The following is a 56417-nucleotide window of genomic DNA, read 5'->3' as shown; positions in this document are numbered from 1 at the left end:
CACTCGCCGCCAGGTTGCCCCGCGCTGCCGTTCGACTTGCATGTGTAAGGCATGCCGCCAGCGTTCAATCTGAGCCAGGATCAAACTCTTCAGTTTAATCTCTGTTTATTTGGCATTTCTGCCACCGCTATTTCTAGCGGGTCGCTCACTCAAAATACTGACAGGCCACTACTTTCGTAGCGCCTATTTCAATTACTTCTTGTGAACATTTGATATTTTAAGTATCAGCAGGACTAGCCTGCTGTGCACTTTCATCAAACGCCCACACTTATCGACTGTTAATTTTTAAAGAACTTCAATTCGGTACTGCTTGCAACCGTTGACAAAGCGTTGTGTTTGTCAGTTGCGAAGAAGGAAGATTATGAAGCGTTTCGCTGTTTTCGTCAACCCTCTTTTTTCCTGCTCTTCGCTGCATTTGCATGCTGCGTTTTGCGGGGAGGCGAACTATAGCAAAGGCCAACCACACTGGCAAGGGTAAAATAGCGGTTTCACCGAAACATAAGCACGTCATGTCTATTCTGCTCACTACTCTCAACGCCCGCTACACCCACGCCTCGCTGGGACTGCGCTATCTATTAGCGAATATGGGAGAGCTGCAGGAGCAAACGCGCTTGCAGGAATTCGTCATCGGCGCGAAGACCACCGAGATCGTCGAACGCATCCTGGCGCATGCGCCGCGCATCGTCGGTTTCGGCATCTATATATGGAACGTCGAAGAAAGCACCAAAGTCGTTGCGATGCTCAAGCGCGTGGCGCCGCATGTAGTCGTGGTACTGGGCGGGCCGGAAGTATCCTACGAATCGAACGAGCAGGAGATCGTCAAGCTGGCCGACTACCTGATCACCGGCTGGGGCGACGTCACCTTCCCCAAGCTGTGCGGCGAGATCCTCAACGGCCCCAAGCCGCTGATGAAGATCCACGCAGGCGTGCAGCCGCCGATGGCCGAGATCAAGCTGCCCTACTCGCTCTACACCGACGACGACATCAAGAACCGCACCATATATGTGGAAGCCTCACGCGGCTGCCCGTTCAAGTGCGAGTTCTGCCTGTCCGCGCTGGACAAGACGGCGTGGCCGTTCGCACTGGATAACTTCCTGGCGGAGATGGAATCGCTGCACGCGCGCGGTGCGCGGCTGTTCAAGTTCGTCGACCGCACTTTCAACCTGAATATCAAGACCAGCCTGAAGATCATGCAGTTCTTCCTCGATAAGCTGGAAGCCAACCCGGACGACCCGGTCTACGCCCACTTCGAGCTGGTGCCGGACCACCTGCCGGACGCACTGAAAGAGGGCATCAGCAAATTCCCGCACGGCGCGCTGCAGTTCGAGATCGGCATCCAGAGCTTCAATCCTGCGGTGCAGACGCTGGTCAGCCGCAAGCAGGACAACCAGAAGGCCGCCGACAACATCCGCTGGCTGACCGACCACTCCAATGCCCACATGCACGTGGACCTGATCGCCGGCCTGCCCGGCGAAACGGTGGAGAGCTTCGCCGAAGGCTTCAACAAGCTGTGGGCGCTGAATCCGCACGAGATCCAGTTCGGCATCCTCAAGCGCCTGCGCGGCACGCCCATCATCCGCCACACGCAGGAATACGGGCTGGTGTTCGAGCCCTACGCGCCCTACACCATCCTGGCCAACCGCGACATCGACTTCCCGACCATGCAGCGCCTGGTGCGTTTCGCGCGCTACTGGGACCTGGTGGCCAACTCCGGCCGCTTCGGCCACACGCTGCCGGTGCTGCTGGGCGACGACGCCTTCGGCAGCTTCATGGCCTTCTCCGACTGGCTGTACGCAAACACCGACGCCACCCACCGCATCGCACTGGAGCGGCTGGTGGCGATGGTGGCCAGGTATCTGCAAACCCGGGGCATGGCCAAGGACGCCGCCGAAGCCCTGCTGGCCAGCGATTATGCGGGCGCCAAGCCGAAACCCGTCGAGACGCCGGCGCCCAAGCGCCAGGCCCGCAGGCTGGCCGCCTGAGCCCCCACGGTACATCATAGGTAGCGGCCGGGGCAAAACTCCCTTAAACTGACGGAATGCCTATTGCCAAAGAGCCCACCCTCACTCTCAATCCCGGCGCTGCCAAGGGCCCCTCGGTCGCTGCGGGCGGTACCTGGCAAGTCCACGCTCTGGCGCAGGGCAAGACCATGGCCACCATCACGGCCCTGATCAAGACGCTCAAGGCCGACAACATCAAATGGGATTTGACGGCAATCGACAGCATGGACCACATCGGCGCCCAGCTGCTGTGGAACGCCTGGGGCAAGACCCGCCCCGCCAACCTGCAACTGGCGCCCGGCCAGGAAGAATTCTTCAACCGCCTTGAAACCACCGGCAAGCTCGAACTGCCACGCGCCCGCGCGCAGCGCCTGACGTGGGTGATGAAGCTCGGCTTCGCGATGCTGCTGTTCTTCCAGCACCTGGCCGCCTTCGTGCGCCTGATCGGCCAGGTCACGCTGGACCTCGGCCGCTTCCTGCGCGCGCCCATGCGCGGACCGTGGAAGGAAATCTCCGCGAATATTTTCCACGCCGGCTTCCAGGCGCTGGGCATCACGGCGCTGGTGGGCTTCCTGATCGGCGTGGTGTTTTCCTATTTGTCGGCCCAGCAGCTGCGCAACTTCGGCGGCGACATCTTCCTGGTCAACCTGCTCGGCATGAGCATCATCCGCGAACTGGGCCCGCTGCTGGCGGCGATCCTGGTGGCCGGCCGCTCCGGTTCGTCCATCACCGCGCAACTGGGCGTGATGCGCGTGACCGAGGAACTCGACGCCATGCTGGTGATGGGCATCTCGCACGGTTTCCGCCTGATCATGCCCAAGGTGCTGGCCCTGGCGATCGCCATGCCGCTGCTGGTGATCTGGACCGACACCATCGCGCTGTTGGGCGGCATGGTGTCGGCCAAGGTCGAACTGAATCTGTCGCCGCAATACTTCGCGCTCAAGCTGCCCGAAGCGGTGCCGCTGGCGAACTACATGATAGGCCTGGGCAAAGGCACGGTGTTCGGCATCCTGATCGCGCTGGTGTCCTGCCACTTCGGCCTGCGCATCAAGCCGAACACGGAGAGCCTGGGGCGCGGCACCACCACCTCGGTGGTCACGGCGATCACCGCGGTGATCCTGGCCGACGCCGTATTCGCCATCCTGTTCAGCGGCGTGGGGTTCTGATGGTCAGCCACGCGCTCATCCCCGAAAAAGCCTGCGGCCCCGGCAACGGCGAACTGACGCTGGACGGCAGTGTGCCCATCGTCGAGATCACCGGCCTGTGGACCAAGTACGGCCGCACCGTGGTGCACCAGGATTTGAATCTTGAAATCGAACAGGGCGAGATCCTGTCCATCGTGGGCGGCTCCGGTACCGGCAAGACCACGCTGCTGCGCCAGATGCTGGGCCTGGAGACGCCGGCGCGCGGCTGCGTGCGTGTGTTCGGCGAAGACATCAGCGAAGTCGGCTCCGACCAGCTGCAGCAACTGCGCAACCACTGGGGCATGCTGTTCCAGCAGGGCGCGCTGTATTCGGCGCTGACGGTGTTCGAGAACATCGCCCAGCCGATGCGCGAGCTGCACACGCTGCCCGAAGACCTGATACTCGACGCCGTGCTGCTGAAGATGAACATGGTCGGCCTGGGTCCGGAACACGCCAACAAGATGCCGTCCGACCTGTCGGGCGGCATGGTCAAGCGCGTGGCGCTGGCGCGCGCGTTGGCGCTGGAACCCAAGCTGCTGTTCCTCGACGAGCCAACCGCAGGCCTCGATCCCGACCTGTCCGAAGCCTTCGTCTCGCTGATCAAATCGCTGCACCGCGAACTGGGGCTGACGGTGGTGATGGTCACGCACGATCTCGACACGCTGTTCGCGCTCTCGACCCGCATCGCCGTGCTGGCCGAAAAACATGTGATCGCACTAGGCCCGCTGCGCGATCTGCTGACCATCGACCACCCGTTCATCAAGGAGTTCTTCCTCGGCGACCGCGGCCGCCGCGCGCTGGAAGCGCTGGACGAAAAAACCAACACGGAGCACCACTGATGGAAAACCGATCCCACGCACTCACCACCGGCTTCTTCACGATCACGCTGCTGATCGCGGCCATCCTGTTCGGCCTGTGGTTCAACCGCGACCGCGTCGAACGCGCGCCCTACGTTATCGCCACCGCGCAATCGGTGCCGGGCCTGAACCCGCAGGCGCCGGTGCGCTATCGCGGCCTGGAAGTGGGCCGGGTCGGCAGCATCGCCTTCGATCCCAAGGTGGCGGGCCTGATCCTCGTCACGCTCAACATCAACACCGACGCGCCGATCACCAAGACCACCTTCGCCACGCTGGGCTACCAGGGCGTGACCGGCATCGCCTTCATCCAGCTCGACGACGACAAGGTCGGCTCGCCGCTGCTGGCTACCAATAGCGACAGCCCGGCCCGCATTCCGCTGCGCGCAGGCTTCTTCGACCAGCTGGAAAAGCGCGGCAAGGAAATCCTGACGCAATCGGAAGAAGTGACGCGCAAGCTGAACACCCTGCTCAGCGCCGAGAACCAGAAGACCATCCTGGCCGCCTTCTCCGACGTCAGCGCCACCGCCAACGCCTACCGCGAACTGCCGGCCAAGCTGGAACCGACCATCGCCAAGCTGCCGGCGCTGGCCGATCAAACCCAGCACACGCTGAACTCCTTCAACGTACTCGCCACCGACGCCGACCGCCTGGTCAAGACGCTGCAAGCGCAGGACGGCCCGATCGCCCGCATCGCCACCACCGCAGAGCGCATCGGCGGCTCGGTGGAGGCAGTCGCCGGCGGCATCGAGCTCGATACGCTGCCGCAGGTGAACTCGCTGTCCGACGACACCAAGGCCTCGATGCGCGCACTGCGCAAGACCATGAACAAGATTAACGACCGTCCGCAAAGCCTGATCTTCGGTTCGCCCGGCACCCCGCCCGGCCCCGGCGAAGAAGGCTTTTCCGCCTCGTCCAAATAAGGATCACCGAGATGACTTCCGCTATCCGTAACGCCGTCGCCGTCCTTGCCGCCACCGTTGGCATGACTGTGCTGCTGGCCGGCTGCGCCAGCAAGGGCCAGCCCACCGCGCAATACGACTTCGGCCCGCTGCCGCAACCGCAGGCCAAGACCGGCGCCGCCATCGGCGCCATCATCGTGGCCGACATCGTCGGTCCCGCCGCGCTGGACACGGAGCGCATGCAATACCGCCTGCTGTACGCCGATGCGCGCCAGTCGCGTCCCTACGCCTACAACCAGTGGACCGCCACGCCGTTCCAGCTGATGACCCAGCGCATGAAGGCGCAGATCGCGCAGGCCGGCGTCAAGGTGCTGTCGACCACCGACGCCGCCGCCAGCCCGACCGTGCTGCGCATGGAGGTCAACGACTTCGCGCAGAACTTCGACAGCGCCACCAGCAGCAGCGGCATCGTCAACCTGCGCGCCTCGCTGTTCCGCAACCACAAGCTGGTCGACCAGAAGACCTTCGTCCGCAGCAGCGCGGCCCCGAGCCCGGACGCCGCCGGCGGCGCGCGCGCATTGGCCGACGCCACCGACGCCGTCACGGCCGACGTGCTGGTCTGGCTGGCGGCATTGCCGCCGCAGTAGGCATGACCGAGACTCCGACCAGCGCGCCAGCGGCGCCCGGCAAGCCGATCCCGGAGCCGGCCAGCAAGCCGTCGCCGTTCACGCGGGCGGCGCTGCTGGCCTACGTGCTGCTGATCGTCTACGCCAGCTGGTTCCCGTTCTCGGGCTGGCACAACCAGGGATTGTCGCCGCTGATCTTCCTTGAAACCACCGCGATGCCGCGCTACTGGACCAAGTTCGACGCCGTCATCAACGTGGTCGGCTACATGCCGCTGGGGACGCTGATCGTCTACGCGCTGTACCCGCGCTTCAAGGGCATCGTTGCGTGGCTGATGGCAGCCGCCAGCGGCCTGCTGATCTCCGGCCTGATGGAGGGCGTGCAAACCTATCTGCCCAGCCGCGTCTCCTCCAACCTGGACTTCTACACCAACGCCGCCGGCTGCGCGATGGGCGCGCTGATCGGCGTGCTGACCGTGCGCCGCCTGCTGGACCAGAGCCAGCTGCAGCGCCTGCGCCAGGCCTGGGTCGCGCCGCATGCCAGCCAGGGCCTGGTGCTGCTGGCGCTGTGGCCGCTGGCGCAGATGTATCCGCAAAGCTTTTTGTTCGGCCTGGGCCAGCTGCTGCCCATCCTGTCGGACTGGCTGTCGCAACTGCTCGACACCGAGATCGACCTGGCCAGCTATGTGCGGCCGGATGCCATCCTGACGGTGGAACAATACTGGCTGTCGGAAACCATCATCACCGCCTGCGGCATGGTGGGCGCGGCGCTGACCCTGCTGTGCCTGCTGCGCAAGCCGGCTCCGCGCGGCCTGCTGGTGTGCGCACTGATCGCCTCCGCCATCGTCGTCAAGGCGCTGGCGACGGCGCTGCTGTTCTCGCCGGAAAACGCCTTCGTCTGGGTGACGCCGGGCGCCGAGGGTGGCTTCCTGATCGGCGCCATCATGCTGGCCGGCCTGACCTTCGCGCCGCATGTGGCGCAGCGGCGGCTGGCCGTCACCACGCTGCTGCTGAGCCTGGTCATCGTCAACACCACGCCGGCCAACCCGTATTTCGTGGCCACCTTGCAGACCTGGGTGCAGGGCAAGTTCCTCAACTTCAACGGCGCGGCGCAGTTCCTGACCCTGCTGTGGCCCTTCTTCGCGGTCTGGTTCCTGTGGCTGCCTTCCCATAAGCTCAATAAGCCCTGAATAAGCCACAGCGGGTATCATAGCGGCTACAACTTTCCCCGAGAAACTGCGATGAGCGACACACCTTATTTCAAACACCACGTCTTCTTCTGCATGAACAAGCGTGACGACGGCCGCAACAGCTGCGGCGACCACGGCGCGGAAACCGCCCAGAAGCACGCCAAAAAGCGCTGCAAGGAACTCAACATCAACGGCCAGGGCAATGTCCGCATCAATCAGGCCGGCTGCCTGGACCGCTGCGAAGAAGGCCCGGTGCTGGTGGTCTATCCGGAAGGCACCTGGTACACCTACGTCGACACCAGCGACATCGATGAAATCATCGATACCCATCTGGTGCAGGGCAAGGTTGTCGACCGTCTCAAAATCTGAAGAGCTATGAACAAGAACGAAAAATTCACGCTGGCCGGCGGCGCCGGCCAAATGGAAGGCATCCTCGACTATCCGAAGAGCGAACCGCGCGGCGTCGCGCTGGTGGCCCATCCGCATCCGCTGTACGGCGGCACCATGGACAACAAGGTCGCCGTCACGCTGGCGCGCACCTTCGTCAACCTGGGCTACGTGGTGGCGCGCATCAACTTCCGCGGCGTCGGCGCCTCGGAAGGCGTGCATGACCACGGCCATGGCGAGACCGACGACATGGCTGTGTTGCACGCCTGGATGACGGCCAAATATCCTGGCCTGCCGGTGGCGCTGTCGGGCTTCTCCTTCGGCACCTTCGTGCAATCGCAGCTGGCGCAGCGCCTGGCCGCCGCCGGCACGCCGGCCGAGCGCCTGGTGCTGGTCGGCGCCGCCGCCAAGAAATGGGAAATGGCCGACATCCCGGCCGACACCATCCTGATCCACGGCGAAAACGATGACACCATCCCGCTGATCGACGTGCTGGACTGGCTGCGTCTGCAAGACATTCCGGTGATCGTGATCCCCGGCGCCGACCACTTCTTCCATCGCAAACTCCAGCACATCAAGAGCTGGGTCACGCAGCTGTGGCACCGCAGCACCGATGTTGCCGAGACGGAAACGGACAGCGCAAGCGCCGACTAACGTCCTATAATCCCTACGCCTTTAACTTTTCACCGAACAAAGCAACCCATGAAAAAAATTATCGCGGCACTGGCCACCAGTGTGATGTTGATGTCCACCGCCGTAGCGCAAACCCTGCCTCCGCCGACCATCGCCGCCAAGTCCTGGCTGCTGCTGGACGCCACCAGCGGCCAGATCATCGCCTCGCAAGACCCGAACGCCCGCATCGAGCCGGCCTCGCTGACCAAGATCATGACGGCCTACGTCACCTTCGGCGCGCTGCGCGACAAGAAGATCGACCTCAAGCAGATGGTCAACGTCTCCACCAAGGCGTGGAAGGTCGATTCCAGCAGCTCGAAGATGTTCATCGACCCGGCTACGCCGGTCAGCATCAACGACCTGCTGTACGGCCTGATGGTGCAGTCGGGTAACGACGCCGCCGTGGCGCTGGCCGAAGCCGTCGCCGGCGACGAGTCCGCCTTCGTGGTGATGATGAACAAGGAAGCCCAGCGCATGGGCCTGACCAACACCCGCTTCGCCAACCCGCACGGCCTGCCTAGCCCTGAGAACTATTCGACCGCGCAAGACCTGTCGGTGCTGGCCAAGCGCGTGATCCTGGACTTCCCCGAGTTCTACAAGATCGACTCGGTCAAGAGCTTCACCTACAACAAGATCACCCAGCCTAACCGCAACCGCCTGCTGTGGCTGGATCCGACCGTCGACGGCATGAAGACCGGCCACACCGAAGCGGCCGGCTACTGCATGATCGCCTCGGCTCACCGTCCGAACGGCGCCGGCGAGCGCCGGCTGGTGTCGGTGGTGCTGGGCACCTCGTCCGACCAGTCGCGCACGCAGGAAAGCCAGAAGCTGCTGAACTGGGGCTTCCAGAACTTCGACACGGTCAAGCTGTACTCCAAGGGCCAGGCCATCGCGACGCCGGAAATCTGGAAGGGTTCGAAGGGCGTGGTCAAGATCGGCTTCGCCAACGACGTGCTGGTGACGGTGCCCAAGGGCGTGGCCGCCAAGATGAAGCCGCTGCTGGAGCGCAAGGATCCGCTGGTCGCGCCGCTGGCCGAGAACAGCCGCGTCGGCTCGCTGAAGATGATGGTGGACGGCAAGCCGCTGCTGGAATTGCCGGTGGTGGCGCTGGAAACCGTCGATCAAGCCTCGATCTTCGGCCGCGCCTGGGATTCGATCCGCCTCTGGCTGAAGTAATACCCGGCCGTCATTCCCGCGCAGGCGGGAATCCATGCATAGCTGGATTAAGTGGCCAGAGCATGCTGTCTATGGATTCCCGCTTGCGCGGGAATGACGCAGGCTTATTCGTCGCCGCTGGTGTGCTGCATCGATTCCTGCGCCCACTTGAAGGCCGCCTGGCCTACCGGGCCGATGCCATCCATATCCAGCCCCAGCTTTTCGGCGATCTCCAGCGCGCGGTCGACCTTGTCCCGTTCGAGCAGCATCACCATCATCAGGTACGGCCCGTAGACGCCCTCACTGCTCAGCAACACATCCCGAATATCATCCGACAGATGCATCTTGTCGACCAGGCTGGCCATCGGCACGCCCAGCAGCGCGTCGAACAGCGACAGCAAGCCCACCAGGAACAGCTCGTCGCGCTTGGATTGCGGCAGCGTGCTGCAGGTCTCCAGGAAGCGTGCGCGGGTCAGCGCCACTTCCAGCAGCGATTCGTCGCGCGCCTTGTTGGCGCCGCCGCCCAGGCGGAACATCGATACCGTCAAACCCCGATATAACTGATTGCGGCCCAGCACCATGAAGGCTTGCTGCAAACTAGTGACCTTGGTGGTCTGGCCGTTGCTCGGCGCGTTGGCCCATTGCAGCACCTGGTAAGTCATGCCGGGATCGCGCTTGGCCACTTCTATCATGGCCGGCAACTCGGCGTCGGTGCGCAATAGATTCAGCAGCTCGATCGAGGTCATGCGGCTCTGGTCGACCTTGGCGTCCGGGTCCACCTTGTCGCTGGTGGTCAGGAAGTGGCCCAGGAAGTAATTGCATCCCCACGACATGCACATGCGCTGCTCGTCCCACGTCTCGACCCCGTCCACCGCCAGCTTCATGTCGGGATAGCGCATCCGCAGCTGCTTGATCAGGGACTGGAATTCGGCCAGCGTATGTTCGCTCAGGTACAGCATGGCGATGTCGCACACGGCCAGCATCGGCGCGTCGGCCGCGTCCAGCGAGATGCCGCGCAGCGCGACCTTGCAGCCGGTCTCGCGCAGCGCCGCCATGCGGCCGGCAATCTGCTCCACCGGCAAGTCGCCGGCTTTGCGGTCCAGCAGGAATACCGTGTGCGGCGCCACCAGCGGCAAATGGCGGTTGAAGACCACGGCGTCCATGCTCAGCTGCACCAGCGCCAGGCGGTTCTGGGCGAACTGCGGCAGGCGGGCCGCGACCAGGGTTTCGATCAGCACCGGCTCCGGCAGCGGCGCGCGGTTGCCGCCGAAAGGCACGGAAAAACGGTAGCCGCACAGGCGGTGGTGCTCGTCGACGATCTCGGCGCGGACGACGATGGCCTCGGGATCGCCCTCGTGATCCGGTGCGGACGGCGCGGCCATCGGCGGCGCAGCGGACGGCACAGCAGCGGCCTTGACCGCCGCTGGCGCGGGTTCCGGTTTGGATTTCAGAAACGATAAAAAGCCCACGTGCTTTCCCTCCATCTCCGCGTATGTGTTTCGATCATACAATGAAAAACCGGGCCGTAAACGCTCCTTGCCAAAAAATTCATCGCCAGATAAACGCGGTGCGATGTAACTAAGCTACAAGCTTGTCGCTATAATCTCCGCATCCTTCCCCACCGAGAAAGTGCGACCATGAGCTACGCCCCGCCGACCGATTTGTCCTGCCCGTCCATCGCCACCAGCAAAGGCGGCTTGAACCTGTCGCGCATCGTCGCCGGCATGTGGCGCATGAAGGAATGGCAGCTGACGCCGCAGCAGCGCGTGAGCTTCATCGAGCAATGCCTGGCCATGGGCGTGAGCAGCTTCGACCATGCCGATATTTACGGCGGCTACGGCGTGGAGGCGGTGTTCGGCGAGGCGCTGGCGCTACAGCCGTCGCTGCGCGCGCGCATGCAACTGGTGAGCAAGTGCGGCATCAAGCTGGTCGACCCGGCGCGGCCGGAGCACACCATCCAGCACTATGACACCAGCGCCAGCCACATCATCGCCTCGGCGGAAAACTCGCTGCGCCAGCTCGGCACCGACCATCTCGACCTGCTGCTGATCCACCGCCCCGATCCGCTGATGGATTTCGACGAGATCGCCGGCGCCTTCGAGCGCCTGCGGGCGGCCGGCAAGGTCAAGCACTTCGGCGTATCCAACTTCAGCCGCCACCAGTTCGAAAGCCTGAACCGCCGCATTCCGCTGGCCACCAACCAGGTGGAGTTCTCGCCGCTGCACGTGGCGCCGATGTTCGACGAGACCCTGGACGGCCTGCAAGACCTGGGCGTGGCGCCGATGATCTGGTCGCCGCTGGCCGGCGGCCGCCTGTTCAGCCGCGACGACGCCGACGGCAGCCGCGTGCGGGCCGCGATCCAGCAGGTGGCCGATGAAGTGGGCCGCCCGTTCGGCAGCGTGGTGTTTGCGTGGATTATGCAGTTGCCGAGCCGGCCGCTGCCGCTGACCGGTTCCAGCCGCATCCAGGCCGTGGCCGAGGCGGTGGAGGCGACCCAGTTCAGCCTGAGCCGCAGCCAGTGGTTCGCCATCCTGCGCGCGGCGCGCGGCCACGAGGTGGCCTGAGCTCAGTCCTCGTAGACCACCGGCGGCGCGATGCCGCGCCAGCCCTGCTTCCACGCCAGGTTCAACGCCAGCGTGGCGGCGATGTACACGGCGAAGAACAGCGCGAAGTACATGGCTTGCAGCCAGGCCAGCAGGCCCAGGTTAATCAGCAGCACGACCAGCGCGGTCCAGCTCTTCTTTTGCTTGGAGCTGGGGAAGCGCACGGTCGACACCATCAGGCTGCCCACCGCGAACAGCAGCGCGACGACCAGGCCGCCGTGCAGCGTGCTGGCCGCCGGGTCCGGCCAGGCCACCACCACCGAGGCCACGCAGGCCGCGCCGGCCGTGATCGGCATGCCGACGAAATAGCGCGGATCGGTGCGGCCGACGTTCACATTGAAGCGGGCCAGCCGCAGCGCGCCGCAAGCGACAAAGAAGAAGCTGGCGATGCCGCCCAGCCGCAGCAGCGCCGGCTCGTGCGCGCCCAGCTGCACGAAGCCGTAGCAATACAACAGCAAGCCAGGCGCGCAGCCGAAGTTCATGACGTCGGCGATGGAGTCGAGCTGCATGCCGAATTCCGAGGTGGTGTTGGTGGCGCGCGCCACCATGCCGTCGAGCGCGTCGAACACGCCGGCCAGCACCAGCAGCACGGCGGCCAGCCGGTAATCGTGCGCGGAACCGATCAGCGCGTTGTCGACCGAAATGACGATGCTGCCGAAGCCGCAAGCGATCGACATCAGTGTGACCAGGCTGGGCAGGGCGAACTTGGCGCGCTGCACGCGCGCATGGTGTAGTGGCTTCAAATTGGAGGCAATCAAAAAAGAGCGGCGCAACGAGTCCGGCGCCAAACTGCAAGCTTACCATTTTACCCGCTCGCCCTCTGCTTATACCGGGTGCTGCCAGACTGGAATCTGGCATAGAATTGAAACAGCCAGCCACGGCCCGGCGGCACACCGTACAGGAGTTTCCATGATCACCGACCGTCGACGCAGCGCCCTCATGCTTTCCGCCCTGCTGGCAGCCGCGCTGCTGTCGGCCTGCGGCGGGGGCGGCGGCGGCACCGCCGGCAGCGGCGGCACCGTCGCGCCCATCGACCTGACCCAGGCGCCGGGCGCCCCCGCCTTCACCGGCAACACCGCGCTGGACGGCTACAACTGGATCAACTACCGGCGCACGATGCTGGGCCTGTCCGCGCTGGCGCGCAACGCCAGCATCGACCTGGCGGCCCAGGGCCACTCCAACTACCAGCGCCAGAACAATACCGTCACCCACGAGCAGACGCCCGGCCTGCCCGGCTTCACCGGCGCCACGCTGCTCGACCGCCTGACCAACGCCGGCTACCAGACCCCGCGCCCGTACGCGATCGGCGAAGTCATTTCCGCCACCAGCAACCCGTCCGGCTTTTACCAGGCGGAGGAATTGATCACGGCGATCTACCACCGCTTCGTGATGTTCGAGCCCATCTTCAAGGAAGCCGGCACCGGCGCCGCCACCACCAGCGCCAACTACACCTACTTCACCGCCGACCTGACGGCGGTGGGCGGCAACGGCCCCGGCCTTGGCGCCGGCCGCATCGCCAACTACCCGATCGCCGGCCAGGCCAATGTGCCGGTCAATTTCCTGAGCGACAGCGAATCGCCCGACCCGGTGCCCGGCCAGAACGAAGTCGGCTACCCGATCAGCGTGCATGCGGACACCATCCGCCTCGGCGTCGGCGTGACGGTGTCCAGCTTCACGGTGGCGCCGCGCGGCGGCGCCGCGCTGACGGTGCGCCTGCTCAGCCACGCCAACGACGCCGATACGCCCGAGACGGCCGCCGCCATCATCCCGCTGGCGCCGCTCAAGAGCGCCACCGTCTACGACGTCAGCTTCAGCGGCGTGGTGGCCGGCGTGCCGGTGACGCGCAACTGGTCGTTCACCACGCGATGAACAGCGCGGACGCCGAGGTGCTGGACCAGGCCGGCGGCCTGCAGCAGCTGATGGGCGACCAGGTGCTGTACCTGCAGATCCTGCGCCGCTTCCGCCAGCGCTACGCCGGCGCCGCCGCCGACACCCGCGCGGCGCTGGCCGGCGGCGACACCGCCGGCGCGGTGCGCATCGTCCACACGCTCAAGGGCGCGGCCGGCATGCTGGGTGCGCAGCAGTTGCAGCAGGCGGCGGCGCAACTGGAGGCGGCGTCCTGCGCCCTGCCGCTGGCGCCGCTGGAGCAAGCCTTGCAGCGGCTGCTGTGCGCGGTCGACCAGCTGTTGTCGGAAAGCGATGGCGCGGCCGCAGCGGCGCCGGCGCCGGCGCCGGCGTCAGCACAGCCGATACTGGTGCAGCACCTGGCGCGCTTGCTGGAAGACGGCGATGGCGCGGCGATCGATGTGCTGGAACAGTCGGCGGCGGCGCTGGCGGCCAGCCTGGGTGCGGAAGTGTTTGCGGAAGTATCGGCGGCGGCGCAGCAGTTCGATTTCGATGCGGCGCTGGCGCGGCTGCGGCGCGGCCCTGCGCCTTGAGCGCGGCGGCACAAACGGCCACGCTCAGCGGGTGTATTCCTTTTCCTCGTCGAAAGCGTCGGCGCACTCCTTGTCGCAGAAGCGGCGCACATTGTCCAACGGTTTGTCGCAATACCAGCATGCTCCCTTGGGGGGCAGCGTCTGCCGCGTACGGACGGGCGCCGCCGCCGGGTCCGCGGGCGCGGCGCCATCATCCGGTACGCTCTCTTGTGTCGGTTCCACGATCGCCTCCTTCCCAGGCAGTGCTCAGGTCAACGTTGCAAGATTACTTCAGCGGAATATCCCATGTATGAGAATTCTCAACGAATCCATGATAGCAGGTTCGGCGTGGCGGCCACATGCGTCGAAAGCCCAAAACCGGCGGCCTTCCAAGCCATGACGCCCGCTGCCGAATGAGGAAAAATTTTTTTATGGAAAAGTTGAAAATGATAGTGAGTCCAGACGGCAACGTTCGATAGCGATTTGTCGTGACTTACGTTGTGGCCGGGCGCTATATTCCATAGCATCACCCACCTGCCGCCCACACCGCCCCCTGCATGCCATGAACTCCGCGCCGGCCCCGACCTGGAAACATGCCCCCGGCGTGCGCGCCAGTCTTGCGCTGCTGGTCATCGCTTGCATCCTGCCAGTGGCTGCCGTGGCCAGCTTCCTGATCGTCAATTTCTACACCAAGGAGCGGGCCCAGCTGATCGAGCATACCGTCAGCCGCGCCCGCGCCGTGATCGCCGCCACCGACCACGACATCGAAAGCATCCAGCTCGCGCTGCAGGCGCTGTCGTCCTCCAGCATGCTGCAGAACCACGACCTGGCCGGCTTCCACCAGCGCGCCAGCAGCCTGGTCGGCAAGCTGCGCGCCGACAGCATCGTCCTGATCGATACCGACGGCACGCTGCTGCTGTCGACCCGCCGCCCGTTCGGCGCCCCGCTGGCCAGGCTGGGACGGGCGCCGCTGCTGCAGCGCATCCTGGCCAGCGGCCAGCCCGGCGTGTCCGACATGTTCATCGGACCGGTGGTCGGCAAGCCCATCTGCACCGTCGGCGTGCCGGTGCTGCGCGACGGCGCCATCGTCATGACGCTCAACGCCATCCTCACGCCGGACCGCCTGCTGCATGTGCTGAGCGAACAGAAGCTGCCGCCCAACTGGCGGGCCAGCGTGCTCGACACCCAGGGCCGGATCGTCACGCGTTCGCACGACATGGCCAAGTACGCCGGCCAGCAGGTGAACGCCACGCTGCGCCAGCACCTGGCCAGCGCCAGCGAATCCGGACTGGCCACGCGCACGCTGGACGGCCAGGATGTCTACGTGGTCTACAGCCGCTCGACCCGCACCGGCTGGACCGCCGTGCTGGGCATACCGAGCGCCGAGCTGACGGCGGGGCTGTACAACACGCTGACCTGGCTGGTGTCGGTGACGATCGCCGCGCTGGGCGCCGGCATGGCGCTGGCGTGGCTGCTGGGCGGACGCATCGCCCGCTCGGTGCAGGCGCTGGTGGCGCCGGCGCGCGCGGTCGGCGGCGGCGAGCGGCTGCCCATCCCGCCGCTGCACTTCCGCGAAGCCCAGCAGCTGGGCCAGGCCCTGCACGACGCCGCCCTCAGCGTGCAGCGCGCCCGCGCCGACACGCGCGAGAGCGAACAGCGCCTGGCGCTGGCGGCCAACGCCGCCCACCTCGGCATCTGGACCCGCGAGCTGCACAGCCAGGACATCTGGGGCTCGGACCAGTGGCGCGCGCTGTTCGGCTTCCCCCCCGGACAACAGCTGACGCTGTCCCACCTGCTGGCCAAGGTGCATCCGGACGACCGCGCCGCCGTCCAGCGCACGCTCAACAACGCCATGCACGGCGCCCCGCGCTACGACATGGAATACCGCGTGCTGCTGGCCGGCGGCGAGCAGCGCTGGATAGGCTCGCACGGCAGCGTCGAGCACGACGCCGACGACCGGCCGCTGCGGGTGCGCGGCGTCTCGCTCGACATCACCCCGCGCAAGCAGGCCGAACTGGACGTGCTGCAAAAGCAGAAGGAAGTGACCCACCTGTCGCGGGTGGCGATGCTGGGCGAGCTGTCGGGCGCGCTGGCGCACGAGCTGAACCAGCCGCTGACGGCCATCCTCAGCAACGCCCAGGCGGCCCAGCGCTTCCTGGCCCAGCCGGCGCCCGACCTGGCCGAGGTGGCCGAGATCCTGGCCGACATCGTCGACGAGGACAAGCGCGCCGGCGACATCATCCAGCGCCTGCGCCGCCTGTTCAGCAAGCAGGACATGCCGCCGCAGCGGCTCGACGCCGGCGCGCTGGTGGTCGGCGTGATCCGCCTCGTGCGCAACGACCTGATCAACCACGGCCTGGCCGTGCGCGCCGAACTGGGCGAGGAGGCGCTGGCGGTCGACGCCGACCCGGTGCAGCTGCAGCAGGTGCTGATCAACCTGCTGATGAACGCCTGCGACGCCCAGCCGTCCGACGGCGTGATCGTGGTGCGCGTGGCCCGCGACGGCGACGCCGTACAGTTCAGCGTGATCGACCACGGCGCCGGCATCGCGCCGGACATGCTGCCCCGCATCTTCGATCCCTTCTACACCACCAAGGCGCGCGGCATGGGGCTGGGCCTGTCGATCTGCCGCAGCATCGCCGCCGCCCACCACGGCACGCTGTGGGCGCAGAACAATCCGGACCGCGGCGCCAGCTTCCACCTGCGCCTGCCGCTGGCGCAGGTGGAAGCCGGCGGGAGCGCGCCGTGAGCGCCGGCCGCGTGTTCCTGGTCGACGACCAGCCGGCCGTGCTGAAGGCGCTGTCGCGCCTGCTCGGCGCGGCCGGCTTCGCGGTGCAGGCCTACGCCGGCGCCCAGGCCTTCCTCGACGACCTGGCGCAGCACGAGGCCGACGGCTGCCTGGTGCTGGACCTGTCCATGCCCGGCATGGGCGGACTGGCGCTGCAGCAGGCGCTGGGCCAGCGCGCCAGCACGCTGCCCATCATCTTCCTGACCGGCCACGGCGACATCGACACCGGCGTGCGCGCGATCAAGCTGGGCGCCGCCGATTTCCTGACCAAGCCGGTCGACGGCGAGCGCCTGATCGCCGCCATCCACGCGGCGCTGGCCCAGCACCGCGCGGCGCACAGCGGCGACGCCGAACTGGGCGACATCCGCGCGCGGCTGGCCACGCTGACCCCGCGCGAAACCGAGGTGCTCAACCTGGTGGTCGAAGGCTTGCTGAACAAGCAGGTGGCGGCCCAGCTGGGCACGGTGGAGAAAACCGTCAAGGTGCACCGCGCCCGCGTGATGGCGAAAATGCAAGTGCGCTCGCTGACCGCGCTGGTGCGCCTGGTCGACCGCGCGCGGCAGAATTAGCCGGCCGTATTGGCCCAAGGTCCAATAGCCGCGTTCGCACCACCGCGTTATCGTGGCATCCATGAATACCTCAACGCCCTGGATAGCCGTAGTAGACGATGACGACGCGATACGCCGGGCGCTGCTGCGCCTGATGCGCGCCGCCGGCATCAGCGCCCGCGCCTACGCCGGCGGCGCCGAGTTCCTGGCCGCGCTGGACGGCGGCCATCCCTGCTGCGTGGTGCTGGACGTGCACATGCCGGGCCTGTCCGGGCTGGAGGTGCAGGCCATGCTGGCGGCGCAGGCGCCCGAGGTCGGCGTGATCCTGATCACCGGCCACCAGACGCCGGCCGAACAAGCCCGCGCACTGCTGCACCAGCCGCTGGCCTATCTGAACAAACCCGTCAACGATCAACTGTTACTGGACGCCATCGCCACCGCCTGCGGCGCGGCGACGGCGTCCGCCACCGGAGGCCTACGTCCATGATCCCGACCACACCACTGCACAGCGCCAAGATCCTGATCGTCGACGACCAGCCGCTCAACCTCACCGTGCTCGAACACCTGCTGGCCAGCGCCGGCTACACCGAGGTCAGCGCCACCAGCGACGCGCCGGCGGTGGCCGCGCTGCACCGCCTGCACCGCTACGACCTGATCGTGCTGGACCTGAACATGCCGGACATGGACGGCTTCCAGGTGCTCGACAGCCTGCGCCTGATCGAGACCGAGCAATACCTGCCGGTGCTGGTGATGTCGGCCGAGCCGGACTACAAGCTGCGCGCGCTGGAGGCCGGCGCCAGGGACTTCATCGGCAAGCCCTGCGACTACAGCGAGCTGCTGTCGCGCGTCCGCAACCTGCTGGAGGTGCGGCTGCTCTACACCGGCAGCCGCGACTACGGCCGCCGCATGGCCAGCCACGACAGCCTGACCGGCCTGCCGAACCGCCAGCTGTTCGCCGCCTCGCTGGAACACCAGCTGGCGGCGGCCTGGCCGCGCGCCAGCGCGCTGCTGCTGATCGACCTCGACGGCTTCACCGCCGTCAACGACACCCTGGGCCACGCCGCCGGCGACGCCCTGCTGCACCAGTTCGCCCAGCGGCTGAAGGCGCTGGCGCCGCCGCAGGCCGCCATCGGCCGCCTCGGCAACGACGAATTCGCCCTGCTGCTGCCGGCGCTCGAACAGATACCGCAAGCCAGCGCCGTGGCCGACCAGATCCGCACCGCGCTGCACCTGCCGTTCGAACTGCCGGCCGGGCCGACCACGCTGACGGTCAGCATCGGCATCGCCACCTGCCCCGGCGACGCCGACGACGTCGCCACGCTGGTACGCTATGCCGACATCGCGCTGCATCAGGCCAAGCAGGAAGGCCGCGACCATTGCTGCTACTTCACCAGCGCCATGAACCAGCAGGCGCAAAGCCGCTACCAGCTCGAACACGCGCTGCGCGCAGCCTGCGTCAATGGCGAGTTCGAACTGCACTACCAGCCCAAGGCGCAGATCAGCAGCGGCCGCATCGTCGGCGCCGAAGCGCTGCTGCGCTGGAACCGGCCGGGCCATGGCCGGGTGTCGCCGGGCGAGTTCATTCCGCTGCTCGAACGCACCGGCCTGATCGTGCAGGTCGGCGCCTGGGCCATCGACGAAGCGTGCCGCCAGATCGCCGCCTGGGCCCAGCTCAGCAACGGCCCGCTGCCGATCGCCGTCAACGTCGCCAGCCGCCAGTTCGCCGACGCCAAGCTGGAGCAGACGGTGGCCGCCGCCATCGCCCGCCACGGCATCGATCCCGGCCTGCTGTCGCTGGAAGTGACCGAGAGCGCGCTGATGGACGACATCGGCCGCACCGCCGCCACGCTGGCCGAGCTGCGCGCGATGGGCGTGCGCATCGCCATCGACGACTTCGGCACCGGCTACTCCAGCCTGGCCTACCTGAAGCGCTTCCCGGTCGACACGCTGAAGATCGACATCGCCTTCATCCGCGAAGTGACCAGCAGCCCGGACGACGCCGCCGTGGTCGACGCCATCGTCGCCATGGCCCACAGCCTGAAGCTGGACGTGGTGGCCGAAGGCGTGGAGACGGCGGCCCAGCTGGCCTACCTGGGCCGCCACCGCTGCGACCAGATCCAGGGCTATTACTTCAGCCGGCCGCTGCCGGCGGAGCAGATGGAGCAACTGCTGCGCGACGGCGTCCGCCTGCAACTGCCGGCCGACGCCGGCAACGCGCCCGAGCGCACGCTGCTGATCATCGACGACGAACCGCATGTGCTGACCGCGCTGCAGCGCCTGCTGCGCCAGGACGGCTACCGGGTGCTGGCCGCCAACGGCGCGGCCCAGGCCTTCCAGCTGCTGGCCGAGCACCAGGTGCAGCTGATCCTGTGCGACCAGCGCATGGAAGAGATGAGCGGCACCGACCTGCTCGACAAGATCAAGCATATGTACCCGGACACCTTCCGCATCATCCTGTCCGGCTACACCGACCTGAAGACCATCATGGAGTCGATCAACCGCGGCGCCCTGTACCGCTTCTACACCAAGCCCTGGGACAACCGCACGCTGCGCGACAACATCCGCTCGGCCTTCCGCCACTACTGGCAGCTGCACGGCCTGGCCGAGCCGGAGGTCGCGGCGCCGATGCCTCTGCAGCCGGCCGGCGGAGTGTGCTGACATGCACCCGCTGCTGTCGCGCCAGCTCAGCCTGTTCGGCCCCGGGGCCGCCGAGCCCGACGCCAGGGCGCTGACCACCGCCATCGGCGCCAGCTACGCCCGCTACGACGAGCAGCTGCGCGGCTTGCAGCAGCAGCTTGAGCTGAGCCGCCGCCAGCTGGCCCAGGCCGGCAAGATGGCCAGCCTGGGCCAGATCGCCGCCGGCCTCGCCCACGAGATCAACAACCCGGTCGGCTATGTCTGCTCCAACCTGGAGCTGCTGCAAGAACAGCTGCAGCCGCTGCTGCAAACCCACGGCGACGCCGACCTGCCGCAGCTGGTGCAGGAATCGCTGGACGGCATGCGGCGGATACGCCAGATCGTCCAGGACTTGAAGGAATACTCGCACGGCGGCGGCGATGCCCAGCAATGGGAGGCGGCCGACCTGCACCGCGGCATGGACGCCACGCTCAACATGCTGCGCAACGAGCTCAAGCACCGCGCCGACATCGTCCGCGACTATGGCGCGCTGCCGCCGGTGTACTGCCTGCCCTCGCAGCTGAACCAGGTGGTGATGAACCTGGTCGTCAACGCCGCCCACGCGCTGGGTCCGCGGCGCGGCCGCATCACGCTGCGCACCGGCGTCGACGACGGCGACGTCTGGTTCAGCGTCAGCGACAACGGCTGCGGCATCGCGCCCGACCATCTGCCGCACCTGTTCGAACCCTTCTTCACCACCAAGCCGGCCGGCCATGGCACCGGCCTCGGCCTGGCCATGGTGCGCGACATCGTGCGCAAGCACGGCGGCCGCATCGACGTCAGCTCCGAGCTGGGCCGGGGCACCACCTTCCGCGTCGTGCTGCCGCAGCGGCACGACGCCGCCGGCCTCCACCGGGCCGCCTGAGCCGCCACAGGAGCATCCCATGTCCCCCATCTACCGCCGCCTCGGCCCGCTGTGCCTGGCCGCCGCCGCGCTCGCCGCCGCCGCCGCGCCGCTGGACGAACCGATTAAGCCGGTACCGCTGACGCTGCACCAGGACCCGGCCAGGGCCGCGCTGGGCAAGCGCCTGTTCAGCGATGCGCGGCTGTCGTCCAACAACGCCGTCTCCTGCGCCAGCTGCCACAACGTCGCACAGGGCGGCGGCGACGCGCGGGCGCGCTCGGCCGGCTTCCGCGGCAAGCTGGGCGCGGTCAACACCCCCAGCGTGCTCAACGCCGCGCTGAATTTCCGCCAGTTCTGGGACGGCCGCGCCGACACGCTGGAGGCGCAGATCGACATGGTGATACGCAATCCGGTCGAGATGGGCTCGTCGTGGCAAGAGATCATGGGCAAGCTGGCCGCCGACGCCGGCTACCGCAGCGGCTTCGCGGCGGCCTACCGCGACGGCCTGACGGTGGCCAATGTGCGCAACGCCATCGCCAGCTACGAACGCACGCTGATCACGCCGAACGCGCGTTTCGACCAGTACCTGCGCGGCAACCGCAACGCCATCAGCGAGGCGGAACAAGCCGGCTACGCCAAGTTCAAGCAGTACGGCTGCGTGTCCTGCCACCAGGGCGTCAATGTCGGCGGCAATATGTTCCAGAAATTCGGCGTCATGGGCGACTACTTCGCCAGCCGCGGCGGCGTCAACGATGCCGACCTGGGCCGCTACATGGTCACGCACAACACCGACGACCTGCATGTCTTCAAGGTGCCCAGCCTGCGCAACGTGGCGCGTACCGGTCCCTACTTCCACGACGGCTCGGCCGCCACGCTGGAGCAGGCGATCGACGTCATGTTCAAGTTCCAGCTGGGCCGCACCGGCAGCAAGCAAGACAAGGCCGCCATCATCCTTTTTCTCAATACGCTGAACAGCGTGCCGACGGAGCAGCCATGAACGCCTACCACCTGTGCCTGATACGGATGCGACGGCGGCTGCGGCGGCTGATGCTGCCGCTCCCTCTGCTGTGCCTGCTGCTGGCGGGCCTGCTGGGCGTGCTGTATGCGCGCAGCCTCGGCTACGACAACAACGATTACTTCGCCAACGTCGCGCTGCTGCGCCAGATCCGCCAGCTCGACGCGCAGTGGGAGCTCGACGCGCTGAAGTCGCGCGTCGGCCTGAACCACAGCTACGACCCGCTGGTCAATCCGCTGCAACCGCTGGAGGAACTGCACCTGCTGCTGGACGCGCCATCGCCGCCGGTCGCCGCCGCCCTGGCCGCCTACCGGCAGGCCCTGCACGAGAAAATGGCGTTGATGGAAGCGTTCAAATCGCACAACTCGGTGCTGAACAATTCGCTGGGTTTCCTGCCGACCGCGGTCGACGACATCGGCGCGCTGGTCAACCAGCATCGCGGCCACCGGCTGGAGGCCATGGGGCACGTGGAAGCCGCCGCCAACCGGGTGCTGCTGGCCACGCTGGTCTACAGCGATGCGCCGTCCGAGCGCGGCGTCATGGAGATCGAAATCGAGATGGCCGACATGGCGGCCTCCAGCGCACGCGTTTCTCCCGCGCTGCGGGAGCGGGTCGACACCCTGGTCGCCCATGTGCGCACCGTGATCGCCGAAGAAGCCACCGTCAGCCGCCTGCTGGCCGGCATCTCGGCGGCGCCCACCGGCGAGCGCATCGACGCCATCAGCGCGCTGCTGGGCGCACAGCAGCAACTGACCGTGCAGCACCTGCACAACTACCGGATCTGGCTGTCGCTGCTGGCGACGCTGCTGGTCGGCCTGCTGGGCTACACGGCGCTGCGGCTGGCGCGCAGCCACGCCACGATCAACCGCGTCAACGCCCAGCTGAAGACCGCCAACGACCGCCTCGAAGCCCGGGTCCAGGAACGCACCGCCGAACTGCTGCAGGCCAACGGCCGCCTGCAGCAGGAAATGAGCGAGCGCAAGGCCTTGCAAAGCCGGCTGGTGCAGTCGGAAAAACTGGCCTCGATCGGCCAGCTGGCGGCCGGCGTGGCGCACGAGATCAACAATCCGCTGTCCTTCCTGGCGTCGAATTTCGGCATGCTGGAGCACTACCTGGACAATCTGTTCGAACTGCTCAGCGCCTATGAGGAAGCCGAGCTCCCCATGGCCCCGCGCGAGGCCGCCGCCCACCTGACGCACACCCGCAGCCGGGTCGACCTGGCCTACCTGAAGGAAGACATCCCGGCGCTGGTGGCCGAATCGCGCGGCGGCATGGACCGGGTCGGCAAGATCGTGCAGGACCTGAAGCAGTTTTCGCACGTGGAGTCGGAGCAGGACTGGGAATGGAGCGACCTGCGCCTGGGCCTGCAATCGACGCTGAACCTGATCGGCAGCGACCTGGCGCCGGTGGCCGACATCCATACCGATTTTTCGCCCATCCTGGAAATCGAATGCCTGCCGTCGCAGCTGAACCAGGTGTTCCTGAACCTGCTGCAAAACGCCGCCCAGTCCATCGGCCCGCAGCGCGGCCGCATCACCGTGCGCACCGGCGGCCAGGGCGGCGAGGTGTGGGTCGAGATCGCCGACACCGGCTGCGGCATCCCCGCCGAGGTGCTGCCGCGCATCTTCGATCCCTTCTTCACCACCAAGCCCATCGGCAAGGGCACGGGGCTGGGGCTGTCGCTGTCCTACGGCATCGTGCAAAACCATTGCGGCCGCATCGACGTGCAGACCGCGCCCGGCCAGGGCAGCACCTTCCGCGTGACGCTGCCGATCAGCCACCGCATGGCGGAGGCATAGAATCGCCGGCAGCGGCGCGGCTGCGCTTATAATCGTGGCACGATACATGGTCACGCCAGGGAAACAGCGCATGCAAGAAAACACGATCGTCACCCCGCCTGCCGCCGGCAGCCACGCCCATCTGTCCGGGCGCGTGCTCGGGCTGGCCAACCTGGGCCTGATGGTGCTCGACGCCAACGGCCGCGTCGTCATGTGGAACCAGTGGCTGGCCAGCCATTCCGGCCTGTCCGCCCACCGCGTGCAGGGCTGCGAACTGTTCGAACTCTTCCCCGAGCTGCGCGGCCAGCGCCTGGAGCAGGCGGTGCAGAGCGCCATGCAGAGCAAGCTGCCGCAGCAATTGTCGCCGGCGCTGAACCGCTCGCCCTTCCCGCTGTACCCGACCGGCACCTGGGGCGGCGAACGCGTCGAGCAGGCGGTGTCGGTGACGCCCTTCACCGAGGGCAAGGAGCGCTTCTGCCTGATCGAGGTGAGCGACATCAGCACCACCGTCGGCCGCGAGCGCCAGCTGCGCGGCCAGGCCGAGGCGCTGCGCGCGCAATCGTATGTGGACGGCCTGACCGGCATCGCCAACCGCCGCCACTTCGACGTCGCGCTCGACCGCGAACTGCGCCGCGCCCAGCGCAACAACGGCCAGCTGTCGCTGCTGTTGATGGACATCGATTCCTTCAAGGCCTACAACGACCACTTCGGCCACCAGCAGGGCGACGCCTGCCTGACGCTGGTGGCGGAAGCCTTCGCCGGCATGCTGCAACGCCCGGCCGACCTGGCCGCCCGCTACGGCGGCGAGGAATTCGCCGCCGTGCTGCCGGACACCGGCCCGGAACAAGCGGCCCTGCACGCCGAGGCGATCCGCGCCCGCATCGCCGCGCTGGCGATCACGCACGCGCCGGCCGCCACCCGCCCGCACGTGACGATGAGCATAGGCGTGGCCACCTACGACAAGAACACCCTGAACGACGCCGCCACCATGCTGGCCGCCGCCGACAGCTGCCTGTACGCCGCCAAGCACGCCGGCCGCGACTGCGTGATCGTCCACCGCCCTACCGAGAATGCAGCCTGATACGATGAAGACTTTCACCTCCCTGGTGGCTATCGCCGCCGCCATCGTGTCGGCGCCTTCCTCGCAAGCCGCCGCCTGCACCGGCAAGGCGCCCGCCGGCGAACTGGTGGCGCAGCGCATCGCTGCCGCCAACCCGGACCGCAAGGAACCCGGCCTGTACGAAGGCCCGGTCTGGATCAAGGATGCGCTGTATTTTTCCGACTTCACCTTCGGCTCCGGCTTCCCTTCGCGCATCCGCAAGCTCGACGCGGCGGGCCGGGTCAGCACGGTGATCGAAGACAGCGGCAGCAACGGCCTGGCGGTGGACAACGACGGCAATATCCTGGCCGCCACCCACAAGTACAAGAGCGTGTCGCGCTACACGCTGGACGGCCAGCGCAGCGAGGTGGCGGGCAAGTACCAGGGCAATGTCTTCAACTCGCCCAACGACATGGCGATGGCCAGGGACGGCACGCTGTACTTCAGCGACCCGTCCTTCCAGCGCGACGCCGCGCCGGGCGGCCAGGACAAGACCCGCGTCTACCGCGTGGCCGTGGACGGCAGCGTGACGGTGGTGGACGATACGCTGATCAACCCCAACGGCGTATCGCTGTCGCCCAAAGGCGATGTGCTGTATGTGAACGGCATGGTGGGCGAGCACGGCGTGCTGCGCGCCTACGCCATCGTCAACGGCCAGCCGCAGCAGGGACGCGACCTGGTGTCCCCACTGGGCATCCCGGACGGCATGGCGGTCGATTGCTACGGCAACATCTACGTCACCGAGCACACCGACAAGCGCCTGCGCGTGTTCACGCCCAAGGGCAAGCAGATCGCCACCATCAAGGTGGACGCCAATGTGACTAACGCCGCTTTCGGCGGCGTTAGCGGCAAGACGCTCTACATCACCGGCGCCGGCGCCCTCTGGAAACTGGACCTGGACGTCACCGGCTCGCCGTACTGAGGCAGCTTACTTCGCCAGCAGGTGCTGGTTCAGGAAGTTGATGGTGGAGTAGAACTGGTAGTCGGCGTTGGCCTTCTTGTTGAAGCCGTGGCCTTCGTCGTTGGCCATCATGTACCAGACCGGCGTGCCGTTCTGCTTGACGGTGGCGACGATCTGGTCGGCTTCCTGGTAAGGCACGCGCGGATCGTTCTTGCCCTGCACCACAAACAGCGGCTGCTTGATCTTGGCCGCGTTGTTCAGCGGCGCGATCTTCTCCATGAACTTGCGCATTTCCGGATCGCGCTCGTCGCCGTACTCCACGCGGCGCAGGTCGCGACGGTAGGATTCGGTCTTCTCCAGGAAGGTGACGAAGTTGGAAATGCCGACGATGTCGACCGAAGCCTTGATGCGGTCGGCGTAGTTGGTCGACACCGCCAGCGACATGTAGCCGCCGTAGCTGCCGCCCATCACCGCCACGCGTGATGCATCCAGGTCCGGCTGGGTAGCGATCCAGTCCAGCAGCGCGCCGATATCCTTGACCGAATCCTCGCGCAGCATGCCGTTGTCCAGCTTGAGGAAGGTCTTGCCGTAGCCGCTGGAGCCGCGCACGTTGGGGTAGATGACGGCCAGCCCCATCTCGTCCGTGAAGTAATTGCTGCGCCCCATGAAGCCTGGCTGGAACTGGCCTTCCGGTCCGCCATGGATGTTGATCAACACCGGCCGCTTGCCTGGGAACTTGCCGGCCGGCGCGCGGTACACGAAGCCGGAGATCGACTTGCCGTCGAACGAATTCCAGCGGGCGATGGTCGGCTCGGCGAACTTGCTGTTGTCGATAGCGAGCTTCTCATGCTCGGTCCAGCGCGTGACGGCGTTGGTCTTGACGTCGACCGCGTACACTTCCGATGGGCTGGTGGCCGAGGTCAGCGCCACCGCCAGGCTGCGGCTGTCCTTGTGCCATTGGAAATTGGCGATGGTGCCCTTCGGCAGCTTGAACGCGGGCAGCAGCTTGCGGTCGGCGGTGCGCATCACTCGCAGCACGCTGGTGCCGTCTTCGTTGGCGACAAACGCGAGCAGCTTGTTGTCCTCGGACAGGGCGACGCCGTCGATGTCCCATGGGATATCCGCGGTGAGCACGGTGGACTTCATGGTCTTCAGGTCGAGATACGCCAGGCGCTGGAATTCGCTGCCGGAGTCGGTGACAAGGTACAGGCCCTTGCCATCCTTGCTGAACAACGCGGAGGAATAGGCCACCGGCTCGTCGCCGTTCTTGCCGGTGATGCGGCGCGTCTTGCCGGTGGCCAGGTCCATCAGCCACAGATAGCTTTCGTTGGCCGACACGTATTCGCCGTAGACCAGTTGCTTGTCGTCGGGCGAGAACTTGAAGCCGCCCCAGCCGCCGCCCGGCAGCTCGGTCAGCGTGCGCGCGCCGTCCGGATTGAGCGGATCGACGATGGCGATGGTGGAATTGATCTTGTCGGCCGATCCGGTGCGGCCGACCGGCACCGTCACATACAGCACCTGCTTGCCGCTGCTGCTCCAGACCATGTCCTGCACGCGCTGGCCGTCCGGGGTGAACGGCACGGCGTCGCCGCCGGCCACGTCGCGGCGGTAGGCGCGGAATACTTCATTGCCGCCGCTGTCCTTGATGAATACGAAGAACTTGCCATGCTTGGGCTGGAAGCTGGCGCCACGCACCGGTTCCGCATAGTCGGTCAGCAGTTCCAGCGGAGCGCCGGGCTTGGCCACGCGGTAGATCTGCGGCGTGTTCTTGTAGCGCCGCACCACCAGCATTTCCTGCTTGGTCGGATGCCAGTCGGTGAAGCTGGTCGGCTTGAACTCGGTGTACTTGGTCAGCTGGCTGGCCAGCGCGGCAGGCACCGGCGGCACGTTCTCCATCACCAGCGCGGCAGGCGGCGCCAGCACGGCATCGTCAGCCATGGCGGTGGCGCTCAACATGGACAGCAACAACAGACGCATGACAGGCAGTGTTTTTGACATGGGGTCTCCTTTTAGAGTAAGAATCAAAGACAGCCGCCAGAGTATCCAACAAAGCAACATTTATCACAAGAACAATCAATTCCGCTCCGCCATCCATCAAATCCATGCATGGCTGGCCATCTACGAGGCGCCTCGCGACTCATTAGCTGGGTTTATGCATGCCATGCAGAGTATTCATTTGTCAACGTGGACAAAATGAGGGCAACATAGCGCATAACCCATAAAAATGGAGACAGCACATGCATCAGCAAGGCGAACTGGCAGGCAAGGTGGCGTTGATCACGGGAGGCGCGTCCGGCATCGGCCGCGCCACGGCGGAATTGTTTGCACGTGAAGGCGCCACGGTGCTGATCGCCGACCGCGACGGCGCGGCCGGCGAGCTGGCCGTGGCGGCGATCGTCGCCACCGGCGCGCGCGCCTCCTTCATCCGCACCGATGTCGCCGTGGCCGCCGATTGCGCGGCGGCGGTGGCGGCGGCCGTGTCGCGCTACGGCCGGCTCGACGTCCTGTTCAACAACGCCGGCATCACCCGCCGCGCCAACGTGATCGACACCACCGAGCAGGAGTGGGATCAGGTCATGGCGGTCAACGTCAAATCGATTTTCCTGATGTGCAAATACGCGGTGCCTGTCATGCAGCAGCAGGGTGGCGGCAGCATCATCAACACCGCCTCCGGCTGGGGGCTGGTGGGCGGCAAGGACGCCGTGTCCTACTGCGCTTCCAAGGGCGCGGTGGTGATCCTGACCAAGGCCATGGCGGTGGACCACGGCCCGCAGAACATCCGCGTCAACTGCGTCTGCCCCGGCGACACCGACACGCCCATGCTGCGCAACGAAGCGCAGCAGCTGGGGCTTGAAGAAACCGCGCTGGTGGCGGCAGGCGCCGGCCGTCCGCTGATGCGCGTGGGCCAGCCGCACGAGATCGCGCAGGCGGTGCTGTTCCTCGCATCGGATCGCGCCTCCTTCGTCACCGGCGATGCGCTGGTGGTGGATGGCGGCGGCCTGGCCGGATCGGCATAAACCGTGAACAAGTGGGAGAGCCCCCAGCTGCTGGAGGAGCACCGGCTGCCTCCGCACGCCTACTTCTTCGCCTACGACGATGCCGACACCGCGCGCAGCTTCGAGCGTGAGCGCAGCCGCCGCTTCCAGTCCTTGAGCGGCGCGTGGCGCTTCGCGTACTTCGGCCATCCGCTGGAAGTTCCGCCGCAGTTCTACGGCGAATACATGGCGCACTGGGGCCGGATCGAAGTACCCGGCATGTGGCAGATGCAGGGCCACGGCCACTTGCAGTACACCGACGACGGCATGCCCTTCCCGGTCGATCCGCCGTACGTGCCATCGTCCAATCCCACCGGCGCCTACCAGTGCCGCTGGACGCAGGGACCGGAGTGGCGCGGCCAGCGCGTGATCCTGCGCTTCGACGGCGTTGAGACCTACTTCGAAATCTACGTCAACGGCAGCTACGCCGGCATGAGCAAGGGCAGCCGGCTGGCGGCGGAATTCGACATCACCGCGCTGCTGGCCGACGGCGAGAACCTGCTCAGCGTGCGCGTGCTGCAATGGGCCGATTCCAGCTACCTCGAAGACCAGGACATGTGGTGGACCGCCGGCATATTTCGCGATGTCTACCTGATCGGCAAGGGAGCCATACACGTGCAGGACGTCTGCGTGCAGACCCGCTTCGACGATGCCTGCCGCGATGCGCGTTTGTCCTGCGCGCTCAGCGTGTCGGGCGGCGCCGGCTGGCGCGTGGGCTGGGCCTTGTATGACGTCACGCGCCTGCTGCTGCAAGGCGGCGGCCATGCGCCGGCGTGGGAAGTGGACGTGCCCGCACCGCGCCAGTGGAATGCCGAAGACCCCTATCTGTACCGCCTGGAGATCAGCCTGTTCGACGATGCGGGCACGCTGCTGGAAGTGGTGCCGCTGCGCGTGGGCTTCCGCGAGGTGAGCGTGCAAGATGGCCTGATGTACGTGAACGGCCGCTATCTGAAACTGCACGGCGTGAACCGGCACGACAACGACCATCTGCGCGGCCGCGCCGTGACGATGGCGCGCGTGGAGCAGGACATCGTGCTGATGAAACAGCACAACATCAACTCGGTGCGTACCGCGCACTATCCCAACGACCCGCGCTTCTACGAACTGTGCGACCAGTACGGCCTGTTCGTAATGGCCGAGACGGACGTGGAGACGCACGGCTTCGTCAACGTCGGCAACCTCAGTCAGATCACCGACGATCCGGCGTGGGAAGCGGCCTTCGTCGACCGCATCGAACGCCATGTGCACGCGCAGAAGAACCATCCTTCCATCATCATCTGGTCGCTGGGGAACGAGTCCGGCTACGGCTGCAATATCCGTGCGATGGCAGCGCGCTGCCGCCAGATCGATCCCACGCGCCTGATCCACTACGAGGAAGACCGTGACGCCGAAGTGTGCGACGTGGTCAGCACCATGTACTCCCGCGTGCAGATGATGAACGCTTTCGGCGAGTACCCGATGGACAAGCCGCGCATCCTGTGCGAATACGCGCACGCGATGGGCAACGGGCCGGGAGGCCTGAGCGAATACCAGGCCGTGATGGACCGCCATCCGCACATCCAGGGGCACTATCTGTGGGAGTGGTGCGACCACGCAATCCTGCAACCGGACGTGCCGGGACGGCCGTTCTACGCCTTCGGCGGCGACTACGGCGACTATCCGAACAGCGGCAATTTCTGCTGCGATGGCCTGATCTATCCCGACCAGCGCCCCGGCCCCGGCCTGCGCGAATACAAGCAGGTGATCGCGCCAGTAAAGGTGCGCGCCATCGACGCCGCAGCAGGCAGGCTGGAAGTGGAGAACCGCTACTGGTTCAGTAGCCTCGATTGCATCACGCTGCTGGTCGAGACCAAGGCGGATGGCGAAGCGCTGCGCTTGCAGCGCGTGCCGCTGTCGCCGCTGCCGCCGGGCCAGCGGCAGGAGATCCGCATCCCCGAGCCGCCGGCCGGCAGCGGCCCGCGCCACCTGAACGTGCGCGTGATCCGCGACCACGCCACCGCCTACAGCGCGGCGCAGCACGAGCTGGCGGTGTACCAGTTCGCACTGCCATCCCTGCCCGCGCAGCCGCCGGTCGCCGCAGCGCCACCGCCGCCGCCCGAGCTGACCGAACATCGCCTCGACTACCGCATCGAAGGCCATGACTTCCACATGGTGTTCTGCAAGCTCACCGGAAAACTCAAGGAGTGGACGGCGCAAGGCTTGCCGCTGCTGGCTCGCCCGCCGCAGCTGACGTTCTACAAACCCTGCATCGATAACCACAAGCAGGAGAACGAAGCCCTGTGGCTGCCGCAGCACCTGGACATCATGCAGGAGCACCTGCGCGGCATGGAGGTGCGGCGCGACGGCGCGGCGGTGGAGGTCATCGTCGACTGCCAGATCGCCCCGCCGATACTGGGCTATGGCATGCGCTGCCGCTACCACTACCGCATCGACGGCGCCGGCCGGCTGCAACTCACGCTGTCCGGCACACCGTACGGCGGCTTCCGCGACATGATCCCCAAGATCGGCATGACGCTCGGCCTGCACCATCGGCTGGACCAGATCGAATACTTCGGCCGCGGCCCCGGCGAAAACTACCCGGACAGCCAGGCATGCAGCATCGTCGACCGTTATCGCAGCAGCGCGGCCGCCATGTTCGAGCACTACCCCAAGCCGCAGGACAACGGCAACCGCCAGGACGTCACCCGCGCATCGCTGCGGGACAATAGCGGAAAAGGCTTGCGCATCGAAGCGCCGCAAGGCATCCATTTCAGCGTGTGGCCGTACAGCGCCGCGCAGATCGCGGCGGCGCGGCACGACAATGAGCTGCAAGAGGACGACTACTGGACCGTCAACCTCGATCACAAGATGAGCGGACTGGGTTCCAACTCCTGGGGCTCCGAAGTGCTTGATTCCTACCGGGTCTACCTGGAGGCGTTCAGCTACAGCGTGGAGCTGTCGCCGATGAAGAAGGAGGACCGCCTGTGATCATCCTGAACAGCGTTGAAGAATTCCGCCAACGCTACCACACGGCGAAAAAATGGCGGCGCTGTGCGGAAGCCATCGCCAACCTGCCCTTGCTGAAACCTGGCATGTGCCACTCCATCGGCGATTCGCTGGTCTACCGGCTGGTGGATGGCAAGGTGGCCGCAGCACCCTGCTTCACGGGCAACCGGCGCTACGTCGAGATCCACTACTATCTGTCCGGCAGCGAGAGCATCGCGTACGCGGCCAAGCCGTCGCTGACCCTGCTGTCGCCCTACAGCGACGAGACCGACCGCGAAACCTTCAGCGGCGCAGCCACCACCCGGCATACCGCCAGCGCCGGCCAGCTGCTGGTGTTCGACAACGACTACGCCTACCAGCCGCAGGGCTCGGACCATCTGCGCAAGATGGTGCTGATGGTGACGATAGAAGGTGCGACTTTCCACAATAAGTGAGCTGTCCATGGCTAACCCCAGCAACACGCAAATCGGCCGCTTCATGCTGTTATCGATGGCAGTGGCGGCGATCTTCAACATCCGCAATGTCGTCAACAGCAATATCGCCATCGGTATGGTGGCGGTGCCGTCCTTCCTGTTCGCCACGGCCACCTTCTTCATCCCCTATGTGCTGATCATCGCGGAATTCGTCAGCTTGAACAAGGACGCCAAGTCCGGCATCTACCAGTGGATACGCTCGTCGATGGGCGACAAGTGGGCCTTCGTCGGCGCCTACTGCTACTGGTTCGTCAACCTGTTCTACTTCACGTCGGTACTACCCAACATCCTGGTGTATTCGTCCTACGCGTGGCTGGGCTACGAATACCAGTTCTCGTCGCTGACGACGGTGGTGCTGTCGATATTGCTGTTCGCCTTCGCCACCTGGGTGTCGACCAAGGGCGCGGCGTGGGTGGGGCGCGTGACCTCCATCGGCAGCTCGCTGGTGCTGGTGATGGCGTTCGGCTTCGTGGGATTGAGCCTGGCCGACTGGATAGACGGCGCGGCGCCCGCAACGCCCGTGACGGCTGCCGCGATGACGCCTGTGTTCAGCTGGTCCTTCATGGGTGCGATGGCGTGGATACTGTTCGCCGCCGGCGGCGCCGAATCGGTGGGCGTGTTCCTGAACGATGTGCGCGGCGGCGCCAGGACGTTTGTGCGTACCATCGTCTTCGCGGGGCTGTTGATCGGCGCGCTGTATTCGGTGTCGGCTCTGGTGCTCAACCTGTATGTGCCGGCTTCCAAATTGAGCTACACATCGGGCGTGTTCCAGGTGTTCGGCGCCCTCGGCGCGCACCACGCCGTATCGCCCCTGCTGCTGAACCGCCTGGTGGGCGCGGTGATGCTGCTCGGTTCCTTCGGCACGCTGATGGTGTGGACGGCGGCGCCGGTCAAGGCGCTGTTCTCCGAGATCCCGAAAGGCATCTTCGGCGAGCGCGCCATCGCGCTGAACCGCCACGACATGCCGGAGCGCGCAGCGTGGATACAGTTCTGCGTGGTGGTGCCGCTGGTGGTGATACCGGCGCTGGGATCGTCCAACGTGAACCAGCTGCTCAATGTGGTGATCAACATGACGGCGGCCACCGCGCTGCTGCCGCCGCTGATCATCATGGCAGCCTACTTCCATCTGCGGCTGCGGCTGGACCATCTGCCGCGCGACTTCCGTATGGGATCGCGCCGCGTGGGCTTGGCGATTACCAGCGTGCTGCTGGCCTTCTTCGGCGTCGCCTTCATCGCCGCGATTTTCCCGGCGGGCCAGAACCTGCTGCTCACGCTGGGCTACAACGTGGGCGGCGTGGTCCTGTTCCTGGGATGGGCTTTGTGGAAGTACCGCCAGTACGAGCGCGGTCTGGTTACTTCCGAGGCGGCTTTGCTTGAGCCTCTCGCTCCAGCATCAGCAGGTGTGCGGCGCTCCAGCTGAAGTTGGTGGCGCCCTGCATGCGGCCGGTGATGGGGTTGTAATTTTCCCGGATCGGTGCATCGCCTCGCAAGCCTTGTGCGCCGGCCGCGAAGCGCTCCGCCATGGCGTCCGCTTCGGCGGCGCGGCCATAGTTGCGCAGGCCGGCCGCGCCGAAGTAGACCTGGTCCAACCACACCCTCCCGCGCCAGTAGATCTCCGGGTCGTAAGATGGATTCGAGACGGCGGCCGTCGGCATCGGGACTGGGGTTCCGAATTCGGCGGGGTCCAGCATTTTGGCGATCACTGCGTCGGCGTGCCGCTGTTCAGCGGCGCCGGCCCATAGTGCGGTCCAGCCTTCCGGGCCGCGTCCGCGCATGGTCAGCAGTTTTCCGCCCAGTTGACGGTCGTAATAGAAGCCGCTGGCGGGGTCGAAGAAGCTGGCGTTGATCAGCTCACGCAGTTGCGCCGCTTGCTCGCGCCAGGTGTGCGCTGCTGTCTGGTCGCCCAGCTCCTGTGCGATGTCGGCCAGGATCAGCTTTTCGCGGTAGAGGAAGGCGTTCAGGTCCACCGATTCCTGATCGATGGAGTAGCCCAGCAGCTTGCCCTGGCTATCGCGGTTTTCCACCACGCGTACTTGCCAATCGCGGAGAGCGGCGGCCAGGTTGCCGCCGTGCGTCTTGTCGGCGTAGCGCTTCAAGGCGGCTGGTTCGATGAAGCCGAAGCGGGCGGCGTTGTCCATGCCGGACTCGTAGCCCGCCGCCTGCTGCACCGGCAGTTCGATCGCGGCGTACTGGCCGGTGTCGACGATGCGGCTGTACGCGGCGAGGCCCAGGCAATCGCGCATGCCTTCCTGCTCCACGCCACAGCCATCGAGCGGTGCGGGCGACAGCGGCTTGACGCGGAAGCGCAACTGGCCGGCGTCGTCGTTGTGCAGCGGGTGCACGGTGGCGCCGTATTCGGCCAGGCCGTTGTGGTCGTGGTCGCGGTTGCGATACCACCAGCGATGGTAGGCTGTCAGCTTGGGTTGCATCTCTTTCAGCCAGGCGCGATCGTGGGAGTGGCGGTAGATTTCCCATACGGTCCATGCGGCCAGCGGGGGCTTAGTGTCGCGCTCATTCCAGTTGTCGCCGTCGCCGCCGCGCTGGGCGTCCATGTTGTAGAAGACGTTGTCGGGCAACATGCCTTCGTCTTGCGGGCGGACGGTGTCGTTGGACTGGATCTGGTAGTCGAACAGTGAGCGTACTGTGTTGGCGGCCAGTGCGGGATCGATGGCGGCCAGTGCATAGGCTTGCTTCCATGTGTCCCAGGTCCAGGCGCCGTTGAACCAGCGGGCCGTGGTGGACGGTACCATCGCGTCGTGGCGGAAGGCGCCGCGTGGTGCGCGCCAGTTGCCGATAAGGGTTTCCAGCGCTTTGGTGCCGAGCGTGGACGCAGGCAGCTTGGCCAGCCATCCGGCCCAGCGGAGTTCGTTCGCGGCGATGGCCTGCTCCAGGCGAGTGGCATTGGCCAGCGGCGGGATCTCGCTTGCGGCGGTGGCATCCAGCTGGTAGCTGTAGGCGCTGTAGATGGTCTGCTGGCGGCCGGCGGCCAGTGTCGGCAGGTCGGCGCTGCTGTCATAGTGCTGGCCGTCCACGCTGTCCTGCGCGCGCACGCTGCGTTCGATGCGGTAGCATGAGCGGCCGCTGGTCATCACATTGCCGGCGTCGCGCACCTTGCCGAAAGTGACGCTGATGCCTCCACTATCCCGCACCAGTTGCGGCCTCCATGCCGGCTGACGTGCGGTCACCGCGCCATCCTTGCCCCATTGCGCCATCAACTCGCCCTGCCAGTGCGCGCGCAACGACAGCGGTTTGCCGGACGTATTCCGCAGACGGTAGCGCACCAGCGCGCTGACGGAGCTGACGAAATGCAGATCCACGTCCAGCTGCAAGCCAGGCCACACCAGCCGCTGGCTCAATACGCCCGGCCGCGCCGCACTAGTCCAGTGGGCCTGCTCCGGCTTGAAGCTGCGTCCCGTACGGCGGTCGGCCAGATCCAGCCGCTCCAGCGCAGAGGCGATGTAAAGGCTGTACTCCTCGGCCACCACCAGCGGACCACTGAAGGCGCCGGCCAACGCCTGCGCATCGGGCAGCAGATAGCCATGCCAACTGCCGGCATCGAACATCGGATTGAAACGCTGGTTTTGCTCGGCGTCGAAATCGCGCACAGCGATCGGCGTGCCGTGGCGATTGATGGAAGGGGACTGCGCTTGCGCGGCCCAGGCGGCGGTACATGCCGCGATCAGCAGCAGGTTGCGAACGGATGAGGACATAGGCGGGAATGAAAACGAGTTGTCAGGGAGGGTAACACGATGGGGCCGAGCGCTGAACGCGCACGGCCCCGGATGCATCAGAAGCGGTAGGACAGCGCGACCGTGGCATTGCGCCCCAGGATAGGCCGCGCGTAGAACAGACTGCCGTTCGAGCTTTGATTGAAGCCGCTGCGTGGATTGCCCTCGGTCAGGCCGATCGAGTTGGTCACGTTGTTCACCTTCACATTCAGCTTCCACTTCTTGTCGATCTTGATCTCCGCGCCCATGTCGATCACGTGATAGGCAGGCAGCGCCAGCGCGTTTTCAAAGTCGGCGAAGCGCTTGCCGATATGGCTGTACACCAGGAACACATCGCCGAAGTCGAAATGCACCGTCGGGATCAGGCGCACCTGGGTGTTCGGCGTACGCATCACCTGATTGCCGTTTTGCTTGGCTTCCTCGGCGTTCGGATCGATGCCGTTGATGGTGGCCTTCTGCAGCGTGGCCACGTACTCCAGCGAGAACTGCTTCCACGGATTGATGATGCCTTCCAGCTCAACACCGGTCGACAGCGTCTTCACGAACACCTGGCGGAAGTCGCCGGTGGCCTGATTGGTTTCGCCGAACGACAGATTGGCGAACTTGGTGTGGAACAGCGTAGCCGACGTAGTCCAGAACGGCGAGATGTAACGCACGCCCGCCTCCGTGAAACTGAGCCGGCTGGCGCCATCGACAAAACTGTCGGTGCTGTACAGCGTCGGCATGTTGGTGCCGCTCGCGTAACGCCCGTACGTCGCCACATGGTCGTTGAAGGCGTAGTTGAAGCCCGCCGTGTACGACGCTTCCTTGATGGTCTTCTGCTTGCGCGTCCACACGCCGGTGCCTGCGCGGCGCATGTAGTTGTTGGCGATGATGTTGTCCTTGTCGCTGCCATCCGGATTGAGCGAGCCGGGTATCACCGCGCCGCCGGTCAGGCTGTTGCCCGGCAGGTCGTCGCCTGCAGCCAGCACGCCCTCGTCCTGCACGTCGTAGCGGGCGATCTCGTAGCGCACGCCGGCGTCGAGACGCAGCTTGCTGCTGACCTTCCATTCATCGTTGACGAAGTAGGACAGCGACTTCATATCGCCTTTGTGGCGCTCGTAGAAGTAGCCGTTGCGCAGCACGCCCTTGTCCGACAGGTAGCCGAGGATCTTGTTGTTGGCATCGACGGCGACGATATCCAGACGGCTGGGCTGATCGCGCACGTCGGTGATGATGCGGGCGCCGTAGTCGGAATCGTCATACAGCTTCTGCGACGCGAACAGGATGCCGGCGGTGAAGCTGTTCTTGTCATTCTCCTTCGTCACCGACAGCTTGTCGACGAAGTGACCCAGCGAACGGAAACGCGTCTCGGCCACGGCGTCGGTAGTGAAGCCGTTGCCGTTCAGCGTGGACGGATCGTTGATCAGCTGTCCGGTGCCGGCGTACGCCAGCTTGGCGGTGCCGCCGAAACGCTTCAGCAGCTCGGCGACATCGCTGGACTGCGCGGGATCGAGCCGGTTGCTGGCGCGGACCAGGTAGCTGTTCGGTCCATTGAACACCGAGTGCGGCGCGACATCGTAGCGGGTGTAGCGCGCATTGTTACGGAACGACCAGTCGCCGCCCAGTTCATGCTGCAGATCCGCGCCGATCACCTTGGCCAGCACGTGGAAGCCGGTATTGAGGTCGGTGGTCACGGCGCCGTTGGTGGTCTGGTTGGTGATGTGCGCGACGTCCGGGCCATCCAGCGAACCGTAATGCGGATTCACGCCCGGCACGCCGGTCGGGTTGCCCGGATTGGTCAGCGGGATAGGCAGGTAGAAGGTGTTGTGGTCGTTGACGTACTTGGCCGACAGGTTCAACTCCCCGTGTTCAAGCTTGCGCGTCACGTTCAGGCGCAGCTGGCCGCCATGGTCGGCGGTGATGCCGATCGGGCGCACGCCCTTGCCTTCGCGGTAGTAGCCGCCGACCGCATAGGTCCAGTCGTCGTTGATCGGTCCCGAATAGACGCCTTCCGTGCGCACCATGCCGTAGTCGCCGACGGTGACTTTGACCTCGCCCTGCGGTTTCTGCGTGCCCTTCTGGCTGATGAAGTTGACGATGGCCGCCGGGCCGTTGGTGGACAGGATGGCCGAGGTGCCGCCACGGATCGCTTCGAAGCGCTTGATGGTGACGTCCTCGCGCATCAGCACATCCACCAATTCGCCGTCGTAGATCACCGGCAGGCCGTCCTCCTGAAGGCTGATGAACTGGAAGGCCGCGCCGCCGCTCAAGCCGCGCGGCGAGACGTTGTTCGACACCTCACCACCGGACGCCTCCACCCACAGGCCAGGCACCTGCTGCAGCGAATCGGCAAGGCTGTGCGGCGCCAGCTTTTCCAGCTTGGCCAGGTCCACCGTCGTGATGGCGACCGAGGATTCAAGCTTGGTGCGGTTCCTGGCGGTGGTGCCGGTGACGACCACCTCCGGTATGGGCGCCCCCTTGTCCGTGACGCCCGCCGTTTCGGGCGCCGTTTGCGCCTGCGCGCCGTGCATGGCCGCCAGCTGGGCCAGTGTGGCGACCGAAAGGGTCAGCCCGGTTTTTTGTCTCATTTGGAATCTCCAGATAGTTATCGTTATTTTTTTACTGCCTTGTATTTGCTGCCACTACACCGAGACAGGCCACATCGTCTGCTCCCGGTAGCCGGTCGTCACCGACAAATACCCATTGAACTCAGCATCGAGTTCTGCGTCGCCGCTGTCGATGCGCAGCACGCCGCCGTGCAGCGACATCAGCTTGCCGGGCGGCGCCAGCACATGCAGCCCACGCGGTCCTGCTGTGCGCAACAGGCGCGGTGAAATCTGCTGGTTGCCGCGTCCCAGCACCAGCCCCTGCCCTCCTATCGGCGACAGCACCAGGTGCAACGGCTCCTGCCAGCTATCGGCCAAATCCTCCAGCGTGCGGCGCGAGGCGTCGCGTGCCAGCAGCGTGCCGTCGCCCAGCACCGCGTCCACGCCCAGCAGGGTGCCGTCCACGCCCAGCAGCGCCAGCAAGGCCTGCGTGGTGGAGCCGGGGCCGATCAGGTACAGCGAGCGCGCCTCCATGGATTCAGCGAAGCTGCGGGCGATGGCCATGCGCTGCGCGCCGCTGCCGCTGACATGGCGCGCCTTGCCGCCCTGCGTCAGCGTCGGCGCCAGCGGCAGTTGCAGATAGCCGTACAGACGCGGCACGATCCGGTTGCTGCGCAGCGCGTCCTCGTCCAGGTCCATCACTTCGGCGTCGCAGCACACGGCCAGGCCGTTCTGCACCAACTGGCGCAGCAGCTGCGCCGCCGCCAGCGGATGGTTGGCGAATACCGCCGACTGCATCTTCACGCCGGCCGGCACGCCCAACACGGGCAGGCTGCCCATCGCACCGGCATCGCGCAGGCCATCCAGCACATCGCGCGCGGTGCCGTCGCCGCCGGCGAACAGCAGCAGGTCTATCCCCATGCCGGCCAGGATGCAGGCGGCGCGGCGGGTGTCGATTGCCTGCGACGGCGAGGCCACCGGCACCACGGCGCAAGCTTGCAGGCCTGCCGCCTGCAAGGCGTGCAGCCCCATCGCGCCGTCGGCGGTGTACCAGCTGGCCGCTTGCGCGGCTTCGCCGCAGGCGTCGAACATGGCGGCCACGCGCGCGAACACCTGCGGCAGGCTGCCAGCCGCCAGCGCGGCCTGCACGCTGTCTGCGCCGTCCGAGCCTTTGAGGCCGGCCGGGCCGCCGATGCCTGCCCAGGGATTGACCACCAGTCCTATCTTCATGCCAGCCCGCGCTCCCCCAGCTTGCGTTGATAGGCGCGCCAGGTGATGGACCAACGCTCAGGATCGTCCAGCATCTCGCCCTGCACGCGGTGCACCGGGCAGTTGTGCGGTGCGGTCTTGACCAGATCAGGATCGCTGTGCGCCTCGCCGGCGATGTGTCGCATCACGCCGATGAATTCATCGAGGTCGGCACGCGAGTAGGATTCGGTCGGCTCGATTGTGGCCGGCTCCGGCACCACGTAGGGATGGTGGCTGGTCCAGTAGTGCACGCCGAAGTCGGCGGCGCGCAAGCCGATTTCTTCCGACGTCACGCCGGTGGCCTCGGTCAAACCCTGCCAGCTGTAGCGCACCTGCTCGATGCGGCGCTTGCCCGGCGCGTAGGGCGCGGCCATGCCTTCGATCTTCAGCAGTTCGTGCATCATGTAGTTGTTGTTGAGGACCGCGATCTCGGACACGGTGCGCAAGCCGTCGGCGCCCAGGTTCATGATCCACGCGTAGGCGCGCAGCATAATGGAGGCGGTGCCGGTGAAGCTGCTGATCTTGCCGATCGACTGTGCGCCGCCGTTCACCAGGTGGTAGCGGCCGTCCGTATGCCGTACCAGCGGGCCTGGCAGGAACGGCGCCAGTGCGGCCGTGCAGCACACCGCGCCCACCGCCGGGCCGCCGCAGGCGTGCGGCGTGGCGAAGGTCTTGTGCAAGTTGAAGTGGCACAGGTCGAAGCCCGCCTCGCGTGCGCGGGCGATGCCCAGCAGGCCGTTGGCGTTGGCCTGGTCGTACACGCAGAGGCCACCCGCAGCATGCACCACGTCGACGAATTCGCGGATGCGGCTGTTGAAGATGCCGGTGTCCTCCGGATTGGTGATGACCAGTGCGGCGGTGCGCGGCGATACGGCCGCCTTCAAGGCCGCCAGGTCCGGGTAGCCGTTGGCGTCCGGGTAGAGCGTGATGACCTTGTAGCCGGCCAGCTTGGCGCAGGCCGCGTCCGACGGGTGCGAGAAGATGGTGGTGATGACTTCATCGCGCTGCGCAGCATCGCCACGGCTTTCGTGCCAGGCGCGCACCATCGCCATGTTGGCGAAGATGGCCTGCGAACCGCCGCGCGCCTGCAACGATACCGCATCCATGCCGGACACTTCACACAGCACGCCTTCCAGCTTGGCGATCACTTCCAGCATGCCCTGCACGGTGCTGTCGGGCTGGCGCGGGTGCAGCTCCGCCATGCCGGGCTGGCGGGCCAGCTGGTCGTTGATCTTCGGGTTGTACTTCATCGTGCAAGTGCCCTGGCCGACGTCGACGTTCAGGTCCGCGCCCAGCGTTTCCTGCGACAACCGCAGATAGTGGCGCAGCACGCGGTTCTGCGACATCTCCGGTAGCGCCGGGGCGCGTTGGCGCAGCATGGTGGCGGGCAGCCCGGCCAGCGGCTGGCCGGCGGCGCTTACGATGTCCGGCTCCACTTCCGGCACCAGGATGCCGCGCTCGCCGGGCTGGCTCAATTCGAAGATCACGGGTTCATCCCAGCGCGCCTGGTGGTAGCGGCGCATCTGCTGTTTGCGGTGGGTGGCGATGTTTTCCATGGCGGTCATTGGTTGAGGACTTTCTCTAGCGTTGCGCACAGCAGGTCGATGTCTTCCTGCGTGTGGACTTCGGAAAAGGCGTACAGGGCCGACTGGCCCAGCGCGGGGAAGGCGGTGCTCAGGTCATGGCCGCCGAATACGCCCTGCTGCAGCAAGGCGGCGTTGATGGCGGCCACCGGCAGGCCGGTGCCGTCGAAGTTGACGACGAACTCGCGGAAGTGGCAGCTGTCGGCATGCGTGACGCGCACGCCGGGTACGCGCGTCATGCGCTGGCTGGCGTAGGCGGTGCGCTGGGCGATGCCGGCGGCCAGTTCGGTCATGCCCTGTGGGCCCATCAGCGCGAAATAGACGCCGGCGGTGATGCCCCACAGCGCGGCGGCGGTGCCGACGAATTCATTGCCGTTCTCGCGCTTGTCGAAGGAGGTGCGGCTGTAGGCTACGTCGCCGAAGCCGTATTCGCCCGGCACGCTGGTCGGCACGATGCCGAACAGCCGCGATGGATACTGCATGACGATGGCGGGATCGTCGTGGCTGGCGATGAAGCCGCCCTGGCCGCCGCCGTAGTTCATGTGCATGCCCAGCGGCTGGATGTCGCCGCAAACGATGTCGGCGCCGTAGTTGGCCGGCGGCGCCAGCACGCCCAGCGAGACCGGGTCGACGCCGACCACGAACAGTGCGCCGACCGCGTGCGCGGCGGCGGCCAGCGCGGCGCCGTCGTCGATGGTGCCGAGGAAGGATGGGATGTCCACGTACAGTGCGGCGGTGTCTTTGTCGAGCAGGCGCGTCACCGTGGCCAGGTCGAGCAGGCCGGTGTTCGGATCGAAGGGCGCGGTGACGAAATCGAGATCGGCGCGGCCGTAGGTGGTCATCATCGACAGCTTGTCCGGGTTGACGTGGCCGGCCACGACGACGCGGCGGCGGCCGGTGTGTCGGCCCGCCATGCGCACGGCGGTGGCGGCGGCCTGCATGCCGTCGTACACCGGCACGTTGACCACGTCCATCTCCAGCAGCGCGCCCATCATGCTGCAGTATTCGAACAGCGCCTGGAAGCGGCCATGGTCGTCATACGGTTCGCCGGCGTAGGCGGTGGCGAACTCGCTGCGGCCGTTGATCTCGTCGCAGACGGCCGGCACATGGTGCTGGTAGCAGCCGCCGCCCAGGAAGCTCAGTTGACCGGCGCAGTGACTGTTCTTGCGCAGCAGGCCATCCACGTGGCGCTTGAGGCGCGCTTCGGACAGGTGCGGCGCGGCGATCGCCAGCGGCGCCTGCATGCGCAGGGCGGCGGGGATATCGGCAAAGAATTCTTCGACGCTGGCGGCGCCCACGGCGTGCAGCATGGCTTCGCGCACGGCGGGAACCGAGTTGGGGATGTAGGGGTGTGTGTAGGGTTTGCCTGGTTCCATGTCATTTCCTGTTATCGAGGTCGGATACCCCATCTTGTAGGAGCGAAATAACATTGACAAATGATCAGTATGCATGTGATACATTAGATAAATTCATGCGTGGAGAACACTTTTGGCTCATTCTTCCAGTCTTTTACGGCAGTTGAAAACGTTTGAGGTCACGGCTCGGCACATGAGTTTTACGCGTGCGGCCGATGAGTTGTGCATCTCGCAGGCGGCGGTCAGCCATCAGATCAAGACGCTGGAGGATGCGTTGCAGATCAAGCTGTTCAAGCGCATGACGCGGGCTATCACGCTGACCGCCGAGGGGGCGATTTTGCAGCGCAGCCTGGTCGACGCCTTCGGCCGCATCGACCGCGTGCTGGCGCAGCTGGCGCAGGGCGAGGGACGCGCGCGCAAGCGGCTGACGGTGGCGGTGACACCGGCCTTCAGCTCGCGCTGGCTGGTGCATCGGCTGGACCGCTTCCTGGCGGCGCACAGCCAGCTTGAAGTACGACTGGTGCATACGGTGATGCATACCGATCTGGGTCGTGACAGCATCGACCTGGCGATACGCTGGGGGGATGGCAAGTGGCCGGGTGTGGAGTGCGAGCGCCTGTTCGGCACCGAGCTGCTGCCGGTGTGTTCGCCGGCGATGTTGAAGGACGGCCCGCCGTTGCTGGAGCCGTCCGATCTGGCGCACTACACGCTGCTGCACGAGGATAGCTGCGACGATTGGGAGCGCTGGTTCGAGCAGGCGGGTTTGGCGCCGTCGCTGGCGCTGCGCGGGCCGTTGATCGACGACAGCAATGCGCTGATGCAGGCGGCGCTGAACGGCCAGGGCATCGCGCTGGGCCGCATGGCACTGATCCGCGACGACCTGCGGCGCGGCACCTTGGTCAGCCCGTTCAGCCAGACCTTGTCCACGCAAGGCGCCTACTATATGTGCTGGCGCCCTACCCGCACGGAGCAGGAGGCGTTGACGTGGTTCTCGGATTTTCTGCGGAATGAGGCGCGGGAACAAGAGGCAGTGGTTTTGGAAGAGAGCTTTACAACCGTATAAATCGTATCAGCCAAGTCGATGAGTCGCCGCCTGCATGCAGGTATGCGCGGATGCGTACAGCGCGCATGTCATTCAACTTCGGCGCCTCGATACAGGGCTCTTTTCCCACAACAATTCTTCCTTTTGGAAGCGTTCCTTTTAAAACCTTGTCAGGCTCAATGACGAACTCACTGACGTAAGTTTGATATATGGGATCCGGCATCGGAAATCCCGGTGTGAACATCCGGGGAAGCCGTTCCTCATTGACGTATTTGATTGCAACGATAACGCCCTCGACAACCAGATCGCTTCTGTAAAGGCATACGTCTTCCGGACAGGTATCCATGCAGGAAACAAGCGCGGAGGCTGACAGCGGCAATGCCAGCGCCGCCGTCATTAAAACGGTATAAATGGTTTTCATCAATAACTGGGTTCAGGTTGGAAGCTGGGTGGCGGGTAGCAGCGAAACGCCTTGCGCCGACGCCGCGGCCAGCTCGGCGGCTTGCGCGCGCAGGAAGGCGGGGCGCTGACGCAGCCGCTGCCAGTAGGCGGCGACGGCTGGCGTGAAGGAGGTGTGCAATCCCAGCTGCTCGGCCAGCAGCAGCGCGTAGCCGACCGAGACATCGGCCGCCGTGAAGCGGCCCGCGCACAGGAATTCGTTTTGCTCCAGGCGCGGCGTCAGCGTTTTCAGGCGCGATAAGAACCAGCGCGAATAATCCTCCACCACCTGCGGCTGCAAGCGCTCCGGCGATTCGAAGCGGCTGTAGCGCAGCACCAGCGTTTGCGGGAAGGTCAGCGTGGCTTCGCCGAAGTACAGATAGTTCAGCCACGCGCCGTAGTCCGCTTCATCCAGCTCGACGTTCAGCCGTGCCGCCGGATGGCGCTCGGCCAGGTACTGGCAGATCGCCGCCGATTCCGTCATCCGCATGTCGCCATCGAAGAAGGTCGGCACGGTGCCGCAGGGGTTGATGTCGAGGTAGGACTTGTCGTGCACGCGCGGCGGGAAGGCCAGCATGCGCAGTTCGTATGAAAGCTCCAATTCCTCCAGCATCCACAACGGACGGAAGGAGCGTGCGGCGATGCTGTGGTAGAGAATCATGGAACGCCTATTGAAGATATCGGTCGTGCAGATATTATCATTGACCGAGTCGCCACACTGGCGGACCATCAGGACTGTCACTACGAAAGAAATATCATGGCACGCATGTTTAATCCACCGCATCCGGGGCTGACCCTGCGTGACGACGTACTGCCCGCACTTGGATTGACTGTGACTGAAGCGGCGCAGCAGTTGGGCGTCAACCGCGTCACGCTGTCCCGCGTCCTCAATGGCCGCGCCGCCATTTCACCTGAAATGGCTTTGCGTATTGAGGCGTGGCTGGGCGTGGAGCGCGGCGGCGAAGCTCGCCTGTGGCTGGCAGAGCAAAGCGCATACGACGTATGGCAAGCCGCACAACGCTTCCTGGATGCGCCCATGCAGGTACAGCCCGCCCCACTGGCGGCCTGATCTGAGAACCATTTACTTACCGATGCAGAACCGCGAGAAGATCACGCCCAGCAGATCATCCGACGAGAACGCGCCGGTGATGCTCGACAGCTGCACCTGCGCCAGCCGCAGCTCTTCCGCGAACAAGTCCAGCGATTGATCGTTCTGCGCCGCGTGTTCGCCGGCGCGTTCCAGATGGGCGCCGGCGTTCTTCAGCGCGATCAGATGGCGTTCGCGGGCTAGATACAGCGATTCGCCGGTCTGCTGCCAGCCGGCGATACGCAGCAGCTCGGCGCGCAGCAGGTCGATGCCGATGTGCTCGTGCGCCGACAAATACACATGCGTCGCATCCTCCATCGGATCGACGCCCGGCTTGTGGCCCGACAGATCGATCTTGTTCCAGATGCGCAGCACCGGCACGCCTGGCGGAAACGCGGCAACGATGCCCTCGTCCGCGCGCGACGGGCCGTGGTCGGCATCCAGCAGGTGCAGGATGACGTCGGCCTTGCCGACCTCGCCCCACGTGCGCTCGATGCCGATGCGTTCGACCACGTCGACGCCGTCGTCGATGGCGCGGATGCCGGCGGTGTCGATGATGTTTAGAGGTATACCTTCAATCTGGATCGTCTCGGTGACTTTGTCGCGCGTGGTGCCGGCGATCGGCGTGACGATGGCCACGTCCGTGCCCGCCAGCGCGTTCAGCAGCGAGGACTTGCCGACGTTGGGCTGGCCGACCAGCACCACGTTCAAGCCTTCGCGCAGCAGCGCGCCTTGCGAGGCTTGCTTGAACACCTGCTCCAACGCTTGGACGATGCCGGCCAGCTGGCCGCGCGCATCGGATTTTTCCAGGAAGTCGATTTCCTCTTCCGGGAAATCCAGCGTGGCTTCGACCAGCATGCGCAGGCCGGTCACGCCGTCCACCAGCGCGTTGACCGTCTTCGAGAACGCGCCTGACAGCGATTGCGACGCCGACTTGGCCGCCGCTTCGGTCGAAGCATCGATCAAATCCGCCACGGCTTCGGCCTGCGCGAGGTCGAGCTTGTCGTTGAGGTAGGCGCGGCGGGTGAACTCGCCCGGCTCGGCCAGGCGCAAGCCCGTTTCGGCGCCCGCTTCCAGCACGCGCGCCAGCAGCAGTTGCAGCACGATGGGGCCGCCGTGGCCCTGCAGTTCCAGCACGTCTTCCCCGGTGTACGAGTGCGGGCCCTTGAACCAGATGGCGATGCCCTGGTCGATCAGGGCGCCGTCGGCCTGCTTGAACGGGATGTAGGTGGCGTGGCGTGGCTGCAATGCGGTGGCGCCGAACAGCGCGGCGATCAGCGGTTTGAGGTTCTTGCCGGAGGCGCGTACCACGCCGATGCCGCCGCGCCCTGGTGCGGTGGCGATGGCGGCGATGGGGGAAGAGTCGATATTCATAGGGGAATTGTAAAGTAAAAAAAAGCCCGCGATTAACACGGGCTTTTCTGCAACAGCATTTATCCGGAGATCAGGACTTCGCGGCTTCAGGCGCGGCGAACTTCTTGGAGATCACGTACTGCTGACCGATCGACAGCACGTTGTTCACGACCCAGTACAGCACCAGGCCGGACGGGAAGAAGAAGAACATGACCGAGAACGCCAGCGGCATGAACAGCATCATCTTCGCTTGCATCGGATCGGCAGGCGCCGGGTTCAGCTTGGTGGTGATGTACATCGAGATCGCATACAGCACTGGCAGGATGTACCAAGGATCCGGCGCGGCCAGGTTGGTGATCCAGCCGATCCACGGTGCGCCGCGGATTTCCACCGACGCTTGCAGCACCCAGTACAGGGCGATGAAGACCGGCATCTGCACCAGGATAGGCAGGCAGCCGCCCAGCGGGTTGATCTTCTCGGTTTTGTACAGCTCCATGGTGGCCTGGTTCATCTTGGCCGGGTCGCCTTTGTAGCGCTCGCGGATCGCCTGCATCTTGGGCGTGACCAGCTTGACCTTGGCCATGCTGCGATAACCGGCAGCCGACAGCGGGAAGAACGCCAGCTTGATCAGGATGGTGAAGGCGATGATGGTCCAGCCCCAGTTGCCCAGCACCTGGTGGATGTGGTCCATGACCCAGAAGATAGGCTTGGCGATGATGGTCAGCCAGCCGTAGTCCTTGACCAGGTCCAGGCCAGGGGTGACTTTTTCCAGCAGCTTCGATTCCTGCGGGCCGGAGTACAGCTTGGCTTCGTTGGTCACGGTGGCGCCAGGCGCCAGCGTGCCCAGTTGCTGGATGGTGCCGATCGCGTACTGGTTGGTCGTCACTTTCTTGGTGAAGATGGTGCGGGCCAGCTTGTCCTGCGGGACGAAGGCGGAGACGAAGAAGTGCTGCGAGATCGCGAACCAGCCGTTGTCGGCCTTGGTCGGGTGATCCTGCACGGCGTCCTTGCCGGTCTTGGCGGCTTCGACTGCTTCTTTTTCCAGCGTTTCGAACTTCAGCTTCTTGTAGTGGTCTTCGGCGGTGTACAGCGTCGGGCCGGTGTAGCTGCTGTTGAAGTAGGAGTCGCCGGCCGGCTTGTTGCCGTCGTGGACCAGCTGCAGGTACAGCTCAGGCTTGACCGGCGCGGTGCCGACGTTGCTGATGTCGTGGCGCACGTCGATCGTGTAGTCGCCGCGCTTGAAGGTGAAGGTCTTGGTCAGCTTGACGCCGGCCGATTCCGCTTCCAGCACCAGTTGCACCTGGTTGGCGTCGTTGAGCATGCGCGGGCCAGGCTTGGCGACGAAGCCGGTCTGGTGGTTCGGCAGGCCGGCGGCGCCGATCAGGCCGGTTTGGGCCAGATAGGTCTTGCCGGTGCCGGCATCGACGTCGAACAGCACCTGGTTCTTGGTGGCGTCCACGCCATCCTTGAACTTCAGCAGTTCCAGGCGCTTGATGGTACCGCCCAGGGTGTCGACATCGACACGGAACAGATCGGTGGTGACGGTGATGCGCTCACTCTTGAACGGCTCGGCCGCGGCGGGGGCGCCAGGCAGTGCGGCGGCGCCAGCTGCCGCGGTCGCGGAGGCGGCCGGCAGTTCGGATTTCTTCGCTTCCGGGGCCTTGGCGGTTTGAGCCGGCGCTGGAGCAAACATGGAAGGCTTGCCTGTCGAGACCATCCAGTTGTTCCAAAGAACTACCAGCGACACGGCAAACACGATCCACAGGATGGTACGTTTATTGATATCCATTAGGCTATTTGTCAGGAGTGGTTGCAACCGCAAGCGGTCGTAGAAGAATTCGTTTTGCCGTCCGCCGGGGGAACGGGATCATGCCCGCCCGGATTCCACGGATGGCAGCGGCAAATGCGTTTGGCCGCCAGCAGGCTGCCCTTGGCGGCGCCATGCACCTGCAACGCTTCCAGCGCATAGTTCGAGCAGCTCGGATGAAACCGGCAACTCGGCGCCATCAGCGGGCTGATGGCCAGCTGGTAAAAGCGCAGCAGGAAGCGTAGCAGTTTTTTCATGATGCCTCAGGTGGAGGCGGCGGCGCCGAAGGCAAGGCCGGTTTGGGCGGCTTGGCTGTCTTGGCCTGGGCGAACAGACGTGCCAATTCCACCCGCAAAGCCGCTTTCAGCTTCGCAGTGGTGGCAGGCCCGTCCTTGCTGTTGACCGGCTTGGCCAGGCGGATCAGGCAATCGATCGCCGGCAGGCTGGTCTGGCGGAACAGTTCGCGGGTAACGCGCTTGATCGTGTTGCGCGTGACGGCGCGCGGCGCGAACCGCTTCGCCACAACGACGCCCAGCCGCGCATGCGGCAATTCATTCAGACGGGTGTAGAGCACGAAGTGCGCGCTTTTTTGGGTAGGGCGCAAACGAAAAACGGATGAAAATTCATCCGTTTTAACGATACGCCGAACGCGCGCGAAGTCGTGTGAACCTTCGCCTGTCGAGCCGCTTGAAATACAGCTTTCCACGCGATCAGCTAACAAGCAGTTGGCTTATACAGCCAGACGCTTGCGGCCTTTGGCGCGACGTGCGTTGAGCACTTGACGGCCACCACGGGTAGCCATACGTGCGCGGAAGCCGTGGGTACGCTTACGGCGTACAACGGAAGGTTGGTAAGTACGTTTCATGTTGGTCTCGCTAAAAGCAGAAAAAAATGCAAAATCGGGTTGTGGCCCCGTCAGTTTTTGGTGCCAATGACACTTCGCGCACCTATGCCACCGTTGCCGGCACAAGCTGGGTCCATCTCATCGCCCGCTAAATCCACGCTTACTCCATATTGACGTTCATGTGAATAAACTAGGAATACGGGCGGGGAACCCTGAATTATCAGCATTTCGGTCCCGCTTGTCAACAACTGATGGTCTCTGGCCGCCATCCGGGGGCTGGCAAAAGTACGAAAATAAGCGTCGTGCCTGTGGATAACTTTGGCGGTCGAGAGTAGAATAGCGCGTTACGTGTGGCGCACCCAAGGTCGCCGACACCCTCATCAGCAGTAAAGAATAGATAAAGATTCATGGAAAATTTCTGGCAGACCTGCTCCGCCCAGCTGGAGCTGGAGCTGACGCCGCAACAATTCAGCGCGTGGATAAAACCGCTCATCCCCCTCGATTACGAGGCGGGCAAGTTGCGTGTGGCCGCGCCAAACCGGTTCAAGCTGGACTGGGTCAAGTCCCAGTTCGCCAGCCGCATCACGGCGCTGGCCTGCCAGTACTGGGAAGCGCCGACCGAGGTGCAGTTCGTGCTCGATCCGCGCCTGGCGCTGCCGAAGAAGGCCGCCACCGTGGTGCCCGCGCCCGACTACAACGACGGCAACCCGAACGGCCACGCACGCAACTCCGACCCGGTGCCGTCGGTGCCGGAACTGCCGGCTTCGGCCGCGCCGCGCCGCGAACAGAGCCGCATCAACACCGACCTGACCTTCGACAGCTTCGTCACCGGTAAGGCCAACCAGCTGGCGCGCGCCGCCGCGATTCAAGTCGCCAACAACCCGGGCGTATCGTACAACCCGCTGTTCTTCTACGGCGGCGTCGGCCTGGGTAAGACCCACTTGATCCACGCGATCGGCAACCAGGTGATGGCCGACCAGCCGGGCGCCAAGATCCGCTACATCCACGCCGAGCAGTACGTGCGCGACGTGGTGACGGCTTACCAGCGCAAGGGCTTCGACGATTTCAAGCACTACTATCATTCGCTCGACATGCTGCTGATCGATGATATTCAATTCTTCGGCGGCAAGAGCCGTACGCAGGAAGAGTTCTTCTACGCGTTCGAGGCGCTGATCGCGGCGAAGAAACAGATCATCATCACTTCGGATACCTATCCGAAGGAAATCACCGGCATGGATGACCGCCTGATCTCGCGTTTCGATTCCGGCCTGACGGTGGCGATCGAGCCGCCGGAGCTGGAAATGCGCGTGGCGATTCTGCTGAAGAAAGCCAAGCAGGAAGGGGTCACGTTCTCGGATGACGTCGCCTTCTTCGTGGCCAAGCACCTGCGCTCCAACGTGCGCGAGCTGGAAGGCGCGCTGCGCAAGATCCTGGCGTACTCGCGCTTCCACGGCAAGGACATCACGATTGATATCGTGAAAGAGGCGCTGAAGGATTTGCTGTCGGTGCAGAACCGCCAGATCTCGGTGGAAAACATCCAGAAGACGGTGGCGGACTTCTTCAACATCAAGGTGGCCGACATGTACTCCAAGCGTCGCCCGGCCAACATCGCGCGGCCACGCCAGATCGCGATGTACCTGGCCAAGGAGTTGACGCAAAAGAGCTTGCCGGAGATCGGCGAACTGTTCGGCGGCCGCGATCACACGACCGTGCTGCACGCCGTGCGCAAGATCGCGCTGGACCGCACCAAGAACCCGGAATGCAACCACGAGCTGCACGTGCTGGAACAAACGCTGAAAGGCTAGCCGGACTGTAGGTTTGGCTTTATGATCTAGGCAAAAAAGCACGTCTGCTCACAAGGCAACTTTGTTATAAAAATATCGTTTAATCTTTACTATTGAGGATAATCTATGCAATTGGTCAAAACCACCCGAGATACCCTTCTCCGGCCACTGCAGATCGTGAGCGGTATTGTCGAGCGTCGGCACACTATGCCGATTCTGGCCAATATCCTCATCCGCAAAGAGGGCGAGAGCGTATCCTTCCTGTCGACCGACACGGAAGTCCAGATCACCACCAACGCCGAGATCGGTTCCGGCAGCGAAGTGACCGGCACCACCGTGGCCGCGCGCAAGCTGCTCGACATCCTGCGCGCGCTGCCTGAATCGGGCGACGTGACGATGACGCTGCTGAACAAGCGCCTGACGGTGCAGACCGGCAAATCGCGCTTCGCCCTGCAGACCTTGGCCGCCGAGGAATTCCCGACCGTGCAACAGGCCGACAGCTACAGCGCGTCCGTCACGCTGCCGCAGAAGACGCTCAAGCACCTGTTCAACATGGTGCACTTCTCGATGGCCCAGCAGGACATCCGCTACTACCTGAACGGCCTGCTGCTGGTCCTGGACGGCAAGAACGTGATCGCCGTGGCCACCGACGGCCACCGCCTGGCGTTCTGCCAGGTGGAGACCGAGCAATCGTTCGAACGCCAGGAAGTGATCATCCCGCGCAAGACCATCATCGAACTGCAGCGCCTGCTGGAAGAGAACGACGAGACCGTACAGCTGGACATCGCCGCCAACCAGGTCAAGCTGACCTTCGCCGACATCGAGCTGATCTCGAAGCTGGTCGAAGGCAAGTTCCCCGACTACACGCGCGTGATCCCGAAAGGCTACAAGAACGAATTCACGATCGGCCGCGATGAGCTGCTGCGTTCGCTGCAACGCGCCGCCATCATGACCAGCGATAAGTTCAAGGGCGTACGCTGCATCATCACCCCGGGCAGCATGAAGATCAGCTCGACCAATGCGGACCAGGAAGAAGCGGTCGAAGAACTGGAAATCGACTACGGCGGCGACAGCGTCGATATCGGCTTCAACGTCACCTACCTGCTCGACGTGTTGAACAACCTGAAGTGCGACCAGGTCAACGTCGCGCTGGGCGATTCGAACTCGTCCGCGCTGATCTCGATCCCGGACAATGCCGACTTCAAGTACGTCGTCATGCCGATGCGCATTTGAGTTTTTGCTACAGCCGTCAGAACACCAGTAATCGATAACAGAGAAAGCAGCACATGTCCGCCATCCCAGAAGAGAATCCAGTACCAGTACCGGCCAAAACCGAAGAATACGGCGCAGCATCGATCCAGATCCTCGAAGGTCTGGAAGCAGTACGCAAACGACCCGGCATGTACATCGGCGATACCTCGGACGGTACCGGCCTGCACCACCTGGTGTTCGAGGTGCTGGACAACTCCATCGATGAATCGCTGGCCGGCCACTGCACGGAAATCCACGTCACCATCCACTCGGACAACTCGATCTCGATCACCGACAACGGCCGCGGCGTACCGACCGGCTTGAAGATGGACGACAAGCACGATCCTAAGCGCTCCGCCGCCGAGATCGTCATGACCGAGCTGCACGCCGGCGGCAAGTTCGACCAGAACTCGTACAAGGTGTCGGGCGGTCTGCACGGCGTGGGCGTATCGTGCGTGAACGCGCTGTCGAAACTGCTGAAGCTGACCATCCGCCGCGACGGCAAGGTGCACTACATGGAGTTCGTCCGTGGCGTGCCGCAGAACCGCGAACTGGAAGAGAAGGATGGCTTCGCCGTCTCGCCGATCAAGGTCATCGGCGAAACCGACAAGCGCGGCACCGACGTGCACTTCTGGGCCGACGAGGAAATCTTCACCCACGTCGAATTCCACTACGAGATCCTGGCCAAGCGTATCCGCGAACTGTCGTTCCTGAATAACGGCGTCAACATCAAGCTGACCGACCAGCGCACCGGCAAGGAAGAAATCTTCGCGTTCGAAGGCGGCACCCGCGGCTTCGTCGAGTACATCAACAAAGCCAAGACCGTGCTGCACCCGACCGTGTTCCAGGCCACCGGCGAACGCCTGTCGGACCAGGGCACCAACATCTCGGTGGACGTGTCGATGCAGTGGAACGACGCCTACAACGAACAGGTGCTGTGCTTCACCAATAATATCCCGCAACGCGACGGCGGCACCCACCTGACCGGCCTGCGCGCCGCGATGACCCGCGTCATCAACAAGTACATCGACGAGCAGGAATTCGCCAAGAAGGCCAAGGTCGAAATCTCCGGCGACGACATGCGCGAAGGCCTGACCTGCGTGCTGTCGGTCAAAGTGCCTGAGCCGAAGTTCTCGTCGCAGACCAAGGACAAGCTGGTGTCGTCCGAAGTGCGCGGCCCGGTTGAAGAGATCGTCGCCAAGACGCTGTCGGACTACCTGCAGGAAAAACCGAACGACGCCAAGATCATCTGCGGCAAGATCGTCGAAGCGGCGCGCGCGCGCGAAGCGGCCCGCAAGGCCCGCGACCTGACCCGCCGCAAAGGCGTGATGGACGGCCTGGGCCTGTCGGCCAAGCTGGCCGACTGCCAGGAAAAAGATCCGGCGCTGTGCGAACTGTACATCGTCGAGGGTGACTCCGCAGGCGGCTCCGCCAAGCAGGGCCGCGACCGCAAGTTCCAGGCGATCCTGCCGCTGCGCGGTAAGGTGCTGAACGTGGAGAAGGCGCGCTTCGAAAAGATGCTGTCGTCGGAACAGATCACCACGCTGATCGCCACGCTGGGCACGTCGATCGGCCCGGATGAATTCAACGTCGAGAAGCTGCGCTACCACCGCATCATCATCATGACCGATGCGGACGTCGATGGCGCCCACATCCGCACGCTGCTGCTGACCTTGTTCTATCGTCAGATGCCGCAACTGGTTGAGCGCGGCCACATCTACATCGCGCAACCGCCGCTGTACAAGGTCAAGGCCGGCCGCGACGAGCGTTATCTGAAGGATGACGCGGAAGAAGCCGGCTACATGATGAACGTGGCGCTGAACACCGCCGTGCTGATCCCGCGCGAAGGCGCCGATCCTATCGTCGGCGAACCGCTGGGCGAGCTGGTGCGTCAGTTCAACCTGGCCAACGTCATCATGACGCGTCTGACGCGCGTGATCGACCGTGCGGCGCTGACGGCCATCATGACCGGTGTGACGCTGGATCTGAGCACGCAGGAGCAGGCAGAGGCATCGGCCCGCGCGATGATGGCGGAGATCAGCGATATCGCGGTCAAGATCACGGTGATTTCGGACGAGCTGTCCGAGAAGCACGCGCTGCGCATTGAGCGTATGCATCACGGTAATATCAAAGTCAGCTCGATCGATGCGGACTTCGTGCAGGGTGCGGATTACAACGTGTTGGCTAGCGCGGCAGCTACGTTCAAGGGTCTGATCGGCGAAGGCGCGTATGTGCGTCGCGGTGAGGGCGAGCGTACCAAGGAATCGGCCGTGGTGGACTTCCACCAGGCGATGCAGTGGCTGCGTGATGAGGCGGAGCGTGTGGTGTCCAAGCAGCGCTACAAAGGTCTGGGTGAGATGAATCCGGATCAGTTATGGGAGACCACCATGGATCCGACCGTTCGTCGTCTGCTGAAGGTGCAGATTGAGGATGCGATTGCTGCGGATCAGATCTTCACTACGTTGATGGGGGATGATGTGGAGCCGCGTCGGGCGTTTATTGAGAACAATGCGCTGCGGGCGGGTAATATCGACGTTTAAATGGCAAAAACCGGCGGGAACGGTCCAGTGTTGCCAGGGTGCAATGCATTGCGGTAATTTACATTACGATCAAAGAGCTTTATGCAGTCGCATAAAGCTCTTTTTTTGGGATATGCATCCGTGTTCACGCTCACATTCAAATATTTCTAATATCAATTGCTTTTCACAAAATTAAGAGTATTGTTAGATTTCGCCCCCTATTGCAAGCATTACGGGTTTCGATCTGAACATACATCGCTCTACGGAGAAAATGTGGAAAGATATAAAAATTTAAGCGGTGATTCTGGAGTTACTGCATTTGAGATTGGCCCTGATTCAATCACGGTTCGATTCAACACCGGCGCCACCTATCTTTATAATATTCAAAGTGCTGGCACTGGTAACATTGAAAAAATGCAAGCTCTTGCCAATCGTGGACAAGGATTGAATAGCTATATAAGTCGCATTACACGAAAGATGTATGCAAAAAAATATTAGCATATGGAAATAAGGTAGCCATTGCGATGACCACCTTACTTAACGCCTAAAAAGAAGATAAGATTATTAATTTCTACTTAGGATATATTTGACGTCCACCTGCCAGCGCTCTATCGGAGCGAGCAATATACCAAGCATTCATTCTTATATCCCAGCTGCGGACGTTGCAAAATAAATTCCAATCAAGTTGAATAATACGTTCCAATGTGAAATCTTCCCGCATCAAAACAATCAAAATATATTCGAAAAGTTGCTTATCTTTATCTTCTCGGTCCGGATAAATTGTCCCTGACTTCTTTGCTCGCTGCATAGTCTTGATTGAGTATCGATCACCGTCCCTCGAAATGGCATCTATATTCTTCGTCCCAGGAGGAGCTGGTGCCAGAACGGGTAAATCACTGCGCCCCTTGAACTCGGCGATAGCCAGTTTCTCGCCGATTTCCCCTACATTAAAACGAAGGCCTCGGCTTCTTGCTTCTGTGTCAACTGCCGTACGTAGCGCCAAGAGTCGAAGATCATCAAGAATTTTTAAATCCAATGGTATTTCAGTAGAGCTATTTATGCTTTTCGTCATTAGTTATTAATACTCCTGAAATATCGACTAGCCTAACTTCTTTAGACATCAAGAACTCAAAACACCGTTTCAGAACTTCACCATCAGGGAGCTTTCCAGGGCCTTTGAGGCTACACTCCCATACATTTACAATCCGCCATCCCTTTTCTAGAAGCGCATCCGTCGTCCTAACATCTCTGGCACGGTTAGATGCAATTTTTGCTTTCCAGAACTCTTGGCGAGTCTGGGGAAGTTTGAACATCGAACAGTTATGCCCATGCCAGAAGCAACCATGTACGAAGATCACTGCGTGGAATCGAGAAAATACAAGATCAGGGCGGCCCGGCAGTTTTCCATCCTGTAACCGATAACGTAAACCAAGAGCATGCAAGCCCCGTCGAATAAATAGCTCCGGTTTGGTGTCGCGGCTACGAATCCGACTCATGTTACGCCGGCGTTGTTCTACTGAAAGCACGTCAACCATGGTTTTATTTACAAGCCATTAGCTTCACATCAATTTTACCAAGCCATCAATCTCGTCCCTATCAACCACGGAGCGAGATGAAACATCAATTGTGTACCTTATTGCCACAATTCCCCGCGGTGGGACATAGTCATCGGGAAGTCGAGGAAAGGAGCCTTCCACGTCGAAGAATAGAGCATCACGCAA

At 64.4% G+C, this 56417-nt stretch carries 50 protein-coding genes and 1 rRNA gene (1 of these 51 only partly in view); 31 read left to right on the top strand and 20 right to left on the bottom strand.

Annotation, left to right across the window (positions count from 1 at the left end):
• Nucleotides 1–96, bottom strand: a 16S ribosomal RNA gene (locus tag GEV01_RS27565); the annotation flags it as partial.
• A 413-nt stretch (nucleotides 97–509) separates the two neighbouring features.
• On the opposite strand from GEV01_RS27565, the gene GEV01_RS27560 reads away from it, so the two are divergent.
• From GEV01_RS27560 to GEV01_RS27520, 9 genes are read left to right on the top strand one after another with little or no spacing between them, the layout of a single operon-like run.
• Nucleotides 510–1982 (top strand): B12-binding domain-containing radical SAM protein, encoded by a 1473-nt coding sequence (locus tag GEV01_RS27560; RefSeq protein ID WP_152809129.1) that lies wholly within the window; start codon nucleotides 510–512, stop codon nucleotides 1980–1982.
• 56 nt (nucleotides 1983–2038) lie between these two features.
• Nucleotides 2039–3166, top strand: a complete 1128-nt coding sequence (locus GEV01_RS27555; protein WP_152809127.1) for an MlaE family ABC transporter permease — start codon at nucleotides 2039–2041, stop codon at nucleotides 3164–3166.
• Nucleotides 3166–4023 carry an ABC transporter ATP-binding protein gene (locus GEV01_RS27550; protein ID WP_152809125.1) on the top strand — a complete coding sequence of 286 codons (858 nt, stop codon included), beginning with the start codon at nucleotides 3166–3168 and terminating at the stop codon, nucleotides 4021–4023. The genes GEV01_RS27555 and GEV01_RS27550 overlap by 1 nt, the downstream gene beginning before the upstream one ends.
• Nucleotides 4023–4961 (top strand): MlaD family protein, encoded by a 939-nt coding sequence (locus GEV01_RS27545; protein ID WP_152809123.1) that lies wholly within the window; start codon nucleotides 4023–4025, stop codon nucleotides 4959–4961. Before GEV01_RS27550 ends, GEV01_RS27545 begins: the two co-directional genes overlap by 1 nt.
• Before the next feature lie 11 nt (nucleotides 4962–4972).
• The gene (locus tag GEV01_RS27540; RefSeq protein WP_152809121.1) at nucleotides 4973–5587 is read left to right on the top strand and encodes an ABC-type transport auxiliary lipoprotein family protein; all 615 of its coding nucleotides are present in this window, start codon (nucleotides 4973–4975) and stop codon (nucleotides 5585–5587) included.
• 2 nt (nucleotides 5588–5589) lie between these two features.
• Complete coding sequence (locus GEV01_RS27535; protein ID WP_152809119.1) at nucleotides 5590–6753, top strand: VanZ family protein; 1164 nt, start codon at nucleotides 5590–5592, stop codon at nucleotides 6751–6753.
• Nucleotides 6754–6804: 51 nt separating this feature from the next.
• Nucleotides 6805–7122: a (2Fe-2S) ferredoxin domain-containing protein gene (locus tag GEV01_RS27530; protein ID WP_116994064.1), complete on the top strand. Its 318-nt coding sequence runs from the start codon at nucleotides 6805–6807 to the stop codon at nucleotides 7120–7122.
• 6 nt (nucleotides 7123–7128) lie between these two features.
• Nucleotides 7129–7794, top strand: a complete 666-nt coding sequence (locus GEV01_RS27525) for an alpha/beta hydrolase (RefSeq protein ID WP_152809117.1) — start codon at nucleotides 7129–7131, stop codon at nucleotides 7792–7794.
• Nucleotides 7795–7842: 48 nt separating this feature from the next.
• The gene (locus GEV01_RS27520; RefSeq protein WP_152809116.1) at nucleotides 7843–8988 is read left to right on the top strand and encodes a D-alanyl-D-alanine carboxypeptidase family protein; all 1146 of its coding nucleotides are present in this window, start codon (nucleotides 7843–7845) and stop codon (nucleotides 8986–8988) included.
• Between the two features lie 104 nt (nucleotides 8989–9092).
• On the opposite strand, the gene GEV01_RS27515 is transcribed toward GEV01_RS27520, so the two are convergent.
• On the bottom strand, nucleotides 9093–10436 hold the full coding sequence (locus GEV01_RS27515; protein WP_328595644.1) for an EAL and HDOD domain-containing protein: 1344 nt from the start codon (nucleotides 10434–10436) through the stop codon (nucleotides 9093–9095).
• A gap of 168 nt (nucleotides 10437–10604) precedes the next feature.
• Here GEV01_RS27515 and GEV01_RS27510 point away from each other — a divergent pair, with 168 nt between their 5' ends.
• Nucleotides 10605–11531 carry an aldo/keto reductase gene (locus tag GEV01_RS27510; protein ID WP_152809112.1) on the top strand — a complete coding sequence of 309 codons (927 nt, stop codon included), beginning with the start codon at nucleotides 10605–10607 and terminating at the stop codon, nucleotides 11529–11531.
• 2 nt (nucleotides 11532–11533) lie between these two features.
• On the opposite strand, the gene pssA is transcribed toward GEV01_RS27510, so the two are convergent.
• On the bottom strand, nucleotides 11534–12313 hold the full coding sequence (pssA, locus tag GEV01_RS27505; RefSeq protein WP_152809110.1) for a CDP-diacylglycerol--serine O-phosphatidyltransferase: 780 nt from the start codon (nucleotides 12311–12313) through the stop codon (nucleotides 11534–11536).
• Nucleotides 12314–12479: 166 nt separating this feature from the next.
• Here pssA and GEV01_RS27500 point away from each other — a divergent pair, with 166 nt between their 5' ends.
• Both GEV01_RS27500 and GEV01_RS27495 read left to right on the top strand, forming a co-directional pair.
• A complete protein-coding gene (locus GEV01_RS27500; RefSeq protein ID WP_152809108.1) occupies nucleotides 12480–13439 on the top strand; it encodes a CAP domain-containing protein in 960 nt (319 codons plus the stop codon).
• The gene (locus GEV01_RS27495) at nucleotides 13436–14008 is read left to right on the top strand and encodes an Hpt domain-containing protein (protein ID WP_152809106.1); all 573 of its coding nucleotides are present in this window, start codon (nucleotides 13436–13438) and stop codon (nucleotides 14006–14008) included. Before GEV01_RS27500 ends, GEV01_RS27495 begins: the two co-directional genes overlap by 4 nt.
• 24 nt (nucleotides 14009–14032) lie before the next feature.
• Here GEV01_RS27495 and GEV01_RS27490 read toward each other — a convergent pair whose 3' ends face one another.
• Nucleotides 14033–14230: a hypothetical protein gene (locus GEV01_RS27490; protein ID WP_328595643.1), complete on the bottom strand. Its 198-nt coding sequence runs from the start codon at nucleotides 14228–14230 to the stop codon at nucleotides 14033–14035.
• Nucleotides 14231–14549: 319 nt separating this feature from the next.
• On the opposite strand from GEV01_RS27490, the gene GEV01_RS27485 reads away from it, so the two are divergent.
• The 9 genes from GEV01_RS27485 (at nucleotide 14550) to GEV01_RS27445 (ending at nucleotide 25657) form a co-directional block, all read left to right on the top strand.
• Nucleotides 14550–16736: a sensor histidine kinase gene (locus GEV01_RS27485; RefSeq protein WP_152809102.1), complete on the top strand. Its 2187-nt coding sequence runs from the start codon at nucleotides 14550–14552 to the stop codon at nucleotides 16734–16736.
• Nucleotides 16733–17344, top strand: a complete 612-nt coding sequence (locus tag GEV01_RS27480; RefSeq protein ID WP_328595642.1) for a response regulator transcription factor — start codon at nucleotides 16733–16735, stop codon at nucleotides 17342–17344. The genes GEV01_RS27485 and GEV01_RS27480 overlap by 4 nt, the downstream gene beginning before the upstream one ends.
• Nucleotides 17345–17405: 61 nt before the next feature.
• Nucleotides 17406–17810 carry a response regulator transcription factor gene (locus GEV01_RS27475; RefSeq protein WP_152809100.1) on the top strand — a complete coding sequence of 135 codons (405 nt, stop codon included), beginning with the start codon at nucleotides 17406–17408 and terminating at the stop codon, nucleotides 17808–17810.
• Complete coding sequence (locus tag GEV01_RS27470; protein ID WP_152809098.1) at nucleotides 17807–19981, top strand: EAL domain-containing protein; 2175 nt, start codon at nucleotides 17807–17809, stop codon at nucleotides 19979–19981. Before GEV01_RS27475 ends, GEV01_RS27470 begins: the two co-directional genes overlap by 4 nt.
• A gap of 1 nt (nucleotide 19982) precedes the next feature.
• Nucleotides 19983–20864 (top strand): sensor histidine kinase, encoded by an 882-nt coding sequence (locus GEV01_RS27465; RefSeq protein ID WP_152809096.1) that lies wholly within the window; start codon nucleotides 19983–19985, stop codon nucleotides 20862–20864.
• A 19-nt stretch (nucleotides 20865–20883) separates the two neighbouring features.
• Nucleotides 20884–21840, top strand: a complete 957-nt coding sequence (locus GEV01_RS27460; RefSeq protein ID WP_152809094.1) for a cytochrome-c peroxidase — start codon at nucleotides 20884–20886, stop codon at nucleotides 21838–21840.
• Entirely contained in the window at nucleotides 21837–23657 is a 1821-nt protein-coding gene (locus GEV01_RS31240; RefSeq protein ID WP_152809092.1) for a DAHL domain-containing protein, read from the top strand. The genes GEV01_RS27460 and GEV01_RS31240 overlap by 4 nt, the downstream gene beginning before the upstream one ends.
• 70 nt (nucleotides 23658–23727) lie before the next feature.
• Complete coding sequence (locus GEV01_RS27450; protein WP_152809090.1) at nucleotides 23728–24717, top strand: sensor domain-containing diguanylate cyclase; 990 nt, start codon at nucleotides 23728–23730, stop codon at nucleotides 24715–24717.
• Nucleotides 24718–24721: 4 nt separating this feature from the next.
• Complete coding sequence (locus GEV01_RS27445) at nucleotides 24722–25657, top strand: SMP-30/gluconolactonase/LRE family protein (protein WP_152809088.1); 936 nt, start codon at nucleotides 24722–24724, stop codon at nucleotides 25655–25657.
• Between the two features lie 6 nt (nucleotides 25658–25663).
• Here the strand turns inward: GEV01_RS27445 and GEV01_RS27440 are convergent, their stop codons facing one another.
• On the bottom strand, nucleotides 25664–27634 hold the full coding sequence (locus GEV01_RS27440) for a S9 family peptidase (protein ID WP_152809086.1): 1971 nt from the start codon (nucleotides 27632–27634) through the stop codon (nucleotides 25664–25666).
• Between the two features lie 239 nt (nucleotides 27635–27873).
• Between GEV01_RS27440 and GEV01_RS27435 the strand changes: the two genes are divergently transcribed.
• From GEV01_RS27435 to GEV01_RS27420, 4 genes are read left to right on the top strand one after another with little or no spacing between them, the layout of a single operon-like run.
• Nucleotides 27874–28653, top strand: coding sequence for an SDR family NAD(P)-dependent oxidoreductase (locus GEV01_RS27435; protein WP_152809084.1), 780 nt, complete (start codon nucleotides 27874–27876; stop codon nucleotides 28651–28653).
• Nucleotides 28654–28656: 3 nt separating this feature from the next.
• Nucleotides 28657–31638 (top strand): beta-galactosidase subunit alpha, encoded by a 2982-nt coding sequence (gene ebgA / locus GEV01_RS27430; protein ID WP_328595641.1) that lies wholly within the window; start codon nucleotides 28657–28659, stop codon nucleotides 31636–31638.
• On the top strand, nucleotides 31635–32090 hold the full coding sequence (locus tag GEV01_RS27425) for a beta-galactosidase subunit beta (protein WP_328595640.1): 456 nt from the start codon (nucleotides 31635–31637) through the stop codon (nucleotides 32088–32090). The genes ebgA and GEV01_RS27425 overlap by 4 nt, the downstream gene beginning before the upstream one ends.
• Before the next feature lie 7 nt (nucleotides 32091–32097).
• Nucleotides 32098–33549: an amino acid permease gene (locus GEV01_RS27420; protein WP_152809082.1), complete on the top strand. Its 1452-nt coding sequence runs from the start codon at nucleotides 32098–32100 to the stop codon at nucleotides 33547–33549.
• Here GEV01_RS27420 and ygjK read toward each other — a convergent pair.
• From ygjK to gcvPA, 5 genes are all read right to left on the bottom strand, one after another.
• A complete protein-coding gene (gene ygjK / locus GEV01_RS27415) occupies nucleotides 33482–35839 on the bottom strand; it encodes an alpha-glucosidase (protein ID WP_175023252.1) in 2358 nt (785 codons plus the stop codon). The two genes, GEV01_RS27420 and ygjK, sit on opposite strands and share 68 nt — an antisense overlap.
• Before the next feature lie 77 nt (nucleotides 35840–35916).
• The gene (locus tag GEV01_RS27410) at nucleotides 35917–38427 is read right to left on the bottom strand and encodes a TonB-dependent receptor (RefSeq protein ID WP_152809079.1); all 2511 of its coding nucleotides are present in this window, start codon (nucleotides 38425–38427) and stop codon (nucleotides 35917–35919) included.
• A 54-nt stretch (nucleotides 38428–38481) separates the two neighbouring features.
• A complete protein-coding gene (locus GEV01_RS27405; RefSeq protein WP_152809077.1) occupies nucleotides 38482–39615 on the bottom strand; it encodes an ATP-NAD kinase family protein in 1134 nt (377 codons plus the stop codon).
• Nucleotides 39612–41189 (bottom strand): aminomethyl-transferring glycine dehydrogenase subunit GcvPB, encoded by a 1578-nt coding sequence (gene gcvPB, locus GEV01_RS27400; RefSeq protein WP_235914605.1) that lies wholly within the window; start codon nucleotides 41187–41189, stop codon nucleotides 39612–39614. Before gcvPB ends, GEV01_RS27405 begins: the two co-directional genes overlap by 4 nt.
• A 5-nt stretch (nucleotides 41190–41194) precedes the next feature.
• The gene (gene gcvPA / locus GEV01_RS27395; RefSeq protein WP_152809072.1) at nucleotides 41195–42592 is read right to left on the bottom strand and encodes an aminomethyl-transferring glycine dehydrogenase subunit GcvPA; all 1398 of its coding nucleotides are present in this window, start codon (nucleotides 42590–42592) and stop codon (nucleotides 41195–41197) included.
• A 112-nt stretch (nucleotides 42593–42704) separates the two neighbouring features.
• On the opposite strand from gcvPA, the gene gcvA reads away from it, so the two are divergent.
• Nucleotides 42705–43634, top strand: coding sequence for a transcriptional regulator GcvA (gcvA, locus tag GEV01_RS27390; protein ID WP_328595639.1), 930 nt, complete (start codon nucleotides 42705–42707; stop codon nucleotides 43632–43634).
• Here gcvA and GEV01_RS27385 read toward each other — a convergent pair.
• Entirely contained in the window at nucleotides 43621–44034 is a 414-nt protein-coding gene (locus tag GEV01_RS27385; protein WP_152809068.1) for a hypothetical protein, read from the bottom strand. The genes gcvA and GEV01_RS27385 overlap by 14 nt on opposite strands.
• Before the next feature lie 12 nt (nucleotides 44035–44046).
• The gene (locus tag GEV01_RS27380) at nucleotides 44047–44712 is read right to left on the bottom strand and encodes a glutathione S-transferase family protein (RefSeq protein ID WP_152809065.1); all 666 of its coding nucleotides are present in this window, start codon (nucleotides 44710–44712) and stop codon (nucleotides 44047–44049) included.
• A gap of 96 nt (nucleotides 44713–44808) precedes the next feature.
• Between GEV01_RS27380 and GEV01_RS27375 the strand changes: the two genes are divergently transcribed.
• Nucleotides 44809–45120, top strand: a complete 312-nt coding sequence (locus GEV01_RS27375) for a HigA family addiction module antitoxin (RefSeq protein ID WP_152809063.1) — start codon at nucleotides 44809–44811, stop codon at nucleotides 45118–45120.
• Between the two features lie 12 nt (nucleotides 45121–45132).
• Here the strand turns inward: GEV01_RS27375 and mnmE are convergent, their stop codons facing one another.
• From mnmE to rpmH, 5 genes are all read right to left on the bottom strand, one after another.
• Complete coding sequence (gene mnmE / locus GEV01_RS27370; protein WP_152809061.1) at nucleotides 45133–46512, bottom strand: tRNA uridine-5-carboxymethylaminomethyl(34) synthesis GTPase MnmE; 1380 nt, start codon at nucleotides 46510–46512, stop codon at nucleotides 45133–45135.
• Nucleotides 46513–46582: 70 nt separating this feature from the next.
• On the bottom strand, nucleotides 46583–48280 hold the full coding sequence (gene yidC / locus GEV01_RS27365; protein ID WP_152809059.1) for a membrane protein insertase YidC: 1698 nt from the start codon (nucleotides 48278–48280) through the stop codon (nucleotides 46583–46585).
• 11 nt (nucleotides 48281–48291) lie between these two features.
• Nucleotides 48292–48555: a membrane protein insertion efficiency factor YidD gene (gene yidD, locus GEV01_RS27360; protein WP_152809057.1), complete on the bottom strand. Its 264-nt coding sequence runs from the start codon at nucleotides 48553–48555 to the stop codon at nucleotides 48292–48294.
• Nucleotides 48552–48992 carry a ribonuclease P protein component gene (gene rnpA, locus GEV01_RS27355; RefSeq protein WP_071658981.1) on the bottom strand — a complete coding sequence of 147 codons (441 nt, stop codon included), beginning with the start codon at nucleotides 48990–48992 and terminating at the stop codon, nucleotides 48552–48554. The genes yidD and rnpA overlap by 4 nt, the downstream gene beginning before the upstream one ends.
• 36 nt (nucleotides 48993–49028) lie before the next feature.
• Nucleotides 49029–49163 (bottom strand): 50S ribosomal protein L34, encoded by a 135-nt coding sequence (rpmH, locus tag GEV01_RS27350; RefSeq protein WP_040378179.1) that lies wholly within the window; start codon nucleotides 49161–49163, stop codon nucleotides 49029–49031.
• A 386-nt stretch (nucleotides 49164–49549) separates the two neighbouring features.
• On the opposite strand from rpmH, the gene dnaA reads away from it, so the two are divergent.
• The 4 genes from dnaA (at nucleotide 49550) to GEV01_RS27330 (ending at nucleotide 55194) form a co-directional block, all read left to right on the top strand.
• On the top strand, nucleotides 49550–50947 hold the full coding sequence (gene dnaA / locus GEV01_RS27345; RefSeq protein ID WP_008453127.1) for a chromosomal replication initiator protein DnaA: 1398 nt from the start codon (nucleotides 49550–49552) through the stop codon (nucleotides 50945–50947).
• A 105-nt stretch (nucleotides 50948–51052) separates the two neighbouring features.
• Complete coding sequence (dnaN, locus tag GEV01_RS27340; protein ID WP_008453129.1) at nucleotides 51053–52159, top strand: DNA polymerase III subunit beta; 1107 nt, start codon at nucleotides 51053–51055, stop codon at nucleotides 52157–52159.
• Nucleotides 52160–52212: 53 nt separating this feature from the next.
• Nucleotides 52213–54717, top strand: coding sequence for a DNA topoisomerase (ATP-hydrolyzing) subunit B (gene gyrB, locus GEV01_RS27335; RefSeq protein ID WP_152809053.1), 2505 nt, complete (start codon nucleotides 52213–52215; stop codon nucleotides 54715–54717).
• Nucleotides 54718–54969: 252 nt separating this feature from the next.
• The gene (locus tag GEV01_RS27330; protein WP_328595638.1) at nucleotides 54970–55194 is read left to right on the top strand and encodes a hypothetical protein; all 225 of its coding nucleotides are present in this window, start codon (nucleotides 54970–54972) and stop codon (nucleotides 55192–55194) included.
• A gap of 73 nt (nucleotides 55195–55267) precedes the next feature.
• On the opposite strand, the gene GEV01_RS27325 is transcribed toward GEV01_RS27330, so the two are convergent.
• The 3 genes in view from GEV01_RS27325 to GEV01_RS27315 are tightly spaced (at most 24 nt apart) and all read right to left on the bottom strand, a layout consistent with a single transcriptional unit that may run on beyond the window.
• A complete protein-coding gene (locus tag GEV01_RS27325) occupies nucleotides 55268–55768 on the bottom strand; it encodes a hypothetical protein (RefSeq protein WP_152809050.1) in 501 nt (166 codons plus the stop codon).
• Nucleotides 55749–56231, bottom strand: coding sequence for a very short patch repair endonuclease (locus tag GEV01_RS27320; protein ID WP_152809048.1), 483 nt, complete (start codon nucleotides 56229–56231; stop codon nucleotides 55749–55751). The genes GEV01_RS27325 and GEV01_RS27320 overlap by 20 nt, the downstream gene beginning before the upstream one ends.
• A gap of 24 nt (nucleotides 56232–56255) precedes the next feature.
• A protein-coding gene (locus GEV01_RS27315) for a PD-(D/E)XK motif protein (protein ID WP_217428512.1) crosses the window boundary here: on the bottom strand, nucleotides 56256–56417 show its final stretch. It continues 798 nt past the right edge of the window; 162 of the gene's 960 nt are visible here — the last part of the coding sequence; its start codon lies beyond the right edge, outside the window; its stop codon occupies nucleotides 56256–56258.

The sequence above is a fragment of the Rugamonas rivuli genome (assembly GCF_009380165.1).
Taxonomy (GTDB): domain Bacteria; phylum Pseudomonadota; class Gammaproteobacteria; order Burkholderiales; family Burkholderiaceae_D; genus Rugamonas; species Rugamonas rivuli.
This window is presented reverse-complemented; position numbering and strand designations above follow the sequence as displayed.

What these genes read in the sequence shown, in the direction of transcription:
- GEV01_RS27475 (WP_152809100.1), top strand. Translation starts at nt 17,406, where the DNA reads ATGAATACCTCAACGCCCTGGATAGCCGTAGTAGACGATGACGACGCG.
- GEV01_RS27530 (WP_116994064.1), top strand. Translation starts at nt 6,805, where the DNA reads ATGAGCGACACACCTTATTTCAAACACCACGTCTTCTTCTGCATGAAC.
- GEV01_RS27420 (WP_152809082.1), top strand. Translation starts at nt 32,098, where the DNA reads ATGGCTAACCCCAGCAACACGCAAATCGGCCGCTTCATGCTGTTATCG.
- GEV01_RS27510 (WP_152809112.1), top strand. Translation starts at nt 10,605, where the DNA reads ATGAGCTACGCCCCGCCGACCGATTTGTCCTGCCCGTCCATCGCCACC.
- GEV01_RS27320 (WP_152809048.1), bottom strand. Translation starts at nt 56,231, where the DNA reads ATGGTTGACGTGCTTTCAGTAGAACAACGCCGGCGTAACATGAGTCGG.
- gyrB (WP_152809053.1), top strand. Translation starts at nt 52,213, where the DNA reads ATGTCCGCCATCCCAGAAGAGAATCCAGTACCAGTACCGGCCAAAACC.
- rpmH (WP_040378179.1), bottom strand. Translation starts at nt 49,163, where the DNA reads ATGAAACGTACTTACCAACCTTCCGTTGTACGCCGTAAGCGTACCCAC.
- GEV01_RS27465 (WP_152809096.1), top strand. Translation starts at nt 19,983, where the DNA reads ATGCACCCGCTGCTGTCGCGCCAGCTCAGCCTGTTCGGCCCCGGGGCC.
- gcvPB (WP_235914605.1), bottom strand. Translation starts at nt 41,189, where the DNA reads ATGGAAAACATCGCCACCCACCGCAAACAGCAGATGCGCCGCTACCAC.
- GEV01_RS27500 (WP_152809108.1), top strand. Translation starts at nt 12,480, where the DNA reads ATGATCACCGACCGTCGACGCAGCGCCCTCATGCTTTCCGCCCTGCTG.
- GEV01_RS27535 (WP_152809119.1), top strand. Translation starts at nt 5,590, where the DNA reads ATGACCGAGACTCCGACCAGCGCGCCAGCGGCGCCCGGCAAGCCGATC.
- GEV01_RS27380 (WP_152809065.1), bottom strand. Translation starts at nt 44,712, where the DNA reads ATGATTCTCTACCACAGCATCGCCGCACGCTCCTTCCGTCCGTTGTGG.
- GEV01_RS27520 (WP_152809116.1), top strand. Translation starts at nt 7,843, where the DNA reads ATGAAAAAAATTATCGCGGCACTGGCCACCAGTGTGATGTTGATGTCC.
- GEV01_RS27550 (WP_152809125.1), top strand. Translation starts at nt 3,166, where the DNA reads ATGGTCAGCCACGCGCTCATCCCCGAAAAAGCCTGCGGCCCCGGCAAC.
- yidC (WP_152809059.1), bottom strand. Translation starts at nt 48,280, where the DNA reads ATGGATATCAATAAACGTACCATCCTGTGGATCGTGTTTGCCGTGTCG.
- GEV01_RS27555 (WP_152809127.1), top strand. Translation starts at nt 2,039, where the DNA reads ATGCCTATTGCCAAAGAGCCCACCCTCACTCTCAATCCCGGCGCTGCC.
- GEV01_RS31240 (WP_152809092.1), top strand. Translation starts at nt 21,837, where the DNA reads ATGAACGCCTACCACCTGTGCCTGATACGGATGCGACGGCGGCTGCGG.
- dnaA (WP_008453127.1), top strand. Translation starts at nt 49,550, where the DNA reads ATGGAAAATTTCTGGCAGACCTGCTCCGCCCAGCTGGAGCTGGAGCTG.
- GEV01_RS27435 (WP_152809084.1), top strand. Translation starts at nt 27,874, where the DNA reads ATGCATCAGCAAGGCGAACTGGCAGGCAAGGTGGCGTTGATCACGGGA.
- GEV01_RS27325 (WP_152809050.1), bottom strand. Translation starts at nt 55,768, where the DNA reads ATGACGAAAAGCATAAATAGCTCTACTGAAATACCATTGGATTTAAAA.
- GEV01_RS27540 (WP_152809121.1), top strand. Translation starts at nt 4,973, where the DNA reads ATGACTTCCGCTATCCGTAACGCCGTCGCCGTCCTTGCCGCCACCGTT.
- GEV01_RS27495 (WP_152809106.1), top strand. Translation starts at nt 13,436, where the DNA reads ATGAACAGCGCGGACGCCGAGGTGCTGGACCAGGCCGGCGGCCTGCAG.
- GEV01_RS27545 (WP_152809123.1), top strand. Translation starts at nt 4,023, where the DNA reads ATGGAAAACCGATCCCACGCACTCACCACCGGCTTCTTCACGATCACG.
- GEV01_RS27560 (WP_152809129.1), top strand. Translation starts at nt 510, where the DNA reads ATGTCTATTCTGCTCACTACTCTCAACGCCCGCTACACCCACGCCTCG.
- ygjK (WP_175023252.1), bottom strand. Translation starts at nt 35,839, where the DNA reads ATGTCCTCATCCGTTCGCAACCTGCTGCTGATCGCGGCATGTACCGCC.
- GEV01_RS27445 (WP_152809088.1), top strand. Translation starts at nt 24,722, where the DNA reads ATGAAGACTTTCACCTCCCTGGTGGCTATCGCCGCCGCCATCGTGTCG.
- yidD (WP_152809057.1), bottom strand. Translation starts at nt 48,555, where the DNA reads ATGAAAAAACTGCTACGCTTCCTGCTGCGCTTTTACCAGCTGGCCATC.
- GEV01_RS27410 (WP_152809079.1), bottom strand. Translation starts at nt 38,427, where the DNA reads ATGAGACAAAAAACCGGGCTGACCCTTTCGGTCGCCACACTGGCCCAG.
- GEV01_RS27385 (WP_152809068.1), bottom strand. Translation starts at nt 44,034, where the DNA reads ATGAAAACCATTTATACCGTTTTAATGACGGCGGCGCTGGCATTGCCG.
- GEV01_RS27450 (WP_152809090.1), top strand. Translation starts at nt 23,728, where the DNA reads ATGCAAGAAAACACGATCGTCACCCCGCCTGCCGCCGGCAGCCACGCC.
- GEV01_RS27485 (WP_152809102.1), top strand. Translation starts at nt 14,550, where the DNA reads ATGAACTCCGCGCCGGCCCCGACCTGGAAACATGCCCCCGGCGTGCGC.
- GEV01_RS27440 (WP_152809086.1), bottom strand. Translation starts at nt 27,634, where the DNA reads ATGTCAAAAACACTGCCTGTCATGCGTCTGTTGTTGCTGTCCATGTTG.
- mnmE (WP_152809061.1), bottom strand. Translation starts at nt 46,512, where the DNA reads ATGAATATCGACTCTTCCCCCATCGCCGCCATCGCCACCGCACCAGGG.
- gcvPA (WP_152809072.1), bottom strand. Translation starts at nt 42,592, where the DNA reads ATGGAACCAGGCAAACCCTACACACACCCCTACATCCCCAACTCGGTT.
- dnaN (WP_008453129.1), top strand. Translation starts at nt 51,053, where the DNA reads ATGCAATTGGTCAAAACCACCCGAGATACCCTTCTCCGGCCACTGCAG.
- GEV01_RS27375 (WP_152809063.1), top strand. Translation starts at nt 44,809, where the DNA reads ATGGCACGCATGTTTAATCCACCGCATCCGGGGCTGACCCTGCGTGAC.
- GEV01_RS27405 (WP_152809077.1), bottom strand. Translation starts at nt 39,615, where the DNA reads ATGAAGATAGGACTGGTGGTCAATCCCTGGGCAGGCATCGGCGGCCCG.
- GEV01_RS27525 (WP_152809117.1), top strand. Translation starts at nt 7,129, where the DNA reads ATGAACAAGAACGAAAAATTCACGCTGGCCGGCGGCGCCGGCCAAATG.
- GEV01_RS27470 (WP_152809098.1), top strand. Translation starts at nt 17,807, where the DNA reads ATGATCCCGACCACACCACTGCACAGCGCCAAGATCCTGATCGTCGAC.
- GEV01_RS27460 (WP_152809094.1), top strand. Translation starts at nt 20,884, where the DNA reads ATGTCCCCCATCTACCGCCGCCTCGGCCCGCTGTGCCTGGCCGCCGCC.